Origin of the sequence: Hydrotalea sp. AMD, assembly GCF_004100315.1 — a bacterium.
Lineage (GTDB): Bacteria > Bacteroidota > Bacteroidia > Chitinophagales > Chitinophagaceae > Hydrotalea > Hydrotalea flava.
Genome location: NZ_SCKY01000012.1, coordinates 62,672 through 120,342, shown reverse-complemented (window position 1 = coordinate 120,342; position 57,671 = coordinate 62,672). Strand labels below are relative to the sequence as shown.

Genomic DNA, 57,671 nt, shown 5'->3' with positions numbered 1-57,671 from the left:
TTACTATAATAGAAAGGGTAGAGAAAGTGATAGAAGCTGCAGCATACCCTTCAAAAGGGAAAGTAAACAACATGCCATAAGCAGCCATTAAATTAGCCCATAAAACCGGTTTGTATTTTTTAAAAGCATGCGGGTTTTGATGATGGGCTAAATATTGCACCAATAACGTCATTAATGCCATACTAACCCAGCCTGTAAATGCAAAATGCGAGTGGGCATGTAATAAATATTTTTGATTTACAACAGGCAGTGCGTAAGCAATCTTATACCGAAGCGTTACGCCGATGATGGCTACAATCAATAAGTTGAACAAACTAACGGATATCCATTTTTGTGTGGCATCTTTCATAGCGTTGCAAAGTAAAAACAGCATTTTGTGTGCCGATATGATTTCAATCATGCCAAAGTATAAAATATTTTAAACATTCATGATTGTTGTAAATAAAATGTTTGTTTACAGGCACATTATCAGAAATATACTTTTCCTTTTGCTATGGCCAATTTTCCTTTATCCTGTAATTGGCGAATACTTCTGATAACCGTTTCTACGCGAAGGCCTGTCATATCGGCTATTTGCTGGCGGGTTAGTTGTACCATATTGCATTTGGGGCAAAAAAATTTTTTATTGTTTTTGAAGTAAGTTAACAGGCTGCATATTTTTTCTTCTGGTTTGTTATTCGCCAGTTCTTTCGACATTAAGAATTTAAATCTTAATCTTTTGGCTAATAATTTCGAAAACATAAAATGAATTTCCGGTTCTTCTTTTATTAATTGGTGAAAATGATGTTTTTGTAATCTTAAAATAATACTTTCTTTATTCGAAACTGCAGTGGCAGCGTATGGTCCCTCATCAAATAACGACAGTTCACCAATGGGTTCGCCGGGTTCAATCATATCCTGAATAAATTCTTTTCCTTCCTCATTGATATTGATCCATCTTACAGAACCTTCAACTAATTGATAATAAAAATGACATTCATCTCCTTCACGGAAAATCACTTCATTAGCTGCTGTTTTTTTGTAGGTAGCCCCAAAAGAAAGTAATAAGTCTGCATCTATCATGGTATGTTGATTCTGGTGAAGTATAAATTTAGATGCCACACTGTGCCCTAAATATGATATTAAGCAGTTGGGCACATGATTTTCGTCATGTTTTTTTGAATTGTTCAATCGAAGCATCTGCTGAAATATTGATGTACAAAGGGTTTTAATAAAAATCTGCAATTATCATTTTTCCTGCAATTCGGGTTGATAAATGCAATATGATTCTACGCATAAAACGGTGCCATCACGCTTTGTAATCTTGTGTTGAAAAAAATCATTATTGTCCGACAAAACTTAACTAAAAAATCGCTGTAATCCTTTGTTGTAAATGATTACAGGCTAAAAAATGATTGTTTCAAAATTGGAGGTAGTACCCCATCTTTTGAAATCGGCTGAAATATGTTTCTGTAAAGGGTTTGGACCATTATTTTACAATTTTAGTCGGACAACAATGAAAAAAAATAAAAAGTTTGTTACATCCCGTTCTTTCAACACTTAACTAAACAATACAATTTAAATTTAAAATTAACATGAAAAAGCTGATTATTTTAAGCATTTTTGGATTATTGATGGTTGCCTGCAGCAATTCAGGCGAAAAAAATGAAACAACTGCAAATACTTCCGGCAGTGCTGCCACTTCAGAAACGGCTTCAAGTAACAATCCATCTTACGATCCCAACAGGGGAGAGGGCAAATTCACCCATGTGGAGGTGAGTTCTACGCTTGATGCAGCGATGGCAGAAGCAGGCAATAAAGTGTACACCGTTAAATGCAGTGCCTGCCATAAACTAACCGGTGAAAAGTTAGTTGGTCCCGGTTGGAAAGGTGTTACACAACGCCATACACCGGAGTGGATTATGAATTTTGTTACCAATACAGATGATATGCTAACAAAAGATCCCAAAGCACAAGCCATGCTTGAAATTTGTCTGGTACGTATGCCTAACCAACATTTAACTGATCAGGAAGCCAGAGAAGTGTATGAGTTTATGCGTAAAAATGATGGTGTAAAATAACCCAATTTTCATTTATAAAATTTAACAAATATGAAAAAGAATAACTTTTTTAACTATGCATGGATATCTCTGCTTGTAATGGGCGGTCTTTTTTCATGCAAACCCAAAAATACCAGTGATGCCGTAAGTGGCGATGCTGCACAAAGTGTATATGTAGCACCGGGAAAATACGATGAGTTTTACAACTTTGTATCCGGTGGTTTCAATGGCCAGTTAAGCGTTTACGGATTACCTTCGGGCCGCTTACTGAAAATTGTACCCATTTTTTCTGTTTTTCCTGAAAACGGATATGGTTATAGTGAAGAAACCAAACCCATGCTCAATACATCGCATGGTTTTGTACCTTGGGATGATCAGCACCATTTGGAATTATCGCAAACCAATGGCGAAATAGATGGTCGCTGGATTTTTGCCAATGCCAATAATACCCCTCGTGTAGCAAGAGTTGATTTAACTACATTCAAAACTGCTGAAATTTTGGAATTGCCCAATAGTGCAGGTAACCACTCCTCACCGTTTATTACAGAAAATACCGAGTATGTGGTAGCAGGTACCCGCTTTGCAGTACCGATGGATAATGATAATGGAGATGTGCCCATTAATTCATACCGCAAAAATTTTAAAGCATCCATTAGTTTTATTAGTGTAGATAAAAATTCCGGCAATATGAATCTGGCATTTCAATTGCAGGTACCTCCGGTTGATTTTGATTTGAGTCATGCCGGAAAAAATAAATCGCACGACTGGTTTTTCTTCTCCTGCTATAATACCGAGCAAGCCAATACACTATTAGAAGTGAATGCATCACAACGCGATAAAGATTTTATTTTGGCAGTAAACTGGAAAAAATTAGAAGAATATGCCAAACAAGGTAAAGGCAAAACAGAAGCAGTTCAATATGCACACAATGTGTATGATGAAAACAAACACATGGCCACTTCTACTATTGAAAAACAAGTACTGGTGTTAGATGCTAAAGATTTGAAAGATGTTTGTTATTTTATTCCCTGTCCTAAATCGCCACACGGGTGTGATGTAGACCCTTCAGGTGAATATATTGTTGGTAGTGGCAAATTAGCCGCATTAATTCCGGTATTTAGTTTCGATAAAATTCAACAAGCTATTACCAATAAAAAATTTATTGGTGATTATGATGGCATTCCGGTAATTGAATATGAAGCTGCATTGTATGGTGAAGTTAAAAAACCAGGTTTAGGCCCATTGCACACAGAGTTTGATGGAAGAGGTAATGCTATTACCACCATGTTTGTTTCTTCAGAAATTGTAAAATGGAATATTAAAGATTTAAAAGTAATTGACAGAGAACCTACTTATTACTCACCCGGCCACTTATGTATTCCAGGTGGGGATACCAAAAAACCAAATGGTAAATATGTAATTGTATATAATAAAATTACTAAAGACAGGTATTTGCCAACAGGTCCCGAACTGGCACAGGCAGCGCAGTTGTTTGATATTAGTGGAGATAAAATGAAATTACTACTCGATTTTCCTACCGTTGGTGAGCCACACTATGCACAAGCGGTAGCCGCTTCACTCATCAGAGATAAATCAGTAAAATATTTCGATATCAATAAAAATCAAAATCCTTATGTAACAAAAGGTGAAGCTGATTCAAAAGTGGTGCGTAATGGCAAGCGTGTAGATATTTATATCACGCAAATTCGTTCACATTTTTCACCCGATAATATTGAAGGTATAAAAGTGGGAGATGAGGTATACTGGCATGTTACCAACCTGGAGCAGGATTGGGATCTACCGCATGGTTTTGCCATTAAAGGTGTGCCTAATAATGCTGAATTACTGGTTATGCCCGGTGAAACACAAACCTATAAATGGAGTCCTGAAAAACCCGGTATATATCCATTTTATTGCACCGATTTTTGCAGCGCACTGCATCAGGAAATGCAGGGTTATGTAAGAGTTTCTCCTGCAAATAGCAACGTGTCGCTTACTTTTAGCACAGGTAAAAATATTCCTGATGCTGCAACGGCACCCCCTTTGCTCGATAAATAATCTCACCCCTATTCTAAAGCCAACTACCGGAATATATCACGATTCCGGTAGTTTATTTCTTTAAATTTTTTATCATGGCCAATCATTTCCATATCTCAAAAATTAGTCGTATTCTTCTGACAATAGGCGGTATTGCATTATTAATCATAGTAAAAGTGCCCATGTGGCGTATCGATTTATCGGCACCACAATATCCGGAAGGATTAAGTATGTTTATTTATCCCAATCATTTGGGCGGTAATCTTGATATCATTAATGGTTTAAACCATTATATTGGAATGAAACATTTACGGACTGAAGATTTTTTTGAATTTTCTATGCTGCCGGGTATTATAGTTGGTTTTGCTGTTTTGTTTTTTATTGCTGCTTTTTTTGGAAAAAGATGGATGGTGCAAACATTGATTGTTTTATTTGTATTATTTGGCATTGTTGCGATGTTTGATTTTTGGAGATGGGAATACAATTATGGCCACAACCTCAATCCGGAAGCGCCGATTATTGTGCCGGGTATGGCTTATCAACCACCATTCATTGGGTTTAAACAGTTGCTGAATTTTGGTGCGTATTCAATTCCCGACTTGGGCGGATGGCTTTTTGTAGGCGTGGGTTTATTGTTGTTGGGTGTTAATATTAAAGAATGGATGGATGTAAAAAAAATAGCTAAAACTCTTCGTCAGCCCGCTACCACTATGGTTGCTACAATGGCTTTTTTATTTTTTTCTTGCAATACAAAACCTACTCCATTAGTTGTTGGAACGGATATGTGCAGTTATTGTAAAATGCCCTACAGCGATAATCGCTTTGGTGCTGAATTAATTACCCGAAAAGGAAAGATATATAAGTTTGATGATGTGCATTGTATTGTTACTTTTATACATGATCATACCGCCGAAACCGAAAATGGGAAAATTTATTTTGTAAATTTTGAAAATGGCCATCAACTCATTCCTGCTGAAAATACTGTTTTAATTAAAAGTGATCAATTGCATAGCCCCATGAATGGGGATATTGCTGCCTTCAACAATGTTGCTGATGCTAAACAGGCCCTTGAAAAATATACAGGTACTGTAATGGAATGGAATGAAATGATAGCTATTCCCAAACCTTGAAATATAGAAAGGCCAAAGCATGTTACCTGAATTTTTTTGTAATATTTTATAAAACATGAAATCTTTTTTATTGTGCATAGGCTTCATGTGGTGTGTGTATTGTATCCCCATTCATGCTGCAATCATTTATGTTGGCAAGGGCCATGCATATGTTAGTATACAACAGGCTGTAACCGCAGCAAAAAATGGCGATACTGTTTGGGTGGCTCCGGGTATTTATAAAGAAAAAAATATTATTATCGAAAAGTCGCTTGTTTTATTGGGCAAAAATTATCCGGTTATTGATGGAGAACATACATACCAGATGATTTCAGTAAGGGCTAATGGGGTAACCATAAAAGGATTTAAATTAATACACTCCGGCACATCCAGCCTTATTGATATTGCAGGTATTAAAATTTACGATGTAAAAAATATTAATATTGAAAACAATGTATTAGAAGATACTTTTTTTGGGATTTATTTACAGGGTGCTACTAATTGTACCATAAAAAATAATCGTTTAACTGCTTATGCTAAAACCGATCAGCAAAGTGGCAACGGTATTCATTGCTGGAAATGTGACAGCTTAAGCATTATTGGTAATGCGGTAACCGGCCATCGTGATGGTATTTATTTTGAGTTTGTAACCAATTCGCTGATTTGGAAAAATCGGTCAATCAAAAATTCGAGATACGGGTTGCATTTTATGTTTTCGCACAATGATGCCTATATCGCCAATATATTTCAAAATAATAGTGCCGGTGTTTCTGTAATGTTTACACATGGTGTTAAGATGTTTAATAATGTATTTGAAGATAATTGGGGCGATGGCTGTTATGGTATTTTTTTAAAAGAAATTACCGATAGCCATATTTCCGGAAACACTTTTCTAAGGAATACCACTGCTATTTTTTTTGAAGGTGCCACCCGTGTGTTGGTTGAAAAAAATACATTCATAAAAAATGGATGGGCTGTTAAAATTCAGGCTAACAGTATTCAAAATACCATTAAGCATAATAATTTTTTAGCCAACAGTTTCGACATTGCTACCAATGGCTCGTTGGTTGAAAATACTTTTAACAAAAATTATTGGGATAAATATGAAGGGTACGATTTGAATAAAGATGGTGTTGGCGATGTTCCCTATCATCCGGTAAGTATGTTTTCAATGATTGTTGCTGAAAATCCTACGGCAATGATTTTGTTTAGAAGTTTTATGGCCACACTTTTCGATAAAACAGAGAAAATTTTACCCAGTTTAACGCCTGAAAATTTAGTGGACAAATTTCCATATATGAAACCTTTACGATTATGATTATTGCAACCAATGTTACTAAAAAATTCGGCAGGCTTACGGTATTAAGCAATGTATCGGTAAACTGTAATAAAGGCGAATGCATTGCATTAATTGGCCCAAATGGCAGTGGTAAAACTACTTTAGTAAAAAGCATATTGGGTATGGTAGTTCCTGATAGTGGTTTTATAACATTTAACGGACTAAACATTTTACACAATTGGCAATACCGCAGACATATTGGCTATATGCCGCAAATTGGTCGATATCCGGAAAATATGACCATCCGACATGTATTTACCATGATGAAAGATATACGTAAAGCAGAACAGCACGAGCCATTAGATGAAGAACTGTTACACTCATTTGGATTACCTGGCATCATGGAGAAACGGATGCGTACCCTTTCAGGGGGAACCACACAAAGGGTTAGTGCTGCACTGGCTTTTTTATTTAATCCGGATGTGTTAATTCTGGATGAGCCTACTGCCGGTTTAGACCCCATAGCTTCTGAAATATTGAAAGAAAAAATTGTAAAAGAAAAAGAGCGCGGCAAATTAATCATCATTACTTCTCATATTTTAAGTGAGTTGGATGATTTGGTTACACAGGTTATTTACATGCAGGATGGGAACTTGTTGTTTCACAAATCTTTGCAAAATCTACAAAAAGATACTGGTGAAACAAAATTGTCAAGAGCCATTGCTTTTATTATGAAAAATAAATAAGGAATATTTAATGATTGAAAGAACCATTTAACCATGATAAAAATTATAAAATATGTTATTGCAGATATTCTGCGTAATAAAATAGTGATTGCTTATACTATTTTTTTACTGGCTATTGGTATGAGTGTTTTTAATTTAGAAGACAATACAACCAAAGGCTTGTTGAGTTTATTGAATATTGTATTAATAGTGGTACCGTTGGTGTGTATTATTTTCTCAACCATTTATATTTACAATAGTGCTGAATTTGTAGAGTTATTGGTTAGTCAGCCATTACAACGAAAACATATCTGGTTAAGTTTATTCAGTGGTATAGCACTGGCATTAACACTTGCATTTTTTATAGGTATTGGTATACCGGTTTTACTTTACTCTTTTACTGCTACCGGTTTAATATTGGTAGGGGTGGGTTTATTGTTAACTACCATATTTGTGGCCATTGCTTTATTGGCTGCGGTGCATACCCGCGATAAAGCCAAGGGTATTGGTATTGCAGTATTATTGTGGTTGTATTTCTCTTTATTATTTGATGGGTTGATTTTATTTATTTTATTTCAATTTTCCGATTATCCTTTAGAAAACTTAATGTTGGTTTTAAGCGCTTTGAATCCGGTGGATATGGGCAGAATATTAATTCTTCTCAAAATGGATATTTCGGCGCTAATGGGTTACACCGGTGCTATTTTTCAGAATTTTTTTGGAACTACAACAGGTATTATATCCACTTTACTGGTGATGCTTTTGTGGATAGTATTGCCGATTGGTTTTTCTTTAAGAAAATTTAAGCGAAAGGATTTATAAAATGGAAGTTGCCGGGAAAATATGCACCGAAATTTTGAATAGCAAAACAAATCATTAATTGTATTGTTACTGATATTTTTTCATGAAAAAAGATATTGAAAATAGAAATGATATTGAACTGCTGGTCAATACTTTTTATGCAGCAGTAAAAAAGGATGCCCTGTTGTGGCCCTATTTTGCTGCTTTATTGGAAGCACAATGGCAGAAACATTTGGAACGCCAATATTTATTTTGGGAAAATGCTTTGTTTTATACCGGTGGTTATTTAGGAAACCCATTGCAAAAGCATAGAAAAATTCATCAAAAAAAAATGATTGAAAACAAACATTTTAAACGTTGGCTTGATTTATTTTTTTCAGTTACAGATAGTTTGTTTGAAGGTGAGAAAGCCGAATTAGCCAAGCAAAGAGCCTATAACATTGCCGTTGTAATGAAGCTGAAATTAGATGACCAGACAGGTGTTCATGAAAACTAACAAAAAATATTTTAAATAAGAAAGCCCCTTTTTTAAAGAGGCTTTGATGCGTTGTATTGTTGCAGTACAAGTGTGCGACGCAACAGAAGCATTATAGTAGTACCATTAGCCGGGTACATACAATTATTTTCTGCTATAGTTGGGTGCTTCCTTGGTAATATCAATATCGTGTGCATGGCTTTCCTTCATACCGGCATTGGTAATTTTGATGAAAGTGGCATTTTGTAAGGCCTTAATATTGGCTGCGCCGCAATAACCCATTCCTGCTCTTAAACCACCTACAAACTGGTAAACAATTTCACTTAGATTGCCTTTATAAGCCACTCTCCCTTCAATGCCTTCGGGAACAAATTTTTTAATATCATCTTCCACATCCTGAAAATAGCGGTCGCCGCTGCCCTGGCTCATGGCAGCAAGACTGCCCATACCTCGGTATTCTTTAAATTTACGGCCTTCGTATATAATGGTATCGCCAGGGCTTTCTTCCACACCTGCAAATACACTGCCCATCATCACTGTATTGGCACCGGCAGCCAGTGCTTTTACCATATCGCCGGTATAACGAATGCCTCCATCGGCAATACACGGTATACCCTTTGCTTTTAGTGCCCGGCTTACTTCCATAATGGCGGTTAATTGTGGCACACCTGCTCCGGCTACAATTCTTGTTGTGCAAATAGAGCCGGGCCCAATTCCTACTTTTACACAATCGGCGCCGGCATCGGCTAATGCTTCGGCACCTTCGGCGGTACCAACATTGCCTGCAATAATTTGTAAATGTTTAAAATTTTTACGAAGACTTTTTAACGCTTCAATTACACCTTTGCTATGTCCATGTGCACTGTCTAATGTAACTACGTCAACGCCCACCAGTATTAATGCCTCTGCACGTTCCAATACATCTTTGGTAATGCCTAAAGCGGCCCCAACCAGCAATCTGCCATAGCCGTCTTTCACTGCATTGGGGTTATTGGTTAATTGCAATATATCGCGGTACGTAATTAAGCCAACTAATTTCCCCAGTTTGTTTACAACGGGTAATTTTTCAATTTTATAGTTGCGTAAAATAGTAGCAGCTTTTTTTAGATCGGTTCCTTCCGGTGCGGTAATCAGATTTTCTTTGGTCATTACTTCTGCAACCTTTCTGGTGTTGTCTTTTTCAAAACGCAAATCACGGTTCGTTAATATACCCACTAATTTTTGCTGATTATTTACGATAGGAATACCTCCAATTTTATTTTCTTTCATTAGCTTTAAGGCATCGCCAATGGTGGCATCTACCAGCAATGTAACCGGGTCAATAATCATCCCGCTTTCACTGCGTTTTACCTTGCGTACCTGTTCAGCCTGCTTTTCTATACTCATGTTTTTGTGTAGAATGCCCAATCCGCCTTCACGAGCCAGTGCAATAGCTAAATTAGCTTCTGTAACTGTATCCATTGCTGCGGAAAGCATAGGTACATTGAGTATAATTTCTTTGGTTAAATGACTGGAAATATCAACTTCACGAGGTAGTACCTGGCTGTATGCAGGCATTAATAAAACATCATCGAAAGTTAAACCTTCGCCAAACAGGCGGGAAGCCGGGACGGAATTGCCGGAGTTTTTTTGTGTTGCCATGTGCAAAGATAGGGTACCATGCTATTACGATACAAATTTGAATGGATAAAAATATAGGAGAGTATGGTATGATTAATTTAAACGATACATTTTCCCCGGTAATGCTGTAATGACATTTTGTAATTCTAAATTGAGTATGGCTGCTGCAACACTGCTACTGCTTAAGCCACTATGCAGGTATAACGCATCAATGGGTAGCGTATCTTTTTGCTGTAGAAGGCTTACTAAAATTTTTTCTTCCTCCGTTAAATCAATAAATAAACTTCTTTGTGCGGGTGCTTTTATTTTTTTGGTTTGCCAACCCAATTCATCCAGCAATTGTGCGGCACTTGTAAAAATAATGGCTTTGTTTTGTTGAATTAATTTTAGGCAGCCACTGCTTTTATTATCAGTTATTTTTCCCGGTACTGCAAATACATCCCGATTGTAAGTGTAGGCCAGTTCCGCGGTGATCATACTGCCGCCTTTAGTTGCAGTTTCTATAACAATAGTGGCATCACTCATGCCTGCAACAATACGGTTTCGTTTGGGAAAGTTGTGTTTATCTGCAATTACTGTACAGCCAAACTCAGTTAGTAAACCGCCCAGCTGCAACATTTCTTTTGCCAATGATTTGTGTTGTTTTGGATAGATTGAACTTAAACCATGTGCCAGCACACCAACGGTGGGCAATTGCTGTTGCAGTGCTGCACGATGTGCAATACTATCAATACCAAATGCTAATCCACTGGTAATTAATACCTGATACGGTTGCAGTTCAGCCACAATTTGTTCTGTTATATTTTTTCCGTATTCGGTATGCAGGCGGGTACCAATGATGCTAATGACTTTGCTGTGATTTAAATCGGCGTTGCCTCTGTAAAATAATACAGATGGCGCATCATAGCAATGCATTAAACGCTGCGGATAGGCAGGGTTCCACAAGGTTAATATTTGAATATGGTGTTTTTGGCAAAATTCAATTTCCTGGTTTGCCTGCTCAAAATCTTTAAAGCCTTTAATTGCTTTTGCTCTTATTTCGCCAATTCCTTCAACATGTGCCAATTCTTTTTTTGATGATTTGAAAACCTGTTGTGCATTGCCAAAATGCTCTATCAATTGTTTGCCCTGCACAGCCCCAATGCCCTGTACCTGTGTTAAGGCAATTTCATAAACCAGTTCATCTAACATAAAAGCAATATTGTTTTGAATAACTAATATAATTTCTTTTTACTAAATGATTGAGTATAATTACATGCCGGTAATAATAAATGTGGTTCTCCGGTTTTTCATTCTGCCTGCTTCAGTGGTATTGTCGGCAATAGGATTGGCTGAACCATAACCTTTGTACGACAATCTTCTGTAATCAATTCCATGTATGGCCAAATAATTGGCAACTGCCTTGGCTCGTAAGGTTGAAAGCGTAATATTATCGGTTTCTTTACCGGTATTGTCGGTATACCCTTGCACTTCAATGGCAACCGATAGATTGTCGTTTAAAAAATCAATCACTTTATTCAATTCAATGGCATCTTGTGGTAACAACTCGTAAGAGTTGATGTTGAACTGAATGTTTTTGAAGGTGAAGCCGGCATTTTTGGTAATGGGTTGCAATGAAATATTTTTTTGATAGGTGCTATCTGCATGGTGTTGTTGCATGTTAAACAATTCGCTGTACAGTAAATAACCTTTTCTGTTCACTACGAAAGTATAATTGCGGCCTACCGGAAGCGGTACAAAGTATTTGCCCAATTCATCCACTTTTATTTGCATGGCCGGTTTGCCGCTATGGTTATCTATCAGTTCAATAGAACAGGGAATGCCTTTTTGCGTAACCGCATCTAATACTGCACCTTTTACAAACAGGGTTTTTAAGGGTTTAATATGAGGAGAAATGGTGAACGAATATAAATCCAATCCGCCACGGCTATCGCTTCTGTCGCTGGCAAAATAACCGGTGGTGCCTAACGAATTGATGGTGATGCTTCCTTCGTTTTCAATCGTATTGATGGGGTAGCCTGCATTTTTGGGTTTGCCCCAGTGTCCGGTACTATCTTTACGCATGATAAATAAATCGGTACCCCCATAGCCGGGTAAACCATCGCTGGTATAGTAAAAAGTTTGATTATCGGCATGAATATATGGGTAAGCATCATCACCGGCAGAGTTAATGGCCGGACCCATGTTGGTAGCCGGTCCCCATTGTCCATTGGGTTGGCGAATACATTGGTACAAATCTCTTCCTCCATAACCACCGGGGCGATTACTGCTGAAGTATAAAATATGATTATCGGGACTCAATGCCGGTGAACTATCCCAATATTCCGAGTTTACATTGGGGCCAAGGTTCTCGGGTTCACTCCAGCCTTGTGGTGTCCAGTAAGAAATATACAGATCAAAATTGCCAAAGCCATTTTTAAAATTACCTGCAAAAATAAGCCAGTCGCCATTTGCTGAAACGGTAATGGCGCCTTTGTAAGGTTCAATATTAATATCACCTTTTACTAATTCGGCTTTTGAAAATTTTTTATTGCGCATTACGCTTTGATAAAAGTTTTCAGAAACGCCATCGCCTCTTCGTGTAAATATGAGCAGGCTGTCATCAATGGTTAAGGTAGGGTAATATTCTGATTGCGGTGAGTTAACACTGTCGCCTAAATTCTTCGGGGCAAAGGCGGTTACGTTATTCATTGGATGTTCCTTTGCATATTGAATGGCAAATGCATAACATTGTTGCCGATAAAGGCCGCTTTTTCGGCTTCGTTCATTTAAATCTGGAATGGCCAGAAATGCATCAATAGCATTGGCTGCATCATTAAAACGGCCTAAACCCGCTAAATTAATAGAGTAGGGCAGATTGTAGGGAAGAAAGTAAACACTATCTGCATTTTTTACTTTTTCATAGTATTGTATAGCCAATGGATAATTTTTTAATTCGCCATATACACCAGCCAATGAAAGCCAGGCATCTAAAAAGGTAGAATCTTTTTCCAATACTTTGTGTAAAACAGGAATGGCATCTTTAACATATCCATCGTTTAAATATTGCATGGCTTTATTGTATTCCTCACGAATGGAACGGCTGCTGTTTGCAGGATGGTATGTTTGCGCAGGAAGTTCAGCAGCAAGTAGGCAGGTAATATAGAGGAAGCAAAATTTCATTGGGATATTTGTATTTTTTATGCAAATGAAAGATACTAAAAACCGTACACAGATTGTGCAATATGATATCCGGATGCGGTTTTCTGTTCACGAAAAGGGAAGATCGGATATGTTATGAAATTATCTTGTTCAAATCAGGGAACGTGAATGTATTTGTGCAATTGCAGACTAAGTTCCCATTGGGGATGTTGTTGAATGTATTCAATAATCAAGGGTGTAACGGTAGCAGCTTTATCCCATTCTGGCTGTAGGTATAGTTTACAATTGGGGTTGGTTTGCCGGGCATAGGTTTCGGCCCATTTAAAATCATGCTGATTAAAAATCACCACTTTCAACTCACTGGCCAAAGACACAATTTCGGGTAGGGGTGCTTTGAATTTTTTGGGTGAAAGGCATATCCAGTTCCAGTTGCCGCTTAGGGGCGATGAGCCTGAAGTTTCAATATTGGTTACAAAACCGACATTTTGCAATGCAGTAGTTAGTGCATCTAAAGGATGTAATAAAGGTTCACCACCGGTTACAACACAAAGCGCATTATGTACGGCGCCAGCCTGCTTGGTTACCTCTTCTACTGCTTTTTGCACAATGGCATCAATGGTGTATAGCGGATGTTTGGCGGCATCCCAACTTTCCTTTACATCGCACCAAACACAACCCACATCACAACCGCCCAAACGAATAAAATAAGCGGCATGCCCCTGGTAATACCCTTCTCCCTGAAGGGTATAAAAACTTTCCATAACCGGCAATTGTTGCATTGTTTGTTGCAATTGAGTTACTTTATTAAATAATAATTTTTTGAATAAGTACTTTTTTTTATGCTGTTACATTGTTTAAATAAGCTTGCAGGGTATTGGTTAATAAGCCTGCAATGGTCATTAATCCAACACCCCCGGGTACCGGTGTAATGGCGGTTGTTTTAGGTGCTACTTCATTAAAGGCAACATCGCCTTTAATACGAAAACCTTTTTTTGCAGTAGCATCTTCCACTCTGGTAATACCTACATCAATTACAATGGCACCGGATTTTACCATATCGGCAGTAACAAATTCGGGTTTGCCAAGTGCAGCTACCAAAATATCGGCCTGCAAACAAATGGCTTTCAAATTTTGTGTTTGTGAATGGGCAATGGTTACAGTGCAATTGCCATAAGGAATATTACTGCTGAGTAAAATACTCATAGGGCGCCCTACAATATTGCTGCGCCCCATCACAACTGCATGTTTGCCTTTGGTTTGTATATGAAAATGTTCTAACAACAGCATAATGCCATATGGGGTGGCTGGTATAAAACCGGGTAATCCCTGTACTAACTTACCTGCATTAACCGGGTGAAAACCATCTACATCTTTAGCAGGATGAATGGTTTCAATTACTTTTTGTTCGCTAATATGTTTGGGGAGAGGTAATTGCACCAAAATGCCATCTACTGTATGGTCATGGTTCAACTTTTCAATGGTTTGTAATAAGGTTGCTTCATCAACTGATGCATCGAGACGAATGAGTAACGATTCAAAGCCTGTTTCTGCACAATTTTTTACCTTGCTAGCTACATAAGTTTCGCTGGCGCCATTGCTGCCTACTAAAATTGCTGCCAGTTTCGGAGGGCGATGCCCATTTGCTGTAAAGTTTGCAACCTGCGCTTTCAGTTTGTCTTTTACGGCCTGTGCCGCAATTTTCCCGTCTAATACTATCATGCGGCAAAGGTAATTTTAAATAATTGCGTATAAAAACGAAAAATCGCTTTTCAAAAAAACAAGAAAACAAACCAATGTTTGTATTTATTTTTTCAATATTTATTTGTATTTAATTTGAAAAATTTAATTTGATAAATAATTGAAAATGAATGATTTGTTGAAAAAATATTTACTTTTTTGGAAAAACAGATTACTATGTAGAAAAATATTTTAATCAAATTCTAATCTCTCTTTGCAGCATTTTTGAATGTATTCTGTCCTTATATTTGACCATTGTTATAATTTAACAAATGCTTAATGGCATTTTTGAGGGTATAACAAGTCATTAACAAATTTTAGAAAATTAAAACGAAACACATGAGAAAATTGCTATCATTAGCTGTGGTGCTTTTGTTGGGTGTGTCAACTCTGTTTGCGCAGACACATTTGGTAAAAGGACGCATTTTGGATGGTGACGGAAAGCCTGTTGATGGGGCTACTGTCCGCGTTAAAAAAGGCAATGCCGCAACGGCAGCCGATGCGCAGGGTAATTTTAAAATTGAAGCCAAAGCAGGCGATGTGCTTGTCATTTCAGCCGTAAATTTTGGAACAAAAGAAGTTAAATTAGGCAATGAAACCGATGTGGCCGTTACATTGGCACGTCAAAGTTCTCAATTAGATGAAGTAGTAGTAACCGCAATGGGTATTAGACGGAGTAGAAATGCACTCCCTTATGCTGCCCAGGAAGTAGGCGGCGATGAGGTAAGCAAAACTCGTAATTCTAACTTTGTGGATGGCTTATCCGGTAAAGTTGCCGGTTTGCAAATTACACAACCCACTGCTTTAGGTGCCTCTACCAATGTGGTGTTAAGAGGTATTAAATCTATCTCTCAATCTAATCAGGCTTTATTTGTCGTAGATGGTGTTCCTTTTGATAATACATCTTCTGCTTCCGGCGGTCAAAGAGCCGGACGGGGTGGTTATGATTACGGTAGCAATGCCGCCGATTTAAACCCCGATGATATTGCCTCTATCTCGGTATTAAAAGGTGCTGCAGCTTCTGCCTTATATGGCTCCAGAGCAGCCAATGGTGTTATTTTAATTACCACAAAAAAAGCCAAAAGAGGCTTGGGTGTTACCGTAAATGCGGGTGTTAATGTAGGTTCTTACGATAAAAGCACTTTTGTGAAATACCAACACGAATATGGCGCTAACTATGGTTCAGGTCCTGAAATTGGTGGTGCATACCCTTACGGTTATGGTTCACCCGATGGGAACTTTTTATATGCACCTTTGCCGCAGTTTGGTCAGAATTCTCCACAACTGATCGTGCCCACAACTGAAGATGCCTCTTATGGTGCGAAATTTAATCCCAATTTATTGGTATACCAATGGGATGCATTTGCCAATTACCCCGGCAATCCGAATTATGGTAAACCAACACCATGGGTAGCTGCCAAGAATGACCCTTCTACCTTTTTTGTAAATCCGGTATCTTACAATACCAGTGTATATATTGATGGGGGTGGTGAAAACGGTTCTTTTAAATTAGGCTATACCCGTACCAGCGATAATGGTATTTTGCCCAATAGTAACATTACCAAAAACATGTTCAATTTTGGTGCAACCCATAACTTAACCAAAGATTTAACCGTGGGCGGTACCATCAACTATTCTGAAATCAGTGGGTTGGGCAGGTATGGTACAGGTTACACTTCAAACAACATCATGTCTAATTTTAGACAGTGGTGGGAAATGAATGTGGATATTAAGCAACAAAAAGCCGCTTACTTTAATTCAGGTGGTAAAAATGTTACCTGGAATATGACCGACCCTGTAAATGGCAATACTAACCCTATATATTGGGATAATGTATACTTTGTGCGCTATCAGAATTATGAACAAGATAGCCGGCAACGTGTATTTGGTAATGCTTATATCAACTATACACCTTCTAAGAGCATTACTTTATTGGGCAGGGTTTCCATGGATACTTATAATTCTTTACAGGAAGAAAGAGATGCCATTGGTTCAGTAAATGTGCCTTTCTATTCCAGAAACAACATCAACTACAAAGAAATTAACTACGATTTCTTAGCTACTTACAATAAAGATTTATCTACCAACTTTAACTTTAAGGCATTGGTGGGTGCCAACTTAAGGCAGGATACTTATTCCAGCATTTTTGCATCTACCAACGGCGGTTTAAATCTGCCGAACTTCTATGCTTTATCTAACTCAGTAAACCCTATTAATGCGCCTGTAGAGGCATTGTTGGAAAAAGAAGTAGGGGGTGTATTTGCCGGTGCAACATTAACCTATAAAGATATGTTGACTTTAGATGGTACAGTTCGTCGCGACCAATCTTCTACTTTACCTGCCGGTAACAATGCCTATACATATCCGGCCATTTCCGGTAGCTGGGCATTTTATAAAATGATTGACAATGCGCCATGGTTATCATTTGGTAAGGTTCGTTTAAACTATGCGGAAGTGGGTAATGATGCCCCTTATCATAGTGTATTGAATACATACACTATTAACTCTCCGTTTAACGGAAATGCATTGGTATCGCTACCTACAGTCAATAACAACCCCAATTTAAAACCGGAAAGAACCAAAAGTTTTGAAACCGGTTTGGAAATGGCGTTCTTTAAAAATCGGTTAGGTTTTGATTTCACTTATTTCACTTCTAAAACCTTCGATTTAATTACACAGGTTAATACTTCTGGTGCAACTGGCTATTTGAGTCAGTATGTAAATTTTGGTTCCATTCAAAACAATGGTATTGAATTGTCCATCAATGGTACCCCCATCAGAACACGTAATTTTTCATGGGATATCAATGTAAACTGGAGCAAAATCAATAACAAAGTATTGTCTCTCTTCAATAACCAGAAAAACCAGGTATTACAATCCTATCAGGGCGGAGTTTCTGTAAATGCAACCGTAGGTCAGCCTTTCGGAACCATTCAGGGAAATGACTTTGTGTATACCAACGGACAAAGAACCGTTGGTAGCAATGGTTATTATTTAAAGGATAATAAAACAACTGATATTATTGGTAATGCTACACCTAATTGGACCGGTGGTATCAACAACAGCTTCCATTACAAATCATTTACCTTAAGTTTCCTGATTGATATGCGCCAAGGGGGTAGTGTATTCTCATTAGATACCTATTATGGTTTTGCAACCGGCCTCTATGATATAACTGCAGGCTTAAACGATTTGGGTAATCCTTCCCGTAATTCCTTAGCCAACGGTGGTGGTATTATTTTAAAAGGAGTAACTGCCGATGGTAAACCCAATACAAAAAGGGTTGATAATAGTGGAAATGGGTATGGATTATATGGATACTACCGAAATCCTGCCAGAGCCTTTGTTTATGATGCCAGCTTTGTTAAATTAAGAGAACTGAATATTTCTTATTCATTACCTCAAAAAGCTGTTGAAAAAATGAAGCCCATTAAAGGAATTGATTTTGCTATTGTGGGAAGAAATTTATGGATTATCAGCAAAAATGTTCCTTATGCCGATCCTGAAGATGGTTTGGGTGCAGGCAATGCACAAGGCTATCAGAGTGGTTCATATCCTGCTGTACGCAATATCGGCTTCAATGTTAAATTCAAATTCTAAAATCAGGTATTATGAAAAAATTAATATTTTATAGCGTCCTATCGGTATTTGCGTTGGCATCCTGTCAAAAAAACATGATCAATCTGAATATCGATACCAAGAATCCCTCTTCTGCTCCTTCTTATGCGTTGTTTACCAACGGACAGAAAAATTTGGTGGATTACATTACTACACCTAATGTAAACTCGAATATTTTTCAATTGGTAGCTCAATACTGGACAGAAGCTACTTATACCGATGAGAGTAACTACAATTTGGGAAACAGAAATATTCCACAAAACTTTTGGAATAACCTGTATGTAGGTGCATTGAATAATTTTCAACAAGCCAAACTGTTAATTCCTACTGATGTTACTGATCCGGCTGTTGTTAAAAACGAGCTGGAAATTACCGACATTATGGAAGTGTATACGTATTATTATTTGGTAAATACATTTGGTAATATACCTTACACACAGGCCAATAATATCAACAAATATCCTTTCCCGGCTTATGATGATGCTAAAACCGTTTATTACGATTTATTAAAAAGGTTGGATACCTGTATTAATGGATTAAATACCAGTGCACCTAGTTTTGGTACTGCCGATTTAATATATGGTGGCAATGTGGCTAAATGGAAAACCTTTGCCAACTCTCTAAAATTAAAAATGGCGATGCTGATTGCAGATTCTGACCCTGCAACGGCTAAAACCAAAGTAAATGAAGCCATTGCCGGCGGTGTATTCCAATCTAATGCCGATAATGCAGTATTTGTATATACTGGTATTACACCCAATGCGAATCCGGTTTGGGTAAACCTGATACAAAGCAACAGAAAGGATTATGTGATTACCAAAACGTTACTGAGCCCAATGGTGGCATTAAATGACCCTCGCCGTTCTGCCTATTATACCAACCAGTATAGTGGTAGTGATGTAGGCGGTACCGTTGGTGTAACCAATACATGGAACAACTTTTCCAATCCCTATTTCAGCCCTTTAACCGGCACAATTGTAGATCCTGCTGCTCCCTCTGTATTATTAGATTATGCAGAAATTTCTTTCCTGCATGCAGAGGCTGTTGAAAGAAATTTTATTGCAGGCAGTGCTGCAACTTTTTATAACAATGGTGTTACCGCTTCTATTGAAGCATGGGGTGGTTCTGCAGCCGATGCTGCTACTTATTTGGCACAGCCTTCCGTTGCTTATGCTACAGCACCGGGCGGATTGGGTGCCGGCGCTATTGGTAGTACCGGAACCAATACTTCTTCTGTTCATTGGAAACAAGCCATTGGATTACAGCAATACATTGCTTATTATATGAGAGGTTTTGATGCCTGGACATCCATCCGCAGATTGTATTACCCTGCAATGGCAGTTCCGGGTAATCCGCAGTCTGCATTTCCATGGCGTTATACTTATCCTGCCAATGAAGCAACAGCCAATGGCCCCAGCTATACGGCAGCTATAAGTGCAATGGGTGGCGATGATGTTACCATTAAATTATTCTGGATGCAATAAACATTTGTTTGTTGTGTATTAAATACTTCAACTAAAAGGCGGCAGAGCAATATTTCTGTCGCTTTTTTATGTTTAGGAATGAATAGCTTGCCCTATCTTCGAACAAAATTTAAATTACATGCAACAAGTGCCCAATAACCAGTTAAATATTGAAATTTCTGAAGAAGTAGCCGAAGGCGTATATGCCAACTTAGCCATCATTACCCATAGCCATGCTGAGTTTGTGGTAGATTTTGTGAATGTAATGCCGGGCACACCAAAAAGTAAAGTAAAAAGCAGAATTGTTTTAACACCCATGCATGCCAAGCGTTTCATGAAAGCATTAACCGAAAATATTCAACGTTACGAGGCTGCCAATGGCCCTATTCAGGATATGGAACAGGTTGAAATTCCACTCAACTTTGGGGGGCCTACTGCACAGGCATAAATAGGTGTTTGGAACATATAATATATAGTATATTAATATATTATGTGTTTTCATTATAATAGTCCCTCATCAGCAAAGCTGAAATAACCTTCATGGCTTACAATAATATGGTCTAATACCACCATGTCAATTAATAAAGCAGCCTGCTTTATTTTTTGGGTTAGTTCTTTGTCTGCAGGACTGGGTTTTAAATTACCACTGGGGTGGTTATGCGATAAAATCATTGAACTGGCATTACATTCTAAGGCCTTTCTTAAAATAATTCTCGGATCGGCTATTGTACCCGTAATGCCTCCGGTGCTAATTACTTCATGCCGTATTATTTTGTTGGCACGGTTTAAATAAATAGCCACAAACATTTCAATTGGTTTGTGTTGCAATTGTGCCCTTAAATAATCGGCGGCATCTTTACTGGTAATAACACATGCTTTCTTTTGTTGAAAAGTATGGGTTCTAATTCCTAACTCTAATGCGGCAACAATGGTTACTGCTTTTGCAGGCCCTATTCCTTTAATTTTTAATTGGAGTATTTCAGGTACACTCATCCCCGCTAATCGGGTTAAATTATTGTTTACTGCATGCAACAAAGTTTTGGCTAATTCCAATGCAGATGTATTGGCAGTTCCATTATTCATTAAAATAGCCAGTAGCTCTGCATTACTTAATGCACCGCATCCTTTCAATAACATTTTTTCTCTGGGGCGGTCATCTACAGCCCATTGTTTAATACTGGTTTGTGCCATAAGCAGTTGATATGAATGAAGATGATTTTTTATGTATTATAAAAATAAACTTTGTTCACAAAATGCGGAAATCCTGTTTTCTCATTTCCTCGTTGAATGGTTATCTTCGCAACTCATTCCAGTTATTATGAATCCTTCAGTTAAAGTTTTTGCCGGTGCCGGTTCGCAAAAATTAGCAGAAAAAATTGCACAACGATTTGGCGCTCCGCTTGGGAAAGTAAATATTCAAAAATTCAGCGATGGCGAAATGCAGCCGGTTTTTTTAGAAAGTATTCGTGGTGATTATGTTTTTTTAGTACAAAGCACTTTTGCCCCGGCTGATAATTTAATGGAATTGTTATTGATGATTGATGCGGCCAAAAGAGCCAGCGCCTATAAAATTATTGCCGTTATTCCCTATTATGGTTATGCCCGCCAGGATCGAAAAGACCGCCCAAGGGTGGCCATTGGCAGCAAATTAGTAGCCAGTTTGTTAGAAGCAGCCGGTGCCAACCGTATTATTACCATGGATTTACATGCACCGCAAATTCAGGCTTTCTTTGAAATACCGGTAGATCATTTAGACAGTTCCGCTATTTTTATTCCATACATAGAACAATTGAAATTAGACAACCTCACCTTCGCATCGCCCGATGTGGGCAGTAGTAACCGCGTTCGCGAAATTGCCAGTTATTTTAATGCAGAAATGGTTATTTGCGATAAACACCGAAAACGTGCCAACGAAATTGCCAGCATGGTAGTAATTGGCGATGTTACCGGAAAAGATATTATTTTAATTGATGATATTTGCGATACAGGCAGTACATTAGCAAAAGCCGCTGCCCTGCTTAAAGAAAAAGGCGCTACCAGTGTGCGTGCCTTATGTACCCATCCGGTTTTAAGTGGTAATGCCTACCAAAATATTGAAAACAGTGAACTGGAAGAATTGGTGGTTTGCGATACCATTCCTTTAGCTAATCCCAATACCAAAAAAATAAAAGTACTTTCTGTAGCCGATTTATTTGCCATTGCTATTAGAAATGCTTACGAAAACAAAAGCATTACCAGCCTGTTCATTCATTCGCAACTAAGAAATACCAGAGTTTAAAGACTATTTAAGTGCCAGAAAAATATAGAAAGCACCGGTAAACGATAAATTTTATTGGCTGGTGCTTTTTTTAGGTGCATTCCCTTACCTTTGCCATCCAAAAAATTATCTCACAATAACTACAATACCCAATAAAAAAAAGTAAGTAGTTATTAAAACAAAAACAACAATGAAAACGATTACAATCGATGGACAACTGAGGACCGAAACCGGGAAAAAAGCCACCCGACAAATTCGCTCTCAGGAAATGGTGCCAGGTGTAATTTACGGTGGCGAAAAAGAAATTAATTTTGCTGCGCCTGTAAAGGCCTTTAAAGATCTGGTGTACACAGCAGAATTTCAGATTGCTGAAGTTAAAGTTGACGGTAAAACCTACCGTTGTATTTTAAAAGATTTGCAGTTTGACAGGGTGAATGATTCATTGGATCATATTGATTTATTAGAACTGCAGGATAACAAAAAAGTAATTGCAACCTTACCCCTTCATTTTACCGGTACTTCTATCGGTGTAAAAGGTGGAGGGAAATTAGTGATTAAAATGAAGGCTTTGAAAGTAAAAACTTTACCTAAATACCTGCGTGAATTTATTGAAGTAGATATTACCAATCTGGAACTAAACGGTAATATCCGCGTTGAAGATGTAAAGGCGGAGCACATGGAAATTTTAAACTCTCCACGTATTCCAATCGCCTCTGTAGTAATGACACGTCAGTTAAAGCAGGAAGAAGCTGCAGCACCTGCCAAAAAATAAGTTTCAGGATCAACCTAAATATATCCTCCGGTGTTTGCCGGGGGATTTTTTTTGAGTTTAATTTGCCTCTGCTATTAATATATTTACAGTCATAAATGTTTACCTAATTGGATTGGTTCACTAGCTTGCAGCATAGAATATTAGAATAGCTGAAGCCAGGACTAAATAAAAACATACATGAAAAATTTTTTAATTATAGGTTTAGGTAATATTGGCCCCGAATACATGCATACCCGCCACAATATAGGCTTTGATGTGGCTGATGCTTTTGTACTAAAACATGGAGGCTTTTTTATGCCCGACCGGCTTGCTTTTAAGGCCGAAGTAAAATGGAAAGGGCATCAGTTTATTTGTATTAAACCCACCACGTTTATGAATTTAAGTGGAAAAGCCTTTAAATACTGGCTCGATAAAACAGCCATACCCTTAGAACAAACCTTAACCATTGTAGATGATCTGGCTTTGCCCATAGAAGTACTCCGTTTACGTGCTTCCGGTAGCCCGGCCGGCCATAACGGGTTAAAAGATATTCAATTAACAATTGGTACCGACCAATACCCCAAATTACGCTTTGGTATTGGCAATAACTATCCCAAAGGCATGCAGGCCGAATTTGTTTTAAGCAAATGGCTCCCCAATGAACAACCCATCGTTCGGCAAAAAATTGAAAAATGTGTAGATATCATTGAACAATTCGCTGCTGTGGGTATAGAAAAAACAATGAATATGGCTAACAGCTATAAGTTTATCCCCTAATCTTATCATTTTTGAGCCAATATGAAAAACTTTACTTCGATTTAAGTAAATTCGCGATATTGATTAGATAAGTGGCAAAGGGTATATTACGTAGTAACCCTAAATTAACAGGAGTATGAAAATTTTTTGTGTTGGAAGAAATTATGCAGAACACGCAAAAGAATTGGGAAATGCCATTCCGGAAGAGCCGGTTATTTTCATGAAGCCTAAATCGGCTTTACAAAAAACCAATGTTCCTTTTTATTATCCTGAATTTACCAACGAATTACATTACGAAGCCGAATTAGTTTTCCAAATCTGTAAAAACGGTAAATATGTTAAACAAAAAGATGCACAGCATTTTTACAATAAAATAACTGTTGGTATTGATTTTACAGCCCGTGATATTCAAAATGAATTAAAGAAAAAAGGTCTGCCCTGGGAGAAGGCTAAGGCTTGGGATCAATCGGCCGTAGTGGGCAAATGGATGCCTGTTGAAAAAGATATGATGAAGAAACCGATTGAATTTTCGCTCTTCAAAAACAATGAACAGGTTCAATTGGGCAATACTTCACAAATGATTTATTCGGTAGATTATCTAATTGCACATATTTCCAATTATTTTTCACTCAATATTGGCGATTTAATTTTTACCGGTACCCCCGCCGGTGTGGGTGAATGTGTGGTGGGCGATGAATTAACCGGATTCCTGGGTAAAGAAAAAATGTTTGAATTAACCATTAAATAATTACCGCTACTGCAGGTAACGGTAGGGAAAATATGCTAACGACTGATTTGCTTTTGCGTGCTTATCGCATCATGTTTACTGCCCGCTCTATGGCAGCCGTTTACGAAGAAAACCGAACCATTACCATATATGTACATTCTACCTCAGCAGGCCATGAAGCCATTCAGATAGCCGCCGGATTACAATTATTACATACCGATTGGCTCAGTCCCTATTATAGAGACGATAGTTTAATGATGGCAGCAGGGTTTGAACCTGAACAATTGATGTTACAATTATTGGCCAAAGCCACCGACCCATTTTCGGGTGGGCGTTCTTATTACTGCCATCCCAACAGCCGCGATGCCGATAAACCTAAAATAATGCACCAAAGCAGTGCTACAGGTATGCAGGTAGTACCCGCTACCGGTATTGCACAAGCTATTCAATACCAACTGCAACAGGGTTTATTGCCCAACAACGTCAATCCATTGCCCGTAGTGTTGTGTTCATTGGGCGATGGCAGCGTAACCGAAGGTGAAGTGAGCGAAGCCTGGCAATTTGCCGTTTTAAAACAATTACCCATTATTTATTTGGTGCAGGATAACGGCTGGAGCATTAGTGCTGCCACTCCTGAAGTACGTACCATGAATGCTTTTGAGTATGCCGATGGATTTAAAGGATTGCATAAACTGCAATGTAACGGAGCCCAATTTGTGCAAAGTTATCAAACCATGCAACAGGCATTTGCTTATGCCCGTACTGAACGTAAGCCTGTGTTGGTACATGCTACCGTTCCATTATTAGGGCACCACACCAGCGGGGTGCGGCGTGAATTTTATCGTAGTAAAGAAAATCTGCAACAGCATAGTGAAAATGATCCCATTCCGCATCTTCGGCAAACATTATTAGAAGCACGTGTTACTGAAGCAGCTTTGCTGGAAGTAGAAGGGGCTGCCCGGCAAATAGCGCAAACCGCATTTAAAAAAGCAGTGGCTGCTCCTGAACCCAATCCTGCAACTGTAACCGACCATATATTTGCGCCAGCTACCATAACCGAAGAAAAAGGGGAAAGAAGCCCCAAAACGGCTGAAAAAGTGTTAATGGTAGATGCGGCCTTACATGCCATTGAAGAAATTTTAGCTGCCCACCCTGAGGCCTTATTGTACGGGCAGGATGTAGGCAGGCGTTTGGGAGGTGTGTTTAGAGAAGCCGCTACTTTAGCCGAAAAATTTGGCGATAATCGGGTATTTAATACGGCCATTCAGGAGGCTTATATTGTGGGTTCTACAGCGGGCATGTCGGCTGCCGGTTTAAAGCCCATAGTAGAGGTACAATTTGCCGATTATATTTATCCGGGCTTTAATCAGTTGGTTACTGAAATTGCCAAATCATGCTACCTCAGTAATGGCAAATTCCCGGTACAAATGGTGTTGCGCATACCCACTGGTGCTTATGGGGGTGGTGGCCCCTACCACAGCGGCAGTATTGAAAGTACACTATTGTCTATCAAGGGAATAAAAGTAGTATATCCCTCTAATGCAGCAGACATGAAGGGATTAATGAAAGCTGCTTTTTACGACCCCAATCCGGTGGTTATATTAGAACATAAAGGTTTGTATTGGGGTAAACTGCCCGGTACAGAAGGGGCCAAAATGCCCGAACCGGCGGCCGACTATGTGCTGCCATTAGGCAAAGCAGCAAGTGTATTGGAAGCAGCACCACAGCATATTAAGCAGGGTACCTCTATTTGTGTCATTACTTACGGCATGGGCATCTATTGGGCTAAACAGGCTGCCCAGGCTTTTCCGGGGCAGGTAGAAATAATTGACTTACGTACCCTTTTTCCTTTAGATGAGAGATTATTAATAGAAACCGTAACCCGCCATGGTAAAGTATTGGTGCTTACGGAAGAACAGCAAAATAATTCTTGTGCTGAAGCTTTGGCCTACAGAATTACCCATAGCTGTTATCAGTTTTTAGATGCCCCGGTTGAGGTAATTGGTGCATTAAACACACCTGCAGTACCCATTCATTTGGCATTAGAAGCTGCTATGCTACCCTCTGTTACCGAAATTGAAAAACGAATAGCGAAACTTTTAGCCTACTAAACTTTGCCAAACCATTCTATATACTATATTTGCAGCCCGAAATGGCGAGGTAGCTCAGTTGGTTAGAGCGCAGGATTCATAACCCTGAGGTGATGGGTTCAATTCCCATCCTCGCTACATAAAAAAAGCGGCCACTTGCCAATGCAGTGGCCGCCTTGCTTTTTCAGGATAGTTGTAGGGTATTGATTACGGGCATAAGTATTTAATTATATTTAATAATTTGTTGTACAGCAATTTTTTTAGTACCCTCATAAATGGTAACAAGGTACATACCTGCCGCCCAATGTGTAGTGGAAATAAGCGGGCTAAGGCTATTGGGATGCAGGGTAATTATCCGCCTGCCATCTAAATTGGTAATGGTAATAAAGGTGTTCGATAAGTGAATACTATCGGGCAGTTGAATAGTGAGTGAAGCCCTAACGGGATTAGGAAACACTCGCACATTGTTGTTGGTGGAAGCCTTGCTTTCTGCAAGAGGTTGACCAATAACCGGGCCTGTACTTAAATATCCTTTGCCACCCCCACTGCCGCAGTTAGCAGCAATAGGCCCAATGGTGAAGGAAGTAGTAGCACTGGCTGCCGATACGCCACAATTATTGGTGGCCTGTACACTTAAATAATCATAATAGGTATTACCCGGCGTGCTTTGGTTAGGTATGGGTTGTATTTTAAAATAATTACCATAATAACCGGGATTGTTTTGAACAATCTGTCCAAAATTAAAACTCCAGATAAATCCGGTAGAGTTAGGTGGGTTATTACAATAAGCTTCTACAAAAGAGCCGCACCTGTTATCATAATTTAAATTGGTTATAGTAGGTAGTGTTCCTGTACCAATGGGTAATGGTAGCCATAACCGGATAAGTAAAAGTGCATTGTTGAACGGTAGCAGTTAAAACCACATCTCCATTAAAGCCATTGCTATTGGCGGTAACATTAATGGTGTTGGTATTATTAGGGCCATTAATTTGTGCAAGGGTAGTATTATCTATTTGCCAAAGTACGGTGGCACCGGGCGGTATTCCATTAATAGTATATGCACCACTGGTAGCATTACATAAGTTAAATGAATTACCTGTTATGCTTAAAGTAGGAGCAGGGCGGGAAACCCTTATTAAACCTATATCGGAATTATGCCCTTTGATCAGATTAGCACCACAGGGATTTACTGCTCTTATTTGGATATAAGTATTATCTCCATTCGACAAATCACTGGTAACAGATACATTATTTTTACCGGGTAACCAGTTTGTACCCGTAGCAGTTTGTCCATTCAGCATCCATCCCTTTGGTAAAAGATATTCATAATCGGTAATGGTTCCATAGGCAATAGGAGTAGATAAGGCAGAATTGGAAAATTGTACATTATTAAAATAAATATTAAAATTCTGGCTCTGGCAACGTGGTGCAGTTATACTAGCAGGATTTGGCTTAACCTGAGAATACAGAGGGGAAGGAATATTGAGTGACTTAATTTTAGTAAATGTGAAATCATGTGATTTTCCAGTTCCTAAAGTAAGATCATCATAATACAAAGTAAAAGTTTGTTGCTCATTATAATCTTGAAAACTACCTGTAAAAGTATAAACTGAAGGATTTGATTGATCTTGTGCAAGTGGGGTTACAATTGTGGGTGGAATAATATTAGCTGTAGAGGAAAGTTTAACATTCGTTGCTCCTGTAATTGTAATAGTGAAATTAATATTTTGATTTGGGCAATATTCCTGATTAATATCTGGCATAATTGAGTATGTTGCCTGTGCTTTTATCACTGTTGCTGTAAGTATTAAACTGCAAAACAGAAAAATTATTTTTTTCATATAAATATTTTTATTTTGTTAAATGAATTTGTAAACCAATATTTAATTGTACACCTCTGAATTCGGAAAATTGTTTCCCCATACCATAGGTTAAATAATAGTAGCCCATTAAAAATTCTACGCCTACTGATGAATTTAAATAAACAACTGGCCCTGCATTAAAAGAATAATTATTCGAACCTACTTTATCTGGTTTATGTACAGTAAGTTCATACTGATAGTTTGCTTCGGTTAAAAAGTTCCATTGTTTCTCTGGATTAAGCAAATAATAACGTATAAAAGGGCCTACCCAATAGCGTATATAGTTTGCATTGCCCACAGCATTTGAAATTGGAGTGCTTTTGTACCAGGTAAATTGAGGTTTAATGCCGACAGATAATTTATCAAAAAGAAAAAAGCCAATACTTGGATTTATTTTAAAATTTGTATTTCGATAAACACTAATAATTGTAGAATTTGGATAGGGCGTACTACTTTCATCAGTACTAAAGCTAAATGCACCCCCCACCAGCCAGGTGCCTTGTTCTAATTGGGCATGTGCGGTTAGGGTGCAACAGAGTAGTAATAAAAAGCTGAAAAAAAGTTTCATAAAAAGTAATGATTTTGGTGAAAAAATGAATAGTGATTCGTTGTTATTTATACAAAAGGGGGTGCAGCACCGGCGGGCTGCGTGGTATGGCAGGTATATTGGTAAACAGGGTAAGCATAACAGCAAAAATGTTATGCCATAAAAATATACGGAAATTTTCATTTAAAATAACGTATTTCTACGTAGTGAAATCACCTAATATTAAAATAGTTTTTCATCACTTTTGTTACCATTGGGCTTTTAAATGCCCCCTTTGGGTACCTATTTGATAGCCTCTGATAACGCTTTCATGGAAAATAATTAGCTGTCATTTTTGCAGTTTTACACCCCGCAAACAGGGTATTTGCAGGCAAATTGGTTCGAGAATTGTTCGAGGCATGTTCGACTTAACAGCGTTGAAAACCGAACTTGCATCGAATATGCCTAAATGTCATTTGCAACGAGCAATTGGTTGATTCGTTGTAGTTTTTAAACCGGTTTTTTGCTTAGCGTAAAGGGTAGTTGAATGGCCATGCGTTTGTATGGAGATTTTGGTTGAAGTAAGTGTGTTATGTGTTTGAATGTACCTTGAAATGGCAAAAGCACTTTGCTTTGTTGTAAAATTTTTAGGTAAGCTAATACCTGCAGGGTGGCATCGGGATAAATCGCGGTAATTATAATCTGAAACTTACTTTATTGCTATTAATATACATAAAATTAATTTATATTTTAAACTCATTCTGTTATAATTTATTACCTTCCAACCAAACGATGGCGATATGGAAAAATTTATTCTGGCTTTTGATGCAGGTACTACCAGCAGCAGAGCCATTATTTTCAATAAAAAAGGCAATATAGTTTCTCTTGCTCAGAAAGAGTTTACCCAGCATTTCCCCCAACCCGGTTGGGTAGAACATGATGCCAATGAAATTTGGAGTACACAAATGAGTGTAGCTGCTGAAGCAGTGATTAAAGCAAAAATTACCATGCAACAAATTGCTGCTATTGGCATTACCAACCAGCGTGAAACTACCGTAGTATGGGATAAACGTACCGGCGAACCCATCTGCCACGCCATTGTGTGGCAAGACCGGCGTACCGCTGCTTACTGCGACCAACTGCGAAAAGAAGGCATGGCACCAACCATTCAACAAAAAACCGGGTTGGTAATTGATGCCTATTTTTCTGCTACTAAATTAAAATGGATTTTGGATGAAGTGCCCGGCGCCAGAGCAAAAGCAGAAAAAGGCCAATTGTGTTTTGGCACTATTGATTGCTGGTTATTGTGGAAGTTAACCAACGGTAAGGTGTTTGTTACCGATGTAAGTAATGCCTCACGTACCATGTTATTCAATATACATACCCTGCAATGGGATGAAGATTTACTGCAATTAATGAACATACCCCTGCAAATTTTACCGCAGGTAAAAAGTAGCAGCGAAGTGTATGGTGTTACGCATGCTATTTTAACCAATGCAGCTTCACCGGTAGCCGGTATGGCAGGTGATCAGCAAGCGGCTTTATTCGGGCAAATGTGTACCGAGCCGGGTATGGTTAAAAACACTTATGGTACCGGTTGTTTTATGTTAATGCAAACCGGTGAAAAAATTGTACACTCACAACACAACCTGTTAACAACCATTGCTTGGCAAATTGATGATAAAACAGAATATGCTTTGGAAGGAAGCGTATTTATGGCCGGAGCTACCGTACAATGGTTGCGTGATGGGTTGGGACTGATTAGGCATGCTGCCGATATTGAAGTATTGGCTTTACATGTAAAAAACACAGAGGGGGTATATATAGTGCCTGCTTTTGCAGGACTGGGTGCACCGTATTGGAACCAGGAAGCCAAGGGTATGTTAACCGGTTTAACCAGGGGTACAACCGCAGCACACATAGCCCGTGCCGTTATTGAAAGTATTGCTTACCAAACTGTAGATGTGCTAAAAGCCATGGAGGCTGATAGTGATATTGCCATTCATGAGCTAAGGGTAGATGGCGGCGCTACTGCCAATGCTTTATTAATGCAGTTTCAAAGCAATGTATTGGGTTGTAATGTAGTGAAGCCTGCCATTACAGAAACAACTGCATTAGGAGCAGCTTATCTGGCCGGTCTTGCTGTGGGCTTTTACAGTAGTAGAGATGAAATAGCTGCCTTATGGCAAATGGAGCAAACCTTTGAACCGCAGGCAACACCCCAAGAAACCCAACAGCTTGTGGCAGGATGGCATCGTGCAGTCAATGCTGCTATTCATTGGGCTAACGATAAATAGTTTTTATTTTTTTAATATTTTAAGTGTCAGGCTATCATGAAAAGAGAAAAGATGATTCAAAATATCCGTGATACACCACATTGGGATGTTATAATTATTGGAGGCGGCGCTACCGGATTAGGTACAGCTTTGGATGCTGCCACCAGAGGTTACAGCACCTTGTTGGTTGAACAATTGGATTTTGCGAAAGGCACATCCAGTCGCTCTACCAAATTGGTACATGGCGGGGTGCGCTATCTGGCTCAAGGCAACTTAAGTTTGGTGATGCATGCCTTAAAAGAAAGAGGCCGTTTGTTGCGGAATGCACCGCATTTGGCACATGCCCAGCAATTTATTGTACCGGTATATTCATTTTGGACAAAATGGTTCTATTTTTTAGGCCTGGCGTTTTACGATTTTTTATCGATAGGATGGGGTATAGGCAGAACCCGTTTACTATCTAAAAAGAAAACCATTGCTGCATTGCCCCTTATTAAAACAGGGAATTTAAAGGGCGGTATTCAGTATACAGATGGACAATTTGATGACAGCCGTTTGTGTATTGATTTAGCAGCAACGGCACACCGCTATGGTGCCACAGTTTTAAATTATGCTGCTGCAGCTTCATTTACAAAAAACGAAGGCGGCCAATTAACAGGAGTTGTAATTCAGGATCACATCAACGGCGAAAAATATACCGTAACTGCCAATGCTATTATTAATGCCACAGGTGTATTTGCCCATTCAGTAATGGAAATGGATGACCCGGAAATGCCCGATTCCATTGCTCCTTCACAGGGTGTTCATTTGGTCATTGATATGGAAAAATTTCAGTCAACGCAGGCACTGATGGTGCCTAAAACCACCGATGGGCGGGTATTATTTGCCGTTCCCTGGCACCACAAAGTAATAGTGGGTACTACCGATACACCGGTTGAACAAATTAGTACAGAACCCAAACCATTGGAAGAAGAAATTCAGTTTATTATTGACAATTATAATATTTATGCCAGCAAGCCCATTTCAATGAGTGATGTTAAAAGCGTGTACGTTGGTTTACGGCCTTTGGTTCGGAAAAAGGGAGCAGGGAAAAATACTTCCATGATATCGAGAGATCATACCATTATGGTATCGGCTTCCGGATTAATTACCATTACAGGTGGTAAATGGACAACCTATCGCCGTATGGCCGCCGATGTAATCAACCATGCCATACAATTGGGTAAATTAACCAAAAAGCCTGCAGTAACTGCTACTTTGCCCATTGGTAAATGGGGATGGCCCATCAATTTTTCAACCCACTGGCATCTGTATGGCACCAATGCCCGCCTTATTCAGGATATTATGAAAGAAAATAAAGATTGGGCAACAACCATTCATCCCGATTATCCTTATACCAAGGCAGAGGTAATATGGTTTGTGCGTCATGAAATGGCACAAACGGTGGAAGATGTGTTGGCTCGAAGAATACGCTTGTTGTTATTAGATGCGCATGCAGCCCTGGAGGCTGCTCCAGCTGTGGCTTATTTAATGCAACAGGAGCTATCTCACAGTGAAGAGTGGAAAGCAGCACAAATATTGCATTTTTCAAATTTGGCAAAACAATATATCTTGTAATGAGTTCTTGCTTTTTTATTTTTTTGTAAACAAAACAAATTACATTCAAACAAAACAATCCGGCACATGGTCATGCATCAATTACTGGGCGAATATTTGGGTACCGTTTTATTAATTTTATTGGGCAATGGGGTAGTAGCCAATGTTCATTTAAAACATACTTATGCCCATGGTGGTGGTTGGATAGTGATTACCTTTGGTTGGGCTATGGCGGTTTTTGTAGGTGTTTTTGTGTCATCCAAAGCAAGCGGCGGACATTTAAATCCTGCTTTTACTATTGCATTAGCTGCCATTGGTAAATTTAGCTGGCGGTTGGTGCCGGGTTATATTGCTGCGCAAATTTTAGGTGCCATGACGGGTGCATTGCTGGTATGGCTTACTTTTTACAAACACTATGCTTTGCAAAATGATGCAAGTACAATTAAAGCAACTTTTTGTACCGAACCTGCCATCAGAAAATTTGGATGGAACATACTTACAGAAATGATTGGTGCTTTTGTGTTGGTGTTCAGTGTATTCAAAATGTCTTCTCCTGCACAAAGCCTTGGTACGTTAGATGCATTACCGGTGGCATTCGTAGTGCTGGCCATTGGTTTAAGTTTAGGGGGTGTTACAGGCTATGCCATCAATCCGGCCCGCGATTTAGGCCCACGTATTATACATTCGTTATTGCCAATTCCCGGAAAAGGTACTACCGACTGGCAATATAGCTGGGTGCCCATTGTTGGGCCAATTATTGGTGGATTGTTGGCTGCATTTGTTTTTCAGATGACTACTTAAAATTTACTTAAAGCGCCATATACTAAGTGGAAAATATGCTGTATTATCAAAAAATAAATATATTTTTATTACATGGATAATGTAATGGACCTGCAAAATAAAGCCGCAACCATACAATGTTGGGTAGCACAATATACCGATACACTTTTTCAGTGGGCCTGGCACAAAACCTCTGATAAAGTACTGGCCGAAGATTTGGTGCAGGATACTTTTTTATCGGCAGTAGAATCATTCCATACATTTCAGGGCAAAAGCCAACCCAAAACCTGGTTGTTTAGTATTCTTAACTTTAAAATTGCCAATCATTTCCGTAAATGTTTTAAAATGCCGGAAGTATCGTGGCAGGATGAATTGTTGCAGCATGGCGATGATTTGATTGAAAGTTTTTTTGATGAAAATGGCCATTGGCGCATGAACAAAATACCTAAAGATAATTGGCAGGATGCCGATTTGCATTTGTTAGATAATCCAGAATTTGCAACAGTGCTGAACAATTGTATGGATAAATTGCCCAAACACTGGTTTTCGGCTTTGCATTTAAAATATTTAGAGGCAAAAAGTGGAGAGGAAATTTGTCAGGAATTGCAGATTTCTACTACTAATTTTTGGCAAATAATACACAGGGCTAAATTACAGTTGCGAAAATGTTTAGATGTACATTGGTTTAAATAATCAGTACCTTCTTATAAAAAATGTAATTAATTTAATTGTTTGAATCACATGCAGTAAAAATAAATTTATGAAGCGGAAGGTAATGCGGTCATTGATGATTTCCTGTTTAAAAGCAACGGAATTGATTGAAAAAAAATCTTTGATGCCCCTGTTATGGATAGAAAAAATAAAATTAAAAGTACATTTAAGTCTTTGCGACCTCTGTGTACATTACGAACACCAAAGCAAAGTGATTGATGATTGGATGAAAACGGAGAAAACAGATATAAACATCCCTGTATCTGATACGAATACTTTGCAGCAACGTATACTAAAATCACTTCCATCTCAAGAATAACCCATTATTTTCTGTTGTAAGTTTCATTTTTTTTACCTGCATAGCGAATACGTTAGCCGTCTTACATTTTCTTTTATCCTTCTGCAGTTTTTTGCTATTGAATGCAATGGTTAAAAAAATATTTTTCTCTTTTGTCAGGATATGAATGGTTGTGCGACTATTGGGTATAATTATTCATTAAACATTTTAAAAAAGCACAAAATGGAAAACAAAAAAAGTATCCTTGCCGGTTCAATTTTAGCCGGAGCATTATTAGCAGTAGCCGGAATCAATGCCAATGCATCCAGCCTGATTCGTTACAATCATGTAACTTCTGCAGATGAAGTAATTGCCGGTCTGCACACAAAAAATGTTAGTAATAACAATTTTGAATTAAAATGTGGCGCAACAAAAAAATCAGACACCACTAAAACCAAGAAAAAAGGAAAAGATGGTAAATGTGGCGAAGGCAAATGCGGCAGTACCAAAAAATCAGGTAATTAAAATTATGTTTTACTAAAGCAGGTAACGCTATGAATAGGGTTGCCTGCTTTATTGTTTCACACCACAAATAAATGTTATGGTAGGCATAGGTTATAGAAAAGATTTTGCAGCCGATTTTGCTGAAAGCAACACCCTGCATCCTGCATTTATAGAAGTAGCACCTGAAAACTGGATGGGAGTGGGTGGCTATTGGAAAAAACAATTTCAAAAAGCATTGGAAAAATATCCTCTGTTTACGCATGGGTTGTCACTTTCTATCGGTAGCCCGGATCCATTAGATTTTGCTTTTTTAAAGCAGGTAAAACAGTTTTTGCAACAAACTAATGCTGTGCTGTATTCAGAACATCTCAGTTATGCCAAATGCGATAATGCTCATTTATACGATTTATTGCCCATACCTTTTACCGAAGCAGCAGTGCACCATGTGGCCGAAAATATTAAACAGGTACAGGATTTTCTGGAGAGAAAGATAGCCATTGAAATTGTAAGCTATTACACACCTGTTGCGCCTGAACTTACTGAAATAGATTTTATTAATGCTATTTTGGAAGAAGCGGATTGCGATTTGTTACTCGATGTGAATAATGTGTATGTCAATAGCTTTAATCATCAGTACAATGCTAAAACATTTATTGCACAATTGCCTATGCAACGGGTAAAATACATTCACATGGCGGGGCACGAAAAAGTTGCCGATGATTTAATTATCGATACGCATGGAGAAGCTATCATAGATCCTGTATATGATTTGTTTGCTTTTACCATGCAGCAATTACAACGCGATGTGCCGGTACTATTGGAACGTGATTTTAATATTCCTGAATTGCATGAACTGCAATATGAAATAAATAAACTCAATCAAATCAAACAAAAAGCCTTACAACCCGCTATGTATGCAACCTTATAATCTTACTCAAAGCTATCAAAGCCAATTAGCCGGGTATTGCAGAACGGGTAAATGGAATGATATTCCCGGCGTGTATACAAATCATGTACAACAATACAGAAGGTTGGTATATAATGTTGTAGATGATATGTTACGCAACGCCTTTCCTGTTATGAATGAACTGGTTACTAAACAAGAATGGGATGATGTAGTACAGTTTTTTTTCAGTAGCCATTCTTGTCATTCTCCCCAGGTTTGGTATATGCCCAAAGAATTTTATCAGTTTGTTTTGAATAGTCAACACGCATTGCTTCAACAATATCCCTGTCTGGCAGCGCTCATGCAATATGAGTGGATGGAGGTTGAATTGTTTATGATGGAAGACAGAAAGGTACCTCATACTACATTGGGTGATGTGGTATTTAGTAAATTAGTATTAAATCCTGAACATACTTTAATGGCATTGCACTATCCGGTACATCAAAAAAAAGCAACAGCCATAACCGAAGCCGACAAAGGCAATTATTTTATAGCCGGTTATAGAAATACCAATGGCGATGTATTATTTACCGATCTCTCGCCTGCATTGGTGCGTATGATAGAATACCTGTCAGTAACGCCTCTTTCTGTAAAGCAGTTGATAGAACAATTAGAAAGTGAATTTCAATTAATATTAACTGAAACAGATAAACAGGCCGTAATACAGTTTTTTGAAACAGCGTATATGCAGCAATTGATTATTGGATTTGCAGATAATTGATAATTGCCATTTATTTTTTACCTGTGAAAATAAAAAGTAACCCTATACCACGAAAAACCGCTTTGCAACAAAGCAAAAACTCAGTTTAAACTTTTCATTCTCATTCATCAACAACCATTTAATCAAAACAACATGAAAAATTCAATCAATACCCTGTGCACAAAATATTTGAATGGAGCCGCAAAAGCCGGTTCATTTCCCTTGCTGTTGATTCGGTTGGTGTTGGCTTATGGATTTTTTGGCCCTGCCACCATGAAGTGGAACGATATACATGCAGTAGGCGATTGGTTTGGAACTCTGGGTATTCCTGCACCGCATTTCAACGCATATTTAGCCGCTACTACCGAGAGTATTGGTGTAATTTTATTGCTGCTGGGTTTGGGTACGCGTTTTATTTCCATTCCGCTAATCATAGTAATGCTGGTGGCCATTCGCACTGCCCATTGGGGCAATGGCTTTGAAGCAGGAAATAATGGTTTTGAAATTCCATTGTATTATATCATTATGTTACTTACCTTAATTAGTTTTGGTGCGGGTAAGTTTAGTATAGATTACCTGCTTGCTAAAAAAATGGCTACTAAAAAAATGTCCATCACTTCGTGATAATTTTTTAGATAAATAGCTTGTACAATCAACAATAAATATTGTTTCTAAAATTTAAAATTGGTTTCAACAGGTTTGTTTAAGTGCATTTTAATATCTTTTTTTATGATTTTCTGAAATGTACTTATATTTATTGCTCGTTTTGCAGCACACTCATTAAAACATTCTATTTTTTTAAGATGATATGCAGCAAAATGAAAGTTAGATGAACTATGAGGATTATCGCATATAAAATGCGATGAATGCTCATGGTTTTTCTTTTTTAAATGATATTCAAAAAAGCAATGATGAAATGAACTGTAATAAATATAAACACATGAAAAAAATGATGAAAACGGTTTCGCTTTTTCTGCTGGCTACTGTATTAATGGTAGCTTGTAAACCTAAAAATGCGTATGAAAAAATTACACATAACCCTTTGTTGTACACCCAAATGCAGCATGAGTTAAATTATGTAATTATCTATGATATTTTTACTCCTCCGGTAGCCTCTCGTGTATTTGCCTACTCCAATTTGGCGGCTTATGAAGTATTGGCGAAGGAAGGAAAACATATTGAAACGCTGGAAGGAAAAATTAAAGATTTAGATAGTATTCCTGCGCCAACTGCTGAAGAAAAAACTGCTATAGATTATCCCTTTGCTGCAACCCTTGCATTTTTAAAAGTAGGGAAGGAGTTAACTTTTTCACAAGATAAAATGCAACACATTACCGATTCGTTGTTAGATGTTGTGCGCCAGTCGGGCATGCCGGATAAAATGTACACCAGCTCGGTGGCTTATGCAACAACTGTTGCCAATGCCATTATTCGTTGGAGTAAAAAAGATAATTATGCACAAACCCGTGGCGCAAGATTTACGGTTACCAATTTGGAAGGACATTGGGAACCCACCCCACCCGGCTATTTTGATGCAGTAGAACCCAAGTGGATGACTATCAGAACCCTGGTGATGGATTCAGCCGGCCAGATAAAAGCACCCGGGCCCATTCCATTCAGCAAACAACCCGGCAGCCCCTTTTACAAAATGGCACAACAAGTGCAGGAAACCGGCAATCATTTAGATACTAACCAAAAATGGATTGCCAATTTTTGGGATTGTAACAGCTTTAAATTGCATGTACAGGGTCACCTCATGTTTGCAACCAAAGCCATGACACCCTGTGGACATTGGATGGAAATTGCAGGTACCATTGCCAAAAATAAAAATGCCGATTTCTATAAAACCGTGTACACCTACACCGGTGTTTCTTTGGGTATATTCGATGCGTTTATTGCTTCCTGGTATGCAAAATATACTTACGATTTGGTAAGACCCGAAACCTTTATTAATAAGTACATTGATCCCAACTGGAAACCCTATTTACAAACCCCTCCGTTTCCTGAATATAACAGTGCGCACTCTACTATTTCCAGCGCATCTGCTGCTGTGTTAAAAACCATTTACGGCAATGAAACGCCATTCAGAGATTCCAGTGAAAGAAATTGGGGCTGGCCCGATAGAAGTTTTCCTTCATTAGATTCTGCTGCACGTGAAGTATCGATGAGTCGTTATTATGGTGGTATACACTACCTGCCTTCCGTTTGGGATGCTTATGCACAAGGCAAGGAAATTGGCTTAATGGTAATGAGTAAATTGTTAAAAAATTACAAAGAATAGTTGCTAAAAATTTCCTTACAATGGCCATTTTCTGCTTTAGTTTAGCAGAGATGGCCATTTTTATTAGTTTATATATTGGAATATTGGAGCATCTTTAAAAAGGTTGGCTGCTTTTCACGTGTTGAACGAAAGGTTTTGTTCATCCGCTGTCTTTCTTTTAAGCCAATCTATTCTGCTTTTTTATAGCAAACTCCTACCTTCGCTGCATGCAAAAAATACAGGTAACCATTACCAATTCATCGCATCATCCCTTGCCGGCTTATGCTACCGCAGGTGCATCCGGAATGGATATACGGGCATTTATACCACAACCCATAACCCTGCATCCATTGGAAAGAGTTTTGATTCCTACCGGTTTACAGATAGCCTTGCCGGAAGGGTTAGAAGCACAAATAAGGCCCAGAAGCGGCTTGGCCATTCAACAGGGTATCACCTGTTTGAATACTCCCGGCACCATTGATGCCGATTACAGAGGAGAAATAAAAGTAATTTTAATTAACTTGTCGAATCAACCGGTAACGATTCAGGATGGTGACAGAATAGCACAAATGGTAATTCAGCAGGTTGAACAAATTAACTGGTTACCGGTAGAAGTTTTATCAGAAACGGAAAGAGGTGTAGGCGGTTTTGGCCATACCGGTAAACAGTAATGTAATATGATGCAAAGAATAATTGTTTTTAACCTGCTTGCTTTAACAGTTTGGGCTTGCCATCCTGTAAAAAAAGTACAATCTATTGAAAAAGCTATCTCTAAAAAAGATACGGCACAGATAGTGATTGTTACTGAAACTCCAAAGGTTGATTCTGCTGCTATAGTGAAAGAGATAATGGAGAAAATAATGAAAAGCTCTATTAACTTCAACACCTTTAATGCTAAAATAAAGGTAGATTATGAGGGGCCTGAAGAAAGCCAGCATGTAAATGCCTACCTGAGCATGATTAAAGACAGTGTTATTTTTGTAAAAATAGCATTGCCTCCCTATGGTGTGGTAGCCAATGTATTGGTTACACCCGATAGTGTTATTCTCATAAAATTAAAAGGAGGAAAATCTATTCAATATCGGAGCATTGCCTATTTACAGGATGTAACACAAATCCCATTTGATTTTTCAACGCTGCAGGATTTAATTGTTGGAAATCCGGTTTTTTTAGATAGCAATGTGGTTTCATATAAATGGAGTAATAATCAATTACTGGTATTAATGGTTGGTAATATGTTTAAACATCTGGTAACATTAGATAACACTGATTTCAGGGTATTACACAGTAAGTTAGATGATGTTGATATTCAACGCAACCGAACCTGCGATATTACTTTTAGTAATTATCAGCCGGTCAATAATTTTTTATTTGCTACCTTTCGGCAAATCTCGGTTGCTGAAAAATCGAAGCTGGATATATTTTTAGATTTTAAAGAGTTTTCATTTAATGAGCCGTTAAAGTATACCTTTTCGGTGCCTAAAAATTATCGGGTGAAATAATATTAAGGTGGCAGGTTCGTTATTCAACCATATTCATTCTATTTTCTATTTAAAAATGAGGATTGTATAATGCGGTTATTATTGTTGTGTTTTTTTGTTTTTCCCTTCTTGCAGTTATCTGCCCAAACACAGGGTACATATCAGCCCCCTACCCGTGAAGCGTTGCAGCAGCAGCAAAAACAATTGCAGGAAGAAATTGATAATTTGAATGCCGCATTGAATTCTATTCGTAAAAACAAAAAACAATCCATCACCGAAGTAGCAATTTTACAGCGAAAATTAGCTGTTCGGGAACGGCTCATTCATAAAATTAATCAGGAAATTCAACGATTGAATGATGATATTTATGATAAACAATTAGAAATAAACCGTTTAAAGCGGCAATTGGATACACTGAAACAAAACTATGCCAAAAGCATTGTTTTTGCTTATAAGAATAGAAGCAGTTATGAATACTTAAACTTTTTGTTTTCTGCCAGAGATTTTAATGATGCGCTCAAGCGAATGGCATTTTTAAAAAGTTACCGTCAATACCGTGAAGCAGAAGCACAAACTATTTTAAAAACCAGCGAACTTCGTCAGCAGGCTATTGCCGATATGAACAATGCCAAACTGCAACAAACCAAGGTATTGGAGGAACAAAGTACGCAGTTAAAAGTATTGGAACAGGATAAAAAAGAAAAAGACCAGGTTGTAAATCAACTAAAAAATAAAGAAAAAGATTATTTGGCACAATTGCGTAAAACCGAAAGGCAACGTAAGGTATTAAACGAAGCGATTAAAGCTGCTATACGGCGTGAGATTGCTGAAGCAGAGCGGAAAGAAAGAGAGCGACTGGCAAAAGCAAAAGCAGATGCTGCAAAGAGGAGTGGTGGGGCTGTGGCCAATACCCCTTCACTAAAAAATAATACGCCTGCTAATAACAATGCGCCAAAAGCGAATGATGAGCCCATTACCGGGGTGGTATCTACCGATAGAAATGAGAACCGCACTTACAGTGTATTTGAAACTACACCGGAAGGAAGGGAAATGTCTATTAATTTCGAAAACAACAGAGGCCGTTTACCCTGGCCTGTTTCCGGGGGTGCTGTTGTTGGGCAATTTGGAACCAATATTGTGCCGGGCACCAAATTAAAAGAAACCAATGATGGAATTTTTATTTCAACGAAAATTGGTGCTCCGGTTCGTTGTGTTGCAGATGGCGAGGTAATATCGGTAATGGATTTAGGCGATTTTCAGGGCGTATTGGTACAACATGGTAAGTATTTTACGGTATACAACAAATTGTCTGATGTTAGTGTTAGCAGAGGCCAGTCAGTAAAGGCGGGTACGTTAATTGGCCATGCTGCGGCCGATTTTGATGGTGAGGGCAAAATTGAATTCAGGGTAATGAATGGCAGTAATAAATTTGTAAATCCTGAAACCTGGTTAAAATCCAGATAATTTGACTTGCATCCGCTTCTATCGGAAAATGAAATAAAGGCGCCATGGCAAAAGCAGCAAATAAAAAATTAGTAGATGTTATAGATAAAATTTTAGATGCCTGCTATCAATACAATCCGGATGCTTTATTTATTTTAAGCTTAATGCACCAGTATGAGGAAAGGGGCAGTTTAAGCAAAAAACAATTGCAGGGGCTATTGCAAAAGGCAGGTAATATACCCAATATGCCGGCTAACTGGCTGGGTACTTTAGAAGCCATTATTTTAAAAATGCCCGATCGACATAAAATTGCGAAGGAAAATACAATTGCAGTTGCCATGCAGCATATACACCCCGATGCTGTTTATTTACCTTTAATTACTGCAATACTTCAAAAATATCCGCAACATAAAGGCGCATTGTTGTTACAAACCAAGTGCAGCTTGCACCAACCCCTTACCAATGCAGAAAAGGTGCAATTAAAACAATGGGAAAAATTATTGAAATAAGAGGTGATTAGATATCAGATATTTTGATTTGCAACCTTCAATATTTTTTTTCATCTCGCCATCTTATCTTTTGTCATGCAATAAATTATTTTCAGTTTAGGTTTAATGGGTGTTATCCACTATTTCATTCAACAATAACTTCTAAATCCTTGATTTGTGTATTATTTTTTTTTAAAAAAATATAATTATCCACATTTATGTGGAAAACTATTTTTAAATTGTACGCTCTATTCATTCCTTAACACCCTTTAAAATTCGGAAGGTGAGAACAATTGCTGTGTACAATATTAAAGGAGGGGTTGGTAAAACCACCACCTCTATTAACATGGCCTGCTTAATGGCCAAAATGGGTTTTAGTGTACTTATTTGGGATTTAGATCCTCAGGGCGGCACCAGCTATTTTTTTAAAAGTGAAGGAGCTAATAATAATCGGTACAAACGCCTGTTCGAAAACGATATTTTAATTTATGAAGTGATCCAAACCTGCGATACCAATCATATTGATATCATTAGCAATGACAGTTCGTTTGGTGATGACGCTTTGAGTAAAGGTTCACTATTGTCGCGGCTTAATTTCGTAAACAATGCAGTAATTCAATCTTTATTAGATAAAGTAAATGACGACTATGATGTGTGTATTATTGATTGCCCACCGGGTAAATTTTTATTACACAACAATGTATTTACTGCCGCTGATTTGTTATTAATACCTAATATACCTGCACCCCTTTCATTGCATTGTTTTGAAGTGTTACAAGAAGATTTAAAAAAGTTTATAAGGGCAGATAAGAAAGTATTGAGTTTCTATAACATGGTGCAAATTCGAAAAAATCTGCATCGCCTTTATTTAGAACAAGGTGCAGGAAGGATACCGACTTTGCATCAATACATTCCTTTTTATTCTGATATTGAAAATATTAGTTTTAGTAAAAAATCTATTTTTCATCAGTTAAAAGAGGCCAAATCCATTCAATTTTATGAGGCTTTGTGGGATGAAGTGTGCGATATATGCAACTGGTCGGCATTTAAAACCAATAAGGGCAGGGTAATTGATTTCCCTGACATCCATTCTATTGCCGGGTTGGCTATAGCCGACTAATCTGTTTTGTTAGTGTTATACTTCTTTTCCGGGATATTGTGTTAATGCAACTGCCAGGCAGTCCATAGCAGCATTAATATCTGTTTTGTTCAGCACGTATGCCAATCGAACTTCTTTTTTCCCCAGTCCCGGTGTTTGATAAAAACCTCCTGCAGGTGCCAGCATAACGGTATGCCCTTTGTATTCAAAAGATTCTAATAGCCACTGACAAAATTTTTCGGCATCATCAACTGGTAATGCAGCAATTGCATAAAATGCACCGCCGGGATTAGGGCAGATAACACCGGGCATTGCCTGTAAACGTTGCACAATCAAATCGCGGCGCGACTGATATTCAGTTTTGGTTGTTTCAAAATAATTTTCAGGTAAGTCCACTGCAGCTTCACCTGCTATTTGGGCAAAAGAGGGCGGGCTTAAACGTGCTTGTGCAAATTTCATCACTGCATCTAATACTGTTTGGTTTTTTGTAACCAATGCTCCAATTCTTCCTCCGCAGGCACTATATCTTTTACTGATAGTATCCATCAACACCACATGTTCTTCAATACCTTTTAAATGCATGGCACTGATATGGGTACCTTCATAACAAAATTCGCGATAGGCTTCGTCTGAAAATAAGTACAACCCGTGTTTTAAAACCAATGCCTGTAAGGCTTCCATTTCTTCCTTGGTATATAAATAACCGGTAGGATTGTTAGGATTACAAATTAAAATGGCTTTAGTTTTTGGTGTAATTTTTGCTTCAAATGCAGCAATGGGCGGTAATGCAAAACCATTTTGTATGGACGAACTAACCGGAATTACATTTACGCCGGCAGCCACGGCAAATCCATTGTAATTGGCATAAAAGGGTTCAGGTATAATGACTTCATCTTCTGCATCTAAACAAGCCATGAATGCAAATAAAATCGCTTCACTGCCACCGGTGGTTACAATAATTTCATCTTTGGTAACGGTAATGGCTTTTCGCTGATAGTATTCTGTTAACTTTTTTCTGTAACTTTCATTTCCGGCACTATGGCTGTAAGCCAATACAGTAAAATCAGTATGTCGTACCGCATCTAAAACGGTTTTCGGTGTTTCAATATCGGGTTGCCCAATATTTAAATGATATACCTTCACTCCTTTTTGCTTTGCAATTTCCGCAAAGGGTACTAATTTTCTGATGGGGCTGGCTGGCATTGCCATGCCACGTTTACTGATGGTTAACATGGCGCAAAGATAACGTGTGTTAGTAAACAAAAAAGCCACTTCTTGCGAAATGGCCCTGTATATTTTTTTAAAAATTTCTTTATTTAGAATGTCCGCTATCTTCCACAATACCTTCAATGGTTAACACAATCGGTTCGTTTACACCGGCTAATTTAACATTCACCTTTTTGGTAAATGCGCCGGATAAAGCAGCATTGTAGGTTACTTTAATTTCTCCTGATTTGCCTTTTCCAATGGGTGCTTTTGGATATTCAGGAGTGGTACAGCCACATTCTGCAGTAGCTACTTCAATTACAACGGGTTTATTGCCTATGTTTTTAAAATGAAAAACATAAGTGGCAGGTATCCCTTTTTTTATTTTACCAAAATCGTGTTTTACGGTATTAAATTGTATCGGACTTTGTGCAAAACACATGGTTCCTGCAAGTAAAAAAAAAGCTACTAATAATTGTTTCATAATGGAATAAATTTTATTGTAAATATAAAGTGTTTAGTGTTATTGTAATTTCAGATGAAATGAATTATTTGCCTGATGCAGTTTATTGGTGAAGAACGGTGCCTGTTTGTTTGTTTTTGGTACTATCAGCAAGTTTGTTTTCCTGAAAAGTTTCTCCTTTAAAACTCACTTGTTTGCTCAGTTTATAATTGTTTAAAAAAATGCCTGCTGTTTTGTAAAAAGCACCTAAAGTATTACCATTAAAGCCCAATACAATAGCAACAGACTGACCGGGTGCAAATTTCCTGCCTCTTTCAAATTGTGGCGTGGTGCAGCCGCAAGACGGGCGAACATCATCAAGTGTTGCAGTATCCTTACCAATATTGGTAATGGTTAAGGTATATTCCGCAGGCTTACCATAAGGTATTTTTCCAAAATCAAAATTATCATTGGTAAATGAAAACTGCTTGCTGATGTCGGCATTTGTAATTTGTGTATGTGCCGTGAAAGTAACACCAGCAATTAAAAAAATGAGTAAGATGAATTTTTTCATGAATATGTGTTTAGTGTTGAAAATACAGTTGATAATTTTTGGAAGTTGAACAAATACAGGAAAAACATTTTTATTCTGCATATCAATGAATGTCGGTTATTGTAGCCTTATTGTTTGCAATTTTCATGCAACTTTTAATATGCTTGTATAATGGTGACATAAAATTATTGATAATAACAATTAAAAAAATTAAGAAACCATGAAATGATGTATTAAAATTTATTGTTAACCTGCCCAATACAGCAAAATATACATTCAAATCTTTCTATACTGGGCATACACCTTAATATTTAAAAAATAAAAAAAAGGTATTTTGTCAATTTGGCATGTATGCCAATTGTTTCCCCAATTTTGATTATCTTAACCCCATTTTACTTTGATTACTGCGAAATAAGTGGGTTACAGGTGAATACATTCCATTTACTAGACTCAGTATTGTGTAAAATTTCTGAATAATTGACAGTTGATGGGATAACAAAAACTTACGGTTGATAGTTTATTAATTTATTTTTGCTTTATGGAACAAACAATTACTGCAATTGATGCCAATGTACTTTCTTTTGAGGGATTCAGACAACAGGTACTGAATGATTTTAAATTAACTGTGATTAGTAGAGAAGCCAGTTTGTTGGGCCGCAGAGAAGTACTAACCGGTAAGGCTAAGTTTGGCATTTTTGGAGATGGAAAAGAACTGGCACAGGTAGCTATGGCGCGTTACTTTAAAGAAGGTGATTTTAGAAGTGGTTACTACCGCGACCAGACTTTCATGTTTGCAGCAGGACTGGCAACTTTAGAAGAATTTTTTTCACAGTTGTATGCAGATCCCAATATTGAACACGACCCCTTTAGTGCAGGCAGGCAAATGGTTTCGCATTTTGCTACACCCAATGTGGATGAGGCAGGTAACTGGTTAGATTTAGCCAATCGAAAAAATGTTTCATCTGATATAGCACCCACTGCAGGCCAAATGCCCCGTTCTTTAGGTTTGGCATTTGCTTCCAAATGTTTTCGAGAAATTCCAGTTTTACAATCCTACAAACATTTAAGCAAACATGGTAACGAAATTTGTTTTTGTACTATTGGTGATGCTGCTACCTCTGAGGGGTCTTTTTGGGAAACCATTAATGCTGCCGGGGTGCTTCAAGTGCCTTTAGCTATTTTTGTTTGGGATGACGGTTATGGCATTTCCGTTCCACGTGATTATCAAACTACCAAAGGTTCCATTTCAACAGCGTTGCAGGGTTTGCAAAAAGATGAGCATACCAATGGTATTCATATTTACAAAGTAAAAGCATGGGATTATGCAGGTATGTGCGAAGTGTTTGAAGCAGCATTACAAAAAGTTCGTGAAACGCATACCCCTGCCTTATTTCATGTAGAAGAAGTAACACAGCCTCAGGGACACTCTACCAGCGGCAGCCACGAACGATATAAAAGCCCTGAACGATTGGTTTGGGAAAGAGAATGGGATTGTATTAAAAAATTCAAAGAATGGATTGTGCTGAGTGAGTTAGCCACCGAAGATGAACTCAATAAAATTACGCAGGAAGCCAAATTGTTCGTGAAGGAAGCCAAAGCAAAGGCCTGGGAAAAATTGATGCAACCCATTAAACAGCAGGTGCAACAAACTGCCGAATTGTTGACTACTATAGTTGTGAATGATATGGATGTGTACCGCACCATACAAGAGAAAGTAAAAGAACTACAAACCAATGTAGAACCGCTACGAAGAGATGTTTTGCATACACTGCATACCGCAATGGAGTTAGCTCCGGCATCGCCGTCAATTGAAATGATTCAGCAATACCACCATTCACTGCTGCAAGAGGCAAAACAATTATACAATACCCATTTATACAATGAAGGCCCGGCCAGTGCTTTAAAGGTAGAAGCTGTAAAACCTTTAATTCCTTTTGATGCACCCCTTATTAACGGTTATGAAATTTTAAATAAATATTTTGATGCATTGTTTACACATCAACCTTTGGTCGTTGCATTTGGGGAAGATGTAGGAAATATAGGCGATGTGAATCAGGGCTTTGCCGGTTTGCAGGCCAAACATGGCAGTAGCCGGATTTTTGACACTGGTATTCGTGAATTAACCATTATGGGACAGGCCATTGGTTTGGCATTACGTGGTTTAAGGCCTATTGCAGAAATTCAATACATTGATTATTTACTGTATGGTTTACAAACTTTAAGTGATGATGCAGCAACAACCCATTACCGCACATTCGGACGTCAAAGCTGCCCCGTTATAGTACGTACCCGGGGCCATCGATTAGAAGGTATTTGGCACAGTGGCAGTCCTATGGGAATGATTATTCATGCACTGCGCGGATTTTATGTATGTGTACCCAGAAACATGGTACATGCAGCAGGTATGTACAATACACTGTTGCGTGGTAACGATCCCGGTATTGTGATTGAATGTTTAAACGGATATCGTTTAAAAGAAAAACTACCGGCTAATTTATTAGATTTTACTATTCCATTGGGTATACCCGATGTGATACGGCATGGAGATGATGTTACCATTGTTTCTTATGGTTCTACCTTACGAATTGTAGAAGAGGCAGCAGAACGTTTGGCTAAATTAGAGATTAGTTGTGAAGTAATAGATGTACAGACCTTATTACCATTTGATATTCATCATTCCATTGTAGCATCTCTTAAAAAAACCAATCGTATCCTATTTGTAGATGAGGATGTACCCGGAGGTGCTGCAGCATATATGTACAATCACGTAATGGAAGAACAGGGTGGATACCGTTGGGTAGATGTTGCCCCCAGAACACTTACTGCAAAAGCACACCGCCCGGCCTATGGCAGTGATGGTGATTATTTCAGCAAGCCCAATACCGAAGATGTGGTGGATATTGTATTGGCAATGATGCGGGAGTAATGTAGTTTTTAATTAATGAATGTATAATTGAAATAAAAAGAGAGGCTATACTTTAGGGGTAGCCTCTCTTTATGGTTATTATAGAGAATCAATTAGAAAATGTATCTGATTCCAAATTGCATTTGCCATCTGGATGGTAAATCAGGACTGGTTGTAAATGTACTTTTTTGAGAGGGATCGAACTGATATATAGATTTACCGGTATTATCGGTTCCTAAATAAGTAATAGGTTGATAATAACCGGTAGCGCTGGCATATTTTCTCAAACCCCAATTACTACTAATTAAATTGCCAAGATTTATAATGTCCCAACTTAATTGTATGGTTCTTTTTTTATTACCATCTTTTATAATAAAGTCTTGTAAAATACGCATATCAACTTCGCTAAACCAAGGTGTAACGCCGGCATATTTGCCTGTGTATTGTCCACGATGTTTACTTAAATATTTATCCTGTTCTATAAAAGCTTCGAGTGCGGCACCTTGTTGAGCAGCATTTTGAATATTACCAAAAGCATCAGTTAAGGGTGCAAAATTCATGTTATTGATTTCAGCTTTTGTAGGAATATACATTAAGTCATTGAAACTTGAACCATCCTGATTTACATCTCCACCATATACATAAGAAAAACGATTACCGCTTGACCAGTTGGCAAAAAATGATATGGTTGTTGCATGCTGTTTTTCTTTTCCATATTCAATTTTTTTAATCCCTGCTAATACAAAACGGTGTGTATTACCATATAATGATGGTGAACTTACTGCAATATTAGCATTCCCTATAATGGGGTTCCTATCAAATGCATCCCCTGAAATTTCAGCTGAAATGGAGCTTGCATCATTTGCTGCCAAATAATTATATGAACCAGTGAGAAATAAACCTTTTTTAAATGTATGTTGCATCTGGAAAGTTGCATTAAATGAATTGCCTACTTTTGTATTGGTAAAAACATAGGTGCCTGTGCTTCCTTTATCTGATGGATTATAGATGCTTCTATTATCACCTGTTCCAGAATTTAAATGGCCGGTAGGAGTACCTAATCCATAATCTCTAACCATCATTGCATTTACATCTTTTGTGTATGCCACATCTATTGTGAGAATAGTGCTTGGGGCTGCTTTATAATCAACACCTAAGCTTGATCTCCAAATTTGCGGCCATTTGAAATTATTGGCAGTTACATTATAGTATCCTGAAAAGGGATTGCCAATGGCATTACCGAGCCATACAAATGGAAATCTTCCTGTAAAGAAACCTGTACCACCGCGTAGTTGAACAATTTTATCACCATTTATATCCCAATTAAAACCAATTCTTGGCGACAGCAATGCAGTACCGTTAGGCATACGTGTATTATCAATGGTTTGTCCCGGCCCGTTTTTTACTGGTACACCTTCGGGATTATATAATTTTAAATTATCTGTATTGGCAACAGTTGGCGAACCACTGGTATAGCTTCCGGCAAAAGTGCCATTACTATTCATATTGGGGCTTGTATAACTTGCTTTTGATGGATAGTAAATAGGCTTATCAATCCTTAAACCATAAGTTAATTTAAAGTTTTTTGCTACTTTCCATTCATCTTGTGCATAAGCAGATAGCTGACCTACTGTTAAATAATACCATACCCATTTATCTGCTGCAGCTCTGTTTTTTGCATAAGTTACATCTACATCAAGTGGGTAGGCTCCAAAAATTACATTGCCACCAATTGGAACCTGTGTTTTGAAAGTGTTGATATCTATTGGGCTAAACAACGATGGTCCAAAACCTAACAAATTAAATGAATTACCAAACTTAAATTGTTCGTATGAAGCACCAAATGTTAATGTATGTTTTGCAAGAATTACATTGAAATTATCCGTTAATTGTAATGCATCCTGATTTAATACATTGTGAATTGAAAACGGTTCATATCCCGCCACTATATATGGAACGCCATATTTTGTAATATTTAAAACAGGAAAGGGAGTTGAAAATGCATTACGGTGATCTCTGAATAAAGTATAAACTGCCCTGAATTTATTGGCAAAAGTGCTATTGAAATTTGATTTTAATTCTAATCCAAAAGAATGTAATTTATTAACCATTTGATACCCTGAATTTCGGAATTGCAGCGTAATGGCATCAGGACCTCTTCGGTTGATGGCATTGGGATGTGCAGGTTTTTCCTGTGTAGCATCTAAGCCATTGTATGTAAACGATAATGAATGCTGGTCATTAATTACCCAGTCAATTTTAGCCAGCCATTTGTAATTAATTTGCTTTAAATTAAAACCCTGATAAGGGCCTGTAACATAACCAAAGCGATTGAATAAAATTTTGCTTACGGTATCTAAATCAGACTGTAATACCCTTGATGTTGTTAATCCGCCGGCATTAGAAGCATTTTGTGCTACATAGGCGCTGGCCTGATCTTCTCTTTGTTGAGTTTCAAAATTAACAAAGTAGAATAATTTATTTTTTTTAATGGCTCCACCTAATGAAGCACCTCCCTGAAAATCGGTTAAGGAAGGAATATTGAATTTTGTGCCTTCTACTTTATGGCCGGTTAATGTTTGGTTTCTGTAAAATCCATATACTGTACCGCCAAATTTATTGGTTCCACTTTTTGTAACAGTATTAACACCGGCCCCGGTAAAGCCGGCTTGTGTAACATCATAAGGGGCAATATTTACTTGTATTTGATCAATTGCATCTAATGATATAGGTTGGGCACCGGTTTGTCCACCCGGAGTGGGTGCATCTAATCCAAACGGATTATTAAAAACCGCACCATCTAATGAATAATTGTTGTATTGTCCGTTTCTTCCAGCAAATGAAGTGCCGTTATAGCCTTGTGAAGCAGATGGAGTTAATCTGGTAAAATCATCTGCCGATCTTGATATTGTAGGAAGCTGTCTTAATTGTCTGGAGTTAATATTTGTTGCTGCACCGGTTCTGTTTTCATTAAATATTTTTGAACTTGCTGAAGAAACTACCACATCATTCAATTGATTAATGTTGGTACTTAGTTGTACTGCAACACTTGTATTCTGACCCAGGTCAAGAAAAATATTGCTTTCTGTTTTGGCAGTATAGCCTGTATAGCTTGCTGTTACATTATACGGTCCGCCAACCCTGAGATTGGGTACTTCAAAACTTCCATCTGATTTTGTAATAATTGTTTTATTAATTCCCGCATCAGGATAAGCAATGGTTACAACTGCACCCGATAGTGGTTTACCCTTTTCATCTTTTACCGTACCACTGAGTATTGCCGTGGTAATCTGTGCTGTGAGTGTAATAGCACTTAAAATAGACAGTGCTAACAACAGCAATGGTTTCAACAATTGTTTTTTAATCATTTTGCAAGGTTTATTGAATAAAATAATGTAAAGTTAAAATTACCATTTTGTTAATTAATTTTAACTAAACTTTACTGCCTATTTCAATAATCTTGTTTTTGCAATAATTATGTGCATTGGGTGTGGAAAATATTATTATTGTTGATGCATAAAAGAAATATTGATAAAATTTTATGTTTAACTATGTTGTATTAGTAGACTAATGCCGCTACTCAATAAATCGATTTCTCCATTTTTCATCGGGTATGAAGCAGATATTTTTTTTCCCAAACCAACGGTAACGGTTTGCTGCAATATAGTTGTAAACCTTATCTCTGATGAATTTGGGAATTATCCATCCAATTGCCAACAAGTTCATTGGAAATTTTAACTCAGTGGCAACTTTTAATGCGGCGGTTGATTGGGTGTATATTTTGTTGTTTTGTAAAAGAATAAAACTGCCGAAATGTTCTAAGGGTAAGTTGTATTTTAATAAAATATTTTTCCCGAAATTACTTTGTAAAGAGGCAAATTGAAATTGTTGTTTTGAATCATTGCGCAGTACAAACAATACTGAATGGCTGCATAAATTACAAACACCATCAAAAAAAATGATAGGTTTTAATAAGTTGTGATGATTTTGCATGTTATCACTATTAACAAAAAAAGCAGGGATACGTTGTGTCATTCCTGCTTTTTTACTTTTTAGCTTTTACCCCATATTGTGAAACACTTTTGTTACATCTTCATCCTGCTCTAATCGTTCAATGAGTTTACTTACTTCTTCGGCCTGGGTATCATTTACCGGAATTGTAGTAGTAGGAATCCATTCTAATTCAGCGCTGATGGGTGTAATGCCTTTGTCTTCTAATGCTTTTTGTAATTTACCAAAATCAACAAAAGCGCATCGCAATACAATAATATTATTGCCTTCTTCATCGGTGCTTTCTCCCATTTCTTCTAAACCAAAATCAATTAGTTCTAATTCTAATGATTCAATATCCAAATTTTCGGGTTTTAATTTGAATACCCCCATTTTCTTAAACTGAAAGCTTACACTGCCACTGTTACCTAATGTTCCGCCACCTTTGTTAAAATGGCTTTTAACATTGGCAACGGTACGCACATGATTATCGGTAGCCGTTTCAACCAATAAGGCTACACCGTGCGGGCCATAACCTTCGTATAAAATTTCATCGTAATTGGTGGCCTCTTTGCCCATGGCGCGTTTAATGGCTGCTTCCACCCGGTCTTTTGGCATGTTAACACTTTTGGCGTTTTGCATGCAGCGGCGCAAAGCCGGATTGGTAGCAGGATCGGGCCCGCCGGCTTTTACGGCAATTACAATTTCTTTTCCAATGCGGGTAAATTGTTTGGCCATTCTGTCCCAACGGGCAAACATGGTGGCTTTCCTTACTTCAAAAATCCTTCCCATAATAATATTTATAAATAATAAGTAATTGAAGGCTTGTTTATAGTATGGCAGGTTGTTCATTGAACGTAACAAAGCTCCTTTTTGCAGGAACGTTGAAGTGAGTGACACAACAGGCGATGCCATGCGTACAACAGCCGGCTACAAAAAAATTGTTGGCAAATTTAGCAGTAAACGGTGGTACAACAAAAAACCCCGACGAATCGGGGTTGAATGGTATAAGGTCTTTACTATTTTTCAAAATCGGTTGCTTTGGGTAAAATATCTCCTGGTGTATTGAGTTTGCTGTGTTTGCGGCTATAAGCAAAGTATACAATAATACCCAGTGCCATCCAGGCAAACGCAACTTTTAAGGTTTCGGGATCTAAAGCTACTATCATCCCCAAACAAATAACGAATCCCAAAATAGGCACCAATGGCACCAATGGCGTTTTGAAAGGACGATGAATTTGTGGCGATTTGATGCGTAAAATCCAAACCCCCAGGCTTACCAATAAAAAGGCAAATAAGGTACCAAATGAAGTTAAATCGCCGGCTACACTACCCGGAACAAATGCAGCAAAAAGACCAACAAAAATAAATAATATCCAGTTGGCTTTATACGGGGTTTTGTATTGGGGATGTAAATCGCCAAATGCTTTTGGGATTAATCCGTCGTTACTCATGGTATAAAAAATACGGCTTTGCCCCATTAACATCACGAGAATAACAGAAGAGAAACCGGCTAAAATTGCTACCGTTACTGCAGTAGCCAGCCAGCTATAGCCTGTCATATAATGTTGAATGGCATAGGCAACGGAAGCTTCTTTTCCGGCTTTTGCAAATTCACTCCAATTGGCCACACCGGTTAGCACATGACCAAATAAAATATAGAGAATGGTACAAACCACCAGCGATCCTAATATACCAATCGGCATATCTCTTTTCGGGTTTTTAGCTTCCTGTGCAGCCGTGCTTACTGCATCAAAGCCAATGAAGGCAAAAAACACAATGGCAGCACCACCTAAAACGCCACCCCATCCATGTTTAAAATAACCACCATGGCCGGGTGCATCGGCGGGTATCAGGTAAGGGGTATGATTTTCGGGCTTAATAAAATGCCAGCCAATGGCAATAAAGGCAATTACAATGGCAACTTTTATAAATACAATAATCATATTAACGGTTGCAGATTCCTGCATACCACGAATTAATAATAAGGTCAATGCAAGCAATATCACTAAAGCCGGCAAATTGATGATGCCCCGAACACCGTTCATAGAAGTTTCGAAGGGCGAGTGGCACCATTCATATGGGATTTGCCCTCCCAGCAAATTATTCAGGTATTCGCTCCAGGCAATAGAAACGGTAGCAGCACCCAGTGCATATTCCATAATAAGTGCCCAACCAATAATCCAGGCAATTAATTCACCCATTGTAAGATAAGAGTAGGCATAAGCACTACCCGCAATGGGTATCATAGAAGCAAATTCAGCATAACATAAGCCGGCAAAAGCACAGCCAACAGCAGCTACAACAAATGATAAAGTAACGCCCGGGCCTGCGGCTTCGGCAGCTGCAGCCGCAGTTCTTACAAACAATCCTGCGCCAATAATGGCACCAATACCTAAGGCTATCAGGTTTCCGGCTCCCAGGGTTCTTTTTAAACCCGATTCACTATCGGAAGCCTGCGTCATAATGCCCTCAATTGATTTTTTTCTAAATAAACTCATGGTACAGTTGATTAGGTTTTACAATTTTCGAATTGGAAAAATAGGAATTTAATTCATTACAGCAGGTAAAACTTTATGAAACAGCGCGGAATAATTGATTTTTTGAAACAGGTGCATAAAAAATTGAAAGCAAATACTGTTCTGAAATACAAGTGTTTCTTTTGCAAAACAATCTGTAAGGAGTATTCATTATACGTGGTTTATACCTATATTGCCGCTTTGTATAACCGGTTTTGAAAAGCCTGCAATTATATTTAATAAAATAGTGCAGTATTCTGGCTGCATGCGCTGCTTAAACAGAAACACCATATGAAGAAAAACAGATTAACCCTCTATATTTTAATAGCGATGTTACTGGGTATTGGCGTTGGTTATCTGGTGCATGAAAATTCATCCCCAACCTTTATTGCTGCTTTTGCGCCAAAAGCCAATTTATTAACCACCATATTTCTGCGATTGGTGCAAATGATTATTGCCCCGCTTGTATTCAGTACACTTGTAGTGGGTATTGCCAAATTGGGTGATTTAAAAACGGTTGGAAGGGTGGGCGGTAAAGCATTGCTTTGGTTTATCTCAGCATCTTTTACCAGTTTATTATTGGGGCTTTTACTGGTTAATATTTTTAAACCCGGTACCGGTATACATTTAACGGCAGCTGATACCGGCGGTGCCAAAGATTTATTGGGTAAAACACAGTCTTTTTCTTTAGATACTTTTGTGAGCCATGTTTTCCCCAAAAGTATTATTGAGGCCATGGCTACCAATGAAATTTTACAAATTGTAATTTTTTCTATTTTCTTTGGTATAGCAACTGCTGCTTTGGGTAATACCGGAAAAATTATTATTAAAGTATTGGATGCGGTAGCGCAGGTAATTTTAAAAATGGTAGGTTATATAATGGGATTTGCACCATTGGGTGTATTTGGTGCTATTGCCGCGGTTATTGCCACCAATGGGTTAGAAGTGTTTAGGTTTTACAGTTTGTATCTCTTGTATTTTATGTTGGGTATTTTTTTGTTGTGGGCATTGTTATTAATAGTAGGGGCTATGATTTTAAAAAACCGATTGCCTGCTTTGGTACGCAGAATTGTTCAACCACTCATTATTGCTTTTAGTACCACCAGCAGCGAGGCAGTTTTTCCCAAATTAACAGAGGAACTCGAACGCTTTGGTTGTAACAATAAAATTGTTGCATTTATTCTGCCCCTGGGCTATTCCTTCAATTTAGACGGAAGTATGATGTACATGACTTTTGCCAGTTTAGCCATTGCACAGGCCTATGGTATTCATTTAGATATTGGCACCCAGCTCACCATGTTAATTGTTTTAATGTTAACCAGTAAAGGTATTGCCGGTGTGCCTCGTGCTTCTTTGGTAGTGGTTACGGCAACTTGTGCAATGTTTAACATTCCACCTGAGGGGATTGCTTTAATATTGCCAATCGATCATTTCTGTGATATGTTTAGAACGGCTACCAATGTGTTGGGAAATGCTTTGGCTACTTCAGTGGTAAGCAAATGGGAGGGGGCAATGGAATTGGAAAATACAGCTTAAAATACATTCATTTTAATTAAATAGTATGTTGTTATCTTTTGAATGGCATCAGTTATTACAACCACAGTTTTATATTGAGCATGGCGGTCTTTGGGTGCTGCTGTTTATTGTATTTGCTGAAACCGGATTATTTGTCGGATTTTTTTTACCAGGCGATAGTTTATTATTTGTTGCAGGTATTTACAGTAATATGCTAATGGCATCTTTTATCCAATCGAATAGCAGCTTTATTAATTTGGTTTTGTTGATTGTATTGATTTCGCTGGCAGGCATTTTGGGCAATGCGGCTGGTTATTGGTTTGGTAGAAAAGTAGGGCCGGCCATGTATCATTGGAAAGATAATTTTATTTTTAAACAACATTATTTACAACAGGCACACGATTTTTATGAAAAGCATGGCGGCGGTGCCATTATATTTGCCCGATTTATTCCAATTGTAAGAACATTTGCACCTATTGTAGCGGGCATTGTGGCCATGGAGCATAAAAAATTTACCTTCTTTAATATTGTAGGATGCGTAGCCTGGGTAATTGCAATGGTAGCAGGTGGACATTATTTAGACAGGTTTTTTATTGTAAACTATCAGTTTGATATTAAAAAGCATTTAGAAATTATTGTGCTGGCTATTGTTTTGGTAACCACTGCACCAGTATTAATTAAATTGTTTTTGGGTAAACGAAGAAAGCAATAGCTAAAACTGCTGTTCAGGATGTTTTTACAGCTTCTTTTATTCGTTTTGCATCAACCTTTCTCCATTTTATTTATATTCATGCCTTTAAAAATTAGATTGAAACAATCGGTATGAATCAAAAGCAATATGGCATCCTGTCATTACCCGTTATTATAGGCGCATTAGGTTATTTTGTAGATATTTATGATTTGCTCTTATTCAGCATTATACGTGTTCCTTCTTTAAAATCATTGGGTTTAACCGATGCTCAGATTG

Annotated in this window: 52 protein-coding genes and 1 tRNA gene (2 of these 53 running past the window's edge); 35 read left to right on the top strand and 18 right to left on the bottom strand. The window is 38.0% G+C overall.

The window, feature by feature from the left end; translation table 11 throughout:
• Together EO766_RS10510 and EO766_RS10505 are read right to left on the bottom strand one after the other, a co-directional pair.
• On the bottom strand, positions 1 to 400 hold the 5' portion of the coding sequence (locus EO766_RS10510; RefSeq protein ID WP_143439396.1) for a hypothetical protein. 866 nt of this gene lie to the left of the window's left edge; the window shows 400 of its 1,266 coding nt (coding positions 1-400); the start codon lies at positions 398 to 400; its stop codon lies beyond the left edge, outside the window.
• Positions 401 to 468: 68 nt separating this feature from the next.
• A complete protein-coding gene (locus EO766_RS10505) occupies positions 469 to 1,062 on the bottom strand; it encodes a Crp/Fnr family transcriptional regulator (RefSeq protein WP_074420096.1) in 594 nt (197 codons plus the stop codon).
• Positions 1,063 to 1,574: 512 nt separating this feature from the next.
• Between EO766_RS10505 and EO766_RS10500 the strand changes: the two genes are divergently transcribed.
• The 7 genes from EO766_RS10500 to EO766_RS10470 all read left to right on the top strand — a co-directional run bounded on the left by EO766_RS10500 (position 1,575) and on the right by EO766_RS10470 (position 8,486).
• Positions 1,575 to 2,060, top strand: a complete 486-nt coding sequence (locus EO766_RS10500; protein ID WP_074420083.1) for a c-type cytochrome — start codon at positions 1,575 to 1,577, stop codon at positions 2,058 to 2,060.
• Positions 2,061 to 2,090: 30 nt separating this feature from the next.
• Positions 2,091 to 4,097, top strand: a complete 2,007-nt coding sequence (gene nosZ / locus EO766_RS10495) for a Sec-dependent nitrous-oxide reductase (protein WP_074420084.1) — start codon at positions 2,091 to 2,093, stop codon at positions 4,095 to 4,097.
• Between the two features lie 74 nt (positions 4,098 to 4,171).
• The gene (locus EO766_RS10490) at positions 4,172 to 5,206 is read left to right on the top strand and encodes a nitrous oxide reductase accessory protein NosL (protein WP_074420085.1); all 1,035 of its coding nucleotides are present in this window, start codon (positions 4,172 to 4,174) and stop codon (positions 5,204 to 5,206) included.
• Positions 5,207 to 5,261: 55 nt separating this feature from the next.
• On the top strand, positions 5,262 to 6,503 hold the full coding sequence (locus EO766_RS10485; RefSeq protein ID WP_074418520.1) for a nitrous oxide reductase family maturation protein NosD: 1,242 nt from the start codon (positions 5,262 to 5,264) through the stop codon (positions 6,501 to 6,503).
• Complete coding sequence (locus EO766_RS10480; RefSeq protein WP_074420086.1) at positions 6,500 to 7,210, top strand: ABC transporter ATP-binding protein; 711 nt, start codon at positions 6,500 to 6,502, stop codon at positions 7,208 to 7,210. Before EO766_RS10485 ends, EO766_RS10480 begins: the two co-directional genes overlap by 4 nt.
• Positions 7,211 to 7,243: 33 nt before the next feature.
• Positions 7,244 to 8,011, top strand: coding sequence for an ABC transporter permease subunit (locus tag EO766_RS10475; protein WP_074419657.1), 768 nt, complete (start codon positions 7,244 to 7,246; stop codon positions 8,009 to 8,011).
• An 82-nt stretch (positions 8,012 to 8,093) separates the two neighbouring features.
• Positions 8,094 to 8,486, top strand: a complete 393-nt coding sequence (locus EO766_RS10470) for a group III truncated hemoglobin (protein WP_074418523.1) — start codon at positions 8,094 to 8,096, stop codon at positions 8,484 to 8,486.
• Positions 8,487 to 8,609: 123 nt separating this feature from the next.
• On the opposite strand, the gene guaB is transcribed toward EO766_RS10470, so the two are convergent.
• From guaB to EO766_RS10445, 5 genes are all read right to left on the bottom strand, one after another.
• On the bottom strand, positions 8,610 to 10,106 hold the full coding sequence (guaB, locus tag EO766_RS10465; protein WP_074418524.1) for an IMP dehydrogenase: 1,497 nt from the start codon (positions 10,104 to 10,106) through the stop codon (positions 8,610 to 8,612).
• 72 nt (positions 10,107 to 10,178) lie between these two features.
• Positions 10,179 to 11,276 carry a DNA-processing protein DprA gene (gene dprA, locus EO766_RS10460; protein WP_074420087.1) on the bottom strand — a complete coding sequence of 366 codons (1,098 nt, stop codon included), beginning with the start codon at positions 11,274 to 11,276 and terminating at the stop codon, positions 10,179 to 10,181.
• Positions 11,277 to 11,336: 60 nt separating this feature from the next.
• A complete protein-coding gene (locus EO766_RS10455; protein WP_074420088.1) occupies positions 11,337 to 13,247 on the bottom strand; it encodes an OmpA family protein in 1,911 nt (636 codons plus the stop codon).
• Positions 13,248 to 13,381: 134 nt separating this feature from the next.
• Positions 13,382 to 14,017, bottom strand: coding sequence for a 7-carboxy-7-deazaguanine synthase QueE (locus EO766_RS10450; RefSeq protein ID WP_287101000.1), 636 nt, complete (start codon positions 14,015 to 14,017; stop codon positions 13,382 to 13,384).
• A 46-nt stretch (positions 14,018 to 14,063) separates the two neighbouring features.
• A complete protein-coding gene (locus EO766_RS10445) occupies positions 14,064 to 14,945 on the bottom strand; it encodes a bifunctional 5,10-methylenetetrahydrofolate dehydrogenase/5,10-methenyltetrahydrofolate cyclohydrolase (RefSeq protein WP_074420090.1) in 882 nt (293 codons plus the stop codon).
• A gap of 357 nt (positions 14,946 to 15,302) precedes the next feature.
• Here EO766_RS10445 and EO766_RS10440 point away from each other — a divergent pair, with 357 nt between their 5' ends.
• The 3 genes from EO766_RS10440 (at position 15,303) to EO766_RS10430 (ending at position 20,492) form a co-directional block, all read left to right on the top strand.
• Positions 15,303 to 18,563, top strand: a complete 3,261-nt coding sequence (locus EO766_RS10440) for a SusC/RagA family TonB-linked outer membrane protein (RefSeq protein ID WP_074420091.1) — start codon at positions 15,303 to 15,305, stop codon at positions 18,561 to 18,563.
• Positions 18,564 to 18,574: 11 nt separating this feature from the next.
• Complete coding sequence (locus tag EO766_RS10435) at positions 18,575 to 20,065, top strand: SusD/RagB family nutrient-binding outer membrane lipoprotein (RefSeq protein ID WP_074420092.1); 1,491 nt, start codon at positions 18,575 to 18,577, stop codon at positions 20,063 to 20,065.
• A 118-nt stretch (positions 20,066 to 20,183) separates the two neighbouring features.
• Positions 20,184 to 20,492, top strand: a complete 309-nt coding sequence (locus tag EO766_RS10430; RefSeq protein WP_074420093.1) for a DUF3467 domain-containing protein — start codon at positions 20,184 to 20,186, stop codon at positions 20,490 to 20,492.
• A 53-nt stretch (positions 20,493 to 20,545) separates the two neighbouring features.
• Here EO766_RS10430 and radC read toward each other — a convergent pair whose 3' ends face one another.
• Positions 20,546 to 21,235: a RadC family protein gene (gene radC / locus EO766_RS10425; RefSeq protein WP_074420094.1), complete on the bottom strand. Its 690-nt coding sequence runs from the start codon at positions 21,233 to 21,235 to the stop codon at positions 20,546 to 20,548.
• A gap of 127 nt (positions 21,236 to 21,362) precedes the next feature.
• Here radC and EO766_RS10420 point away from each other — a divergent pair, with 127 nt between their 5' ends.
• The 6 genes from EO766_RS10420 to EO766_RS10395 all read left to right on the top strand — a co-directional run bounded on the left by EO766_RS10420 (position 21,363) and on the right by EO766_RS10395 (position 26,763).
• Entirely contained in the window at positions 21,363 to 22,322 is a 960-nt protein-coding gene (locus EO766_RS10420) for a ribose-phosphate pyrophosphokinase (RefSeq protein WP_218330904.1), read from the top strand.
• A 169-nt stretch (positions 22,323 to 22,491) separates the two neighbouring features.
• A complete protein-coding gene (locus EO766_RS10415; protein WP_074421105.1) occupies positions 22,492 to 23,073 on the top strand; it encodes a 50S ribosomal protein L25 in 582 nt (193 codons plus the stop codon).
• Positions 23,074 to 23,250: 177 nt separating this feature from the next.
• On the top strand, positions 23,251 to 23,829 hold the full coding sequence (gene pth / locus EO766_RS10410; protein WP_074421106.1) for an aminoacyl-tRNA hydrolase: 579 nt from the start codon (positions 23,251 to 23,253) through the stop codon (positions 23,827 to 23,829).
• A 115-nt stretch (positions 23,830 to 23,944) separates the two neighbouring features.
• Positions 23,945 to 24,556 (top strand): fumarylacetoacetate hydrolase family protein, encoded by a 612-nt coding sequence (locus EO766_RS10405; protein WP_074421107.1) that lies wholly within the window; start codon positions 23,945 to 23,947, stop codon positions 24,554 to 24,556.
• 32 nt (positions 24,557 to 24,588) lie between these two features.
• Positions 24,589 to 26,646 carry an alpha-ketoacid dehydrogenase subunit alpha/beta gene (locus tag EO766_RS10400; RefSeq protein WP_074421108.1) on the top strand — a complete coding sequence of 686 codons (2,058 nt, stop codon included), beginning with the start codon at positions 24,589 to 24,591 and terminating at the stop codon, positions 26,644 to 26,646.
• A gap of 43 nt (positions 26,647 to 26,689) precedes the next feature.
• Positions 26,690 to 26,763: transfer RNA gene (locus EO766_RS10395), tRNA-Met, on the top strand.
• An 85-nt stretch (positions 26,764 to 26,848) separates the two neighbouring features.
• Here EO766_RS10395 and EO766_RS10390 read toward each other — a convergent pair.
• The 3 genes from EO766_RS10390 to EO766_RS10380 form a co-directional block, all read right to left on the bottom strand.
• Positions 26,849 to 27,082: a T9SS type A sorting domain-containing protein gene (locus EO766_RS10390; protein WP_074421109.1), complete on the bottom strand. Its 234-nt coding sequence runs from the start codon at positions 27,080 to 27,082 to the stop codon at positions 26,849 to 26,851.
• A 358-nt stretch (positions 27,083 to 27,440) separates the two neighbouring features.
• A complete protein-coding gene (locus EO766_RS10385; protein WP_074421110.1) occupies positions 27,441 to 28,466 on the bottom strand; it encodes a hypothetical protein in 1,026 nt (341 codons plus the stop codon).
• A 10-nt stretch (positions 28,467 to 28,476) separates the two neighbouring features.
• Positions 28,477 to 29,055: a hypothetical protein gene (locus tag EO766_RS10380; RefSeq protein ID WP_074421111.1), complete on the bottom strand. Its 579-nt coding sequence runs from the start codon at positions 29,053 to 29,055 to the stop codon at positions 28,477 to 28,479.
• Positions 29,056 to 29,813: 758 nt separating this feature from the next.
• Between EO766_RS10380 and glpK the strand changes: the two genes are divergently transcribed.
• The 15 genes from glpK to EO766_RS10305 all read left to right on the top strand — a co-directional run bounded on the left by glpK (position 29,814) and on the right by EO766_RS10305 (position 43,595).
• Complete coding sequence (gene glpK, locus EO766_RS10375; RefSeq protein ID WP_074421112.1) at positions 29,814 to 31,310, top strand: glycerol kinase GlpK; 1,497 nt, start codon at positions 29,814 to 29,816, stop codon at positions 31,308 to 31,310.
• 36 nt (positions 31,311 to 31,346) lie between these two features.
• The gene (locus tag EO766_RS10370) at positions 31,347 to 32,906 is read left to right on the top strand and encodes a glycerol-3-phosphate dehydrogenase/oxidase (RefSeq protein ID WP_074421113.1); all 1,560 of its coding nucleotides are present in this window, start codon (positions 31,347 to 31,349) and stop codon (positions 32,904 to 32,906) included.
• A 66-nt stretch (positions 32,907 to 32,972) separates the two neighbouring features.
• Positions 32,973 to 33,686 carry an MIP/aquaporin family protein gene (locus tag EO766_RS10365; protein ID WP_287100995.1) on the top strand — a complete coding sequence of 238 codons (714 nt, stop codon included), beginning with the start codon at positions 32,973 to 32,975 and terminating at the stop codon, positions 33,684 to 33,686.
• A gap of 72 nt (positions 33,687 to 33,758) precedes the next feature.
• Entirely contained in the window at positions 33,759 to 34,358 is a 600-nt protein-coding gene (locus EO766_RS10360) for a sigma-70 family RNA polymerase sigma factor (protein WP_218330896.1), read from the top strand.
• A 67-nt stretch (positions 34,359 to 34,425) separates the two neighbouring features.
• A complete protein-coding gene (locus tag EO766_RS10355) occupies positions 34,426 to 34,695 on the top strand; it encodes a hypothetical protein (RefSeq protein ID WP_074421115.1) in 270 nt (89 codons plus the stop codon).
• A gap of 201 nt (positions 34,696 to 34,896) precedes the next feature.
• Positions 34,897 to 35,178 (top strand): hypothetical protein, encoded by a 282-nt coding sequence (locus tag EO766_RS10350; RefSeq protein WP_143439274.1) that lies wholly within the window; start codon positions 34,897 to 34,899, stop codon positions 35,176 to 35,178.
• Positions 35,179 to 35,254: 76 nt separating this feature from the next.
• A complete protein-coding gene (locus EO766_RS10345) occupies positions 35,255 to 36,085 on the top strand; it encodes an HvfB family MNIO-type RiPP peptide maturase (RefSeq protein ID WP_074421117.1) in 831 nt (276 codons plus the stop codon).
• Positions 36,072 to 36,824 (top strand): HvfC family RiPP maturation protein, encoded by a 753-nt coding sequence (locus EO766_RS10340; RefSeq protein WP_074421118.1) that lies wholly within the window; start codon positions 36,072 to 36,074, stop codon positions 36,822 to 36,824. The genes EO766_RS10345 and EO766_RS10340 overlap by 14 nt, the downstream gene beginning before the upstream one ends.
• A 132-nt stretch (positions 36,825 to 36,956) precedes the next feature.
• Positions 36,957 to 37,427 carry an HvfX family Cu-binding RiPP maturation protein gene (locus tag EO766_RS10335; protein ID WP_218330895.1) on the top strand — a complete coding sequence of 157 codons (471 nt, stop codon included), beginning with the start codon at positions 36,957 to 36,959 and terminating at the stop codon, positions 37,425 to 37,427.
• A 316-nt stretch (positions 37,428 to 37,743) separates the two neighbouring features.
• On the top strand, positions 37,744 to 39,084 hold the full coding sequence (locus tag EO766_RS10330; protein ID WP_228733152.1) for a vanadium-dependent haloperoxidase: 1,341 nt from the start codon (positions 37,744 to 37,746) through the stop codon (positions 39,082 to 39,084).
• Positions 39,085 to 39,290: 206 nt separating this feature from the next.
• On the top strand, positions 39,291 to 39,734 hold the full coding sequence (dut, locus tag EO766_RS10325) for a dUTP diphosphatase (RefSeq protein ID WP_218330894.1): 444 nt from the start codon (positions 39,291 to 39,293) through the stop codon (positions 39,732 to 39,734).
• A 6-nt stretch (positions 39,735 to 39,740) separates the two neighbouring features.
• On the top strand, positions 39,741 to 40,565 hold the full coding sequence (gene lolB1 / locus EO766_RS10320; RefSeq protein WP_075051724.1) for a lipoprotein insertase outer membrane protein LolB1: 825 nt from the start codon (positions 39,741 to 39,743) through the stop codon (positions 40,563 to 40,565).
• Between the two features lie 69 nt (positions 40,566 to 40,634).
• Positions 40,635 to 42,008 carry a murein hydrolase activator EnvC family protein gene (locus tag EO766_RS10315; protein WP_074418042.1) on the top strand — a complete coding sequence of 458 codons (1,374 nt, stop codon included), beginning with the start codon at positions 40,635 to 40,637 and terminating at the stop codon, positions 42,006 to 42,008.
• Positions 42,009 to 42,052: 44 nt separating this feature from the next.
• A complete protein-coding gene (locus tag EO766_RS10310; protein ID WP_074418041.1) occupies positions 42,053 to 42,496 on the top strand; it encodes a hypothetical protein in 444 nt (147 codons plus the stop codon).
• A gap of 262 nt (positions 42,497 to 42,758) precedes the next feature.
• Positions 42,759 to 43,595 (top strand): ParA family protein, encoded by an 837-nt coding sequence (locus tag EO766_RS10305; protein ID WP_074418040.1) that lies wholly within the window; start codon positions 42,759 to 42,761, stop codon positions 43,593 to 43,595.
• Between the two features lie 15 nt (positions 43,596 to 43,610).
• On the opposite strand, the gene EO766_RS10300 is transcribed toward EO766_RS10305, so the two are convergent.
• The 3 genes from EO766_RS10300 to EO766_RS10290 all read right to left on the bottom strand — a co-directional run bounded on the left by EO766_RS10300 (position 43,611) and on the right by EO766_RS10290 (position 45,796).
• Complete coding sequence (locus EO766_RS10300) at positions 43,611 to 44,807, bottom strand: pyridoxal phosphate-dependent aminotransferase (RefSeq protein WP_074418039.1); 1,197 nt, start codon at positions 44,805 to 44,807, stop codon at positions 43,611 to 43,613.
• Between the two features lie 79 nt (positions 44,808 to 44,886).
• Positions 44,887 to 45,264, bottom strand: a complete 378-nt coding sequence (locus tag EO766_RS10295; RefSeq protein ID WP_074418038.1) for a DUF1573 domain-containing protein — start codon at positions 45,262 to 45,264, stop codon at positions 44,887 to 44,889.
• Positions 45,265 to 45,346: 82 nt separating this feature from the next.
• Positions 45,347 to 45,796: a DUF1573 domain-containing protein gene (locus EO766_RS10290; RefSeq protein ID WP_176712996.1), complete on the bottom strand. Its 450-nt coding sequence runs from the start codon at positions 45,794 to 45,796 to the stop codon at positions 45,347 to 45,349.
• A 517-nt stretch (positions 45,797 to 46,313) separates the two neighbouring features.
• Here EO766_RS10290 and EO766_RS10285 point away from each other — a divergent pair.
• Positions 46,314 to 48,701: an alpha-ketoacid dehydrogenase subunit alpha/beta gene (locus EO766_RS10285; RefSeq protein WP_074418036.1), complete on the top strand. Its 2,388-nt coding sequence runs from the start codon at positions 46,314 to 46,316 to the stop codon at positions 48,699 to 48,701.
• Positions 48,702 to 48,793: 92 nt separating this feature from the next.
• Here EO766_RS10285 and EO766_RS10280 read toward each other — a convergent pair whose 3' ends face one another.
• The 4 genes from EO766_RS10280 to EO766_RS10265 form a co-directional block, all read right to left on the bottom strand.
• Positions 48,794 to 52,048, bottom strand: coding sequence for a TonB-dependent receptor (locus EO766_RS10280; protein ID WP_074418035.1), 3,255 nt, complete (start codon positions 52,046 to 52,048; stop codon positions 48,794 to 48,796).
• 208 nt (positions 52,049 to 52,256) lie between these two features.
• Positions 52,257 to 52,715, bottom strand: a complete 459-nt coding sequence (locus EO766_RS10275; RefSeq protein ID WP_228733151.1) for a thiol-disulfide oxidoreductase DCC family protein — start codon at positions 52,713 to 52,715, stop codon at positions 52,257 to 52,259.
• A gap of 24 nt (positions 52,716 to 52,739) precedes the next feature.
• Entirely contained in the window at positions 52,740 to 53,462 is a 723-nt protein-coding gene (locus EO766_RS10270; protein ID WP_074418043.1) for a YebC/PmpR family DNA-binding transcriptional regulator, read from the bottom strand.
• Between the two features lie 227 nt (positions 53,463 to 53,689).
• Positions 53,690 to 55,171, bottom strand: coding sequence for an APC family permease (locus EO766_RS10265; protein WP_287100987.1), 1,482 nt, complete (start codon positions 55,169 to 55,171; stop codon positions 53,690 to 53,692).
• A 309-nt stretch (positions 55,172 to 55,480) separates the two neighbouring features.
• Here EO766_RS10265 and EO766_RS10260 point away from each other — a divergent pair, with 309 nt between their 5' ends.
• The 3 genes from EO766_RS10260 to EO766_RS10250 form a co-directional block, all read left to right on the top strand.
• A complete protein-coding gene (locus tag EO766_RS10260; protein WP_074420728.1) occupies positions 55,481 to 56,725 on the top strand; it encodes a dicarboxylate/amino acid:cation symporter in 1,245 nt (414 codons plus the stop codon).
• 25 nt (positions 56,726 to 56,750) lie between these two features.
• A complete protein-coding gene (locus EO766_RS10255) occupies positions 56,751 to 57,416 on the top strand; it encodes a DedA family protein (protein ID WP_074418031.1) in 666 nt (221 codons plus the stop codon).
• Positions 57,417 to 57,526: 110 nt separating this feature from the next.
• Positions 57,527 to 57,671, top strand: the 5' end (the start) of a protein-coding gene (locus EO766_RS10250; protein ID WP_074418030.1) for an MFS transporter. Its footprint extends 1,091 nt past the window's final position; the window shows 145 of its 1,236 coding nt (coding positions 1-145); the start codon lies at positions 57,527 to 57,529; its stop codon lies off the right edge, out of view.

Coding starts and splice junctions, on each gene's coding strand:
- EO766_RS10505 (WP_074420096.1), bottom strand. CDS start 1,062: ATGATAGATGCAGACTTATTACTTTCTTTTGGGGCTACCTACAAAAAA.
- EO766_RS10500 (WP_074420083.1), top strand. CDS start 1,575: ATGAAAAAGCTGATTATTTTAAGCATTTTTGGATTATTGATGGTTGCC.
- nosZ (WP_074420084.1), top strand. CDS start 2,091: ATGAAAAAGAATAACTTTTTTAACTATGCATGGATATCTCTGCTTGTA.
- EO766_RS10490 (WP_074420085.1), top strand. CDS start 4,172: ATGGCCAATCATTTCCATATCTCAAAAATTAGTCGTATTCTTCTGACA.
- EO766_RS10485 (WP_074418520.1), top strand. CDS start 5,262: ATGAAATCTTTTTTATTGTGCATAGGCTTCATGTGGTGTGTGTATTGT.
- EO766_RS10480 (WP_074420086.1), top strand. CDS start 6,500: ATGATTATTGCAACCAATGTTACTAAAAAATTCGGCAGGCTTACGGTA.
- EO766_RS10475 (WP_074419657.1), top strand. CDS start 7,244: ATGATAAAAATTATAAAATATGTTATTGCAGATATTCTGCGTAATAAA.
- EO766_RS10470 (WP_074418523.1), top strand. CDS start 8,094: ATGAAAAAAGATATTGAAAATAGAAATGATATTGAACTGCTGGTCAAT.
- guaB (WP_074418524.1), bottom strand. CDS start 10,106: ATGGCAACACAAAAAAACTCCGGCAATTCCGTCCCGGCTTCCCGCCTG.
- dprA (WP_074420087.1), bottom strand. CDS start 11,276: ATGTTAGATGAACTGGTTTATGAAATTGCCTTAACACAGGTACAGGGC.
- EO766_RS10455 (WP_074420088.1), bottom strand. CDS start 13,247: ATGAAATTTTGCTTCCTCTATATTACCTGCCTACTTGCTGCTGAACTT.
- EO766_RS10445 (WP_074420090.1), bottom strand. CDS start 14,945: ATGATAGTATTAGACGGGAAAATTGCGGCACAGGCCGTAAAAGACAAA.
- EO766_RS10440 (WP_074420091.1), top strand. CDS start 15,303: ATGAGAAAATTGCTATCATTAGCTGTGGTGCTTTTGTTGGGTGTGTCA.
- EO766_RS10435 (WP_074420092.1), top strand. CDS start 18,575: ATGAAAAAATTAATATTTTATAGCGTCCTATCGGTATTTGCGTTGGCA.
- EO766_RS10430 (WP_074420093.1), top strand. CDS start 20,184: ATGCAACAAGTGCCCAATAACCAGTTAAATATTGAAATTTCTGAAGAA.
- radC (WP_074420094.1), bottom strand. CDS start 21,235: ATGGCACAAACCAGTATTAAACAATGGGCTGTAGATGACCGCCCCAGA.
- EO766_RS10420 (WP_218330904.1), top strand. CDS start 21,363: ATGAATCCTTCAGTTAAAGTTTTTGCCGGTGCCGGTTCGCAAAAATTA.
- EO766_RS10415 (WP_074421105.1), top strand. CDS start 22,492: ATGAAAACGATTACAATCGATGGACAACTGAGGACCGAAACCGGGAAA.
- pth (WP_074421106.1), top strand. CDS start 23,251: ATGAAAAATTTTTTAATTATAGGTTTAGGTAATATTGGCCCCGAATAC.
- EO766_RS10405 (WP_074421107.1), top strand. CDS start 23,945: ATGAAAATTTTTTGTGTTGGAAGAAATTATGCAGAACACGCAAAAGAA.
- EO766_RS10400 (WP_074421108.1), top strand. CDS start 24,589: ATGCTAACGACTGATTTGCTTTTGCGTGCTTATCGCATCATGTTTACT.
- EO766_RS10385 (WP_074421110.1), bottom strand. CDS start 28,466: ATGAAAAAAATAATTTTTCTGTTTTGCAGTTTAATACTTACAGCAACA.
- EO766_RS10380 (WP_074421111.1), bottom strand. CDS start 29,055: ATGAAACTTTTTTTCAGCTTTTTATTACTACTCTGTTGCACCCTAACC.
- glpK (WP_074421112.1), top strand. CDS start 29,814: ATGGAAAAATTTATTCTGGCTTTTGATGCAGGTACTACCAGCAGCAGA.
- EO766_RS10370 (WP_074421113.1), top strand. CDS start 31,347: ATGAAAAGAGAAAAGATGATTCAAAATATCCGTGATACACCACATTGG.
- EO766_RS10365 (WP_287100995.1), top strand. CDS start 32,973: ATGGTCATGCATCAATTACTGGGCGAATATTTGGGTACCGTTTTATTA.
- EO766_RS10360 (WP_218330896.1), top strand. CDS start 33,759: ATGGATAATGTAATGGACCTGCAAAATAAAGCCGCAACCATACAATGT.
- EO766_RS10355 (WP_074421115.1), top strand. CDS start 34,426: ATGAAGCGGAAGGTAATGCGGTCATTGATGATTTCCTGTTTAAAAGCA.
- EO766_RS10350 (WP_143439274.1), top strand. CDS start 34,897: ATGGAAAACAAAAAAAGTATCCTTGCCGGTTCAATTTTAGCCGGAGCA.
- EO766_RS10345 (WP_074421117.1), top strand. CDS start 35,255: ATGGTAGGCATAGGTTATAGAAAAGATTTTGCAGCCGATTTTGCTGAA.
- EO766_RS10340 (WP_074421118.1), top strand. CDS start 36,072: ATGCAACCTTATAATCTTACTCAAAGCTATCAAAGCCAATTAGCCGGG.
- EO766_RS10335 (WP_218330895.1), top strand. CDS start 36,957: ATGAAAAATTCAATCAATACCCTGTGCACAAAATATTTGAATGGAGCC.
- EO766_RS10330 (WP_228733152.1), top strand. CDS start 37,744: ATGAAAAAAATGATGAAAACGGTTTCGCTTTTTCTGCTGGCTACTGTA.
- dut (WP_218330894.1), top strand. CDS start 39,291: ATGCAAAAAATACAGGTAACCATTACCAATTCATCGCATCATCCCTTG.
- lolB1 (WP_075051724.1), top strand. CDS start 39,741: ATGATGCAAAGAATAATTGTTTTTAACCTGCTTGCTTTAACAGTTTGG.
- EO766_RS10315 (WP_074418042.1), top strand. CDS start 40,635: ATGCGGTTATTATTGTTGTGTTTTTTTGTTTTTCCCTTCTTGCAGTTA.
- EO766_RS10310 (WP_074418041.1), top strand. CDS start 42,053: ATGGCAAAAGCAGCAAATAAAAAATTAGTAGATGTTATAGATAAAATT.
- EO766_RS10300 (WP_074418039.1), bottom strand. CDS start 44,807: ATGTTAACCATCAGTAAACGTGGCATGGCAATGCCAGCCAGCCCCATC.
- EO766_RS10295 (WP_074418038.1), bottom strand. CDS start 45,264: ATGAAACAATTATTAGTAGCTTTTTTTTTACTTGCAGGAACCATGTGT.
- EO766_RS10290 (WP_176712996.1), bottom strand. CDS start 45,796: ATGAAAAAATTCATCTTACTCATTTTTTTAATTGCTGGTGTTACTTTC.
- EO766_RS10285 (WP_074418036.1), top strand. CDS start 46,314: ATGGAACAAACAATTACTGCAATTGATGCCAATGTACTTTCTTTTGAG.
- EO766_RS10280 (WP_074418035.1), bottom strand. CDS start 52,048: ATGATTAAAAAACAATTGTTGAAACCATTGCTGTTGTTAGCACTGTCT.
- EO766_RS10275 (WP_228733151.1), bottom strand. CDS start 52,715: ATGACACAACGTATCCCTGCTTTTTTTGTTAATAGTGATAACATGCAA.
- EO766_RS10270 (WP_074418043.1), bottom strand. CDS start 53,462: ATGGGAAGGATTTTTGAAGTAAGGAAAGCCACCATGTTTGCCCGTTGG.
- EO766_RS10265 (WP_287100987.1), bottom strand. CDS start 55,171: ATGAGTTTATTTAGAAAAAAATCAATTGAGGGCATTATGACGCAGGCT.
- EO766_RS10260 (WP_074420728.1), top strand. CDS start 55,481: ATGAAGAAAAACAGATTAACCCTCTATATTTTAATAGCGATGTTACTG.
- EO766_RS10255 (WP_074418031.1), top strand. CDS start 56,751: ATGTTGTTATCTTTTGAATGGCATCAGTTATTACAACCACAGTTTTAT.